At 53.1% G+C, this 57671-nt stretch carries 48 protein-coding genes and 1 pseudogene (2 of these 49 cut by a window edge); 23 read left to right on the top strand and 26 right to left on the bottom strand.

Translation table 11 applies throughout. The features are described from left to right. The 3 genes in view from secM to mutT are tightly spaced (at most 60 nt apart) and all read left to right on the top strand, a layout consistent with a single transcriptional unit that may run on beyond the window. A protein-coding gene (gene secM / locus OGV52_RS11955) for a secA translation cis-regulator SecM (RefSeq protein ID WP_029139762.1) crosses the window boundary here: on the top strand, positions 1–342 show its 3' portion. It extends 165 nt beyond the left edge of the window; 342 of the gene's 507 nt are visible here — the last part of the coding sequence; its start codon lies beyond the left edge, outside the window; its stop codon occupies positions 340–342. A gap of 60 nt (positions 343–402) precedes the next feature. Beyond that, positions 403–3108 (top strand): preprotein translocase subunit SecA, encoded by a 2706-nt coding sequence (secA, locus tag OGV52_RS11950; RefSeq protein WP_016151702.1) that lies wholly within the window; start codon positions 403–405, stop codon positions 3106–3108. A gap of 56 nt (positions 3109–3164) precedes the next feature. After that, the gene (gene mutT, locus OGV52_RS11945) at positions 3165–3554 is read left to right on the top strand and encodes an 8-oxo-dGTP diphosphatase MutT (protein WP_046275370.1); all 390 of its coding nucleotides are present in this window, start codon (positions 3165–3167) and stop codon (positions 3552–3554) included. Between the two features lie 88 nt (positions 3555–3642). Here mutT and yacG read toward each other — a convergent pair whose 3' ends face one another. The 3 genes from yacG to coaE are packed head-to-tail and all read right to left on the bottom strand — an operon-like array spanning position 3643 to position 5210. Next, a complete protein-coding gene (gene yacG, locus OGV52_RS11940) occupies positions 3643–3837 on the bottom strand; it encodes a DNA gyrase inhibitor YacG (RefSeq protein ID WP_016151704.1) in 195 nt (64 codons plus the stop codon). A gap of 9 nt (positions 3838–3846) precedes the next feature. Continuing rightward, positions 3847–4590: a cell division protein ZapD gene (zapD, locus tag OGV52_RS11935; protein WP_016151705.1), complete on the bottom strand. Its 744-nt coding sequence runs from the start codon at positions 4588–4590 to the stop codon at positions 3847–3849. Then, entirely contained in the window at positions 4590–5210 is a 621-nt protein-coding gene (coaE, locus tag OGV52_RS11930) for a dephospho-CoA kinase (protein WP_016155692.1), read from the bottom strand. Before coaE ends, zapD begins: the two co-directional genes overlap by 1 nt. Positions 5211–5435: 225 nt before the next feature. On the opposite strand from coaE, the gene OGV52_RS11925 reads away from it, so the two are divergent. After that, a complete protein-coding gene (locus OGV52_RS11925; RefSeq protein ID WP_003829510.1) occupies positions 5436–6479 on the top strand; it encodes a GMP reductase in 1044 nt (347 codons plus the stop codon). A gap of 55 nt (positions 6480–6534) precedes the next feature. Here the strand turns inward: OGV52_RS11925 and hofC are convergent, their stop codons facing one another. The 4 genes from hofC to nadC all read right to left on the bottom strand — a co-directional run bounded on the left by hofC (position 6535) and on the right by nadC (position 10695). Further along, a complete protein-coding gene (hofC, locus tag OGV52_RS11920; RefSeq protein WP_181221204.1) occupies positions 6535–7737 on the bottom strand; it encodes a protein transport protein HofC in 1203 nt (400 codons plus the stop codon). Beyond that, complete coding sequence (gene gspE, locus OGV52_RS11915; protein ID WP_047499859.1) at positions 7727–9112, bottom strand: type II secretion system protein GspE; 1386 nt, start codon at positions 9110–9112, stop codon at positions 7727–7729. The genes hofC and gspE overlap by 11 nt, the downstream gene beginning before the upstream one ends. A 9-nt stretch (positions 9113–9121) precedes the next feature. Beyond that, positions 9122–9559, bottom strand: a complete 438-nt coding sequence (ppdD, locus tag OGV52_RS11910) for a prepilin peptidase-dependent pilin (protein WP_141875910.1) — start codon at positions 9557–9559, stop codon at positions 9122–9124. Positions 9560–9801: 242 nt separating this feature from the next. Further along, on the bottom strand, positions 9802–10695 hold the full coding sequence (gene nadC, locus OGV52_RS11905) for a carboxylating nicotinate-nucleotide diphosphorylase (RefSeq protein WP_016151711.1): 894 nt from the start codon (positions 10693–10695) through the stop codon (positions 9802–9804). 87 nt (positions 10696–10782) lie between these two features. Here nadC and ampD point away from each other — a divergent pair. Then, positions 10783–11353, top strand: a pseudogene (gene ampD / locus OGV52_RS11900) (1,6-anhydro-N-acetylmuramyl-L-alanine amidase AmpD). After that, entirely contained in the window at positions 11350–12204 is an 855-nt protein-coding gene (gene ampE / locus OGV52_RS11895) for a beta-lactamase regulator AmpE (protein ID WP_016155697.1), read from the top strand. Before ampD ends, ampE begins: the two are co-directional and overlap by 4 nt. Before the next feature lie 81 nt (positions 12205–12285). Here ampE and OGV52_RS11890 read toward each other — a convergent pair whose 3' ends face one another. From OGV52_RS11890 to aroP, 3 genes are all read right to left on the bottom strand, one after another. Continuing rightward, positions 12286–13236 (bottom strand): glycoside hydrolase family 43 protein, encoded by a 951-nt coding sequence (locus tag OGV52_RS11890; RefSeq protein WP_049269187.1) that lies wholly within the window; start codon positions 13234–13236, stop codon positions 12286–12288. Continuing rightward, positions 13236–14642 (bottom strand): glycoside-pentoside-hexuronide (GPH):cation symporter, encoded by a 1407-nt coding sequence (locus OGV52_RS11885; protein WP_016151715.1) that lies wholly within the window; start codon positions 14640–14642, stop codon positions 13236–13238. The genes OGV52_RS11890 and OGV52_RS11885 overlap by 1 nt, the downstream gene beginning before the upstream one ends. Positions 14643–14800: 158 nt before the next feature. Continuing rightward, positions 14801–16174: an aromatic amino acid transporter AroP gene (gene aroP / locus OGV52_RS11880; protein ID WP_085951098.1), complete on the bottom strand. Its 1374-nt coding sequence runs from the start codon at positions 16172–16174 to the stop codon at positions 14801–14803. Between the two features lie 564 nt (positions 16175–16738). Between aroP and pdhR the strand changes: the two genes are divergently transcribed. The 5 genes from pdhR (at position 16739) to traT (ending at position 24763) form a co-directional block, all read left to right on the top strand. After that, a complete protein-coding gene (gene pdhR / locus OGV52_RS11875) occupies positions 16739–17503 on the top strand; it encodes a pyruvate dehydrogenase complex transcriptional repressor PdhR (RefSeq protein WP_003018699.1) in 765 nt (254 codons plus the stop codon). A 162-nt stretch (positions 17504–17665) separates the two neighbouring features. Further along, positions 17666–20329: a pyruvate dehydrogenase (acetyl-transferring), homodimeric type gene (aceE, locus tag OGV52_RS11870; protein ID WP_016151717.1), complete on the top strand. Its 2664-nt coding sequence runs from the start codon at positions 17666–17668 to the stop codon at positions 20327–20329. A 14-nt stretch (positions 20330–20343) separates the two neighbouring features. Next, on the top strand, positions 20344–22236 hold the full coding sequence (aceF, locus tag OGV52_RS11865) for a pyruvate dehydrogenase complex dihydrolipoyllysine-residue acetyltransferase (RefSeq protein ID WP_287108555.1): 1893 nt from the start codon (positions 20344–20346) through the stop codon (positions 22234–22236). Positions 22237–22411: 175 nt separating this feature from the next. After that, a complete protein-coding gene (gene lpdA / locus OGV52_RS11860) occupies positions 22412–23836 on the top strand; it encodes a dihydrolipoyl dehydrogenase (RefSeq protein WP_016155701.1) in 1425 nt (474 codons plus the stop codon). A 195-nt stretch (positions 23837–24031) separates the two neighbouring features. Further along, complete coding sequence (gene traT, locus OGV52_RS11855) at positions 24032–24763, top strand: conjugal transfer complement resistance protein TraT (RefSeq protein ID WP_043018444.1); 732 nt, start codon at positions 24032–24034, stop codon at positions 24761–24763. A gap of 61 nt (positions 24764–24824) precedes the next feature. Here the strand turns inward: traT and OGV52_RS11850 are convergent, their stop codons facing one another. Beyond that, positions 24825–25619: a DUF2950 family protein gene (locus OGV52_RS11850; protein ID WP_047499851.1), complete on the bottom strand. Its 795-nt coding sequence runs from the start codon at positions 25617–25619 to the stop codon at positions 24825–24827. A gap of 10 nt (positions 25620–25629) precedes the next feature. Further along, positions 25630–27231, bottom strand: a complete 1602-nt coding sequence (locus OGV52_RS11845; RefSeq protein WP_049281553.1) for a DUF3300 domain-containing protein — start codon at positions 27229–27231, stop codon at positions 25630–25632. A gap of 447 nt (positions 27232–27678) precedes the next feature. Between OGV52_RS11845 and acnB the strand changes: the two genes are divergently transcribed. Next, on the top strand, positions 27679–30276 hold the full coding sequence (gene acnB, locus OGV52_RS11840; RefSeq protein ID WP_016151723.1) for a bifunctional aconitate hydratase 2/2-methylisocitrate dehydratase: 2598 nt from the start codon (positions 27679–27681) through the stop codon (positions 30274–30276). A gap of 174 nt (positions 30277–30450) precedes the next feature. Next, positions 30451–30813 (top strand): protein YacL, encoded by a 363-nt coding sequence (yacL, locus tag OGV52_RS11835; RefSeq protein WP_075847966.1) that lies wholly within the window; start codon positions 30451–30453, stop codon positions 30811–30813. A gap of 83 nt (positions 30814–30896) precedes the next feature. On the opposite strand, the gene OGV52_RS11830 is transcribed toward yacL, so the two are convergent. Next, positions 30897–32960: a glycoside hydrolase family 36 protein gene (locus tag OGV52_RS11830; protein ID WP_200013958.1), complete on the bottom strand. Its 2064-nt coding sequence runs from the start codon at positions 32958–32960 to the stop codon at positions 30897–30899. A 17-nt stretch (positions 32961–32977) separates the two neighbouring features. Beyond that, positions 32978–34381, bottom strand: a complete 1404-nt coding sequence (locus OGV52_RS11825; protein ID WP_103766823.1) for a sugar porter family MFS transporter — start codon at positions 34379–34381, stop codon at positions 32978–32980. Positions 34382–34619: 238 nt separating this feature from the next. Here OGV52_RS11825 and OGV52_RS11820 point away from each other — a divergent pair, with 238 nt between their 5' ends. After that, positions 34620–35615, top strand: coding sequence for a LacI family DNA-binding transcriptional regulator (locus tag OGV52_RS11820; protein ID WP_131380640.1), 996 nt, complete (start codon positions 34620–34622; stop codon positions 35613–35615). 27 nt (positions 35616–35642) lie between these two features. Here OGV52_RS11820 and OGV52_RS11815 read toward each other — a convergent pair whose 3' ends face one another. Further along, positions 35643–35990: a YacC family pilotin-like protein gene (locus OGV52_RS11815; protein ID WP_003018667.1), complete on the bottom strand. Its 348-nt coding sequence runs from the start codon at positions 35988–35990 to the stop codon at positions 35643–35645. Positions 35991–36143: 153 nt separating this feature from the next. Between OGV52_RS11815 and cueO the strand changes: the two genes are divergently transcribed. After that, complete coding sequence (gene cueO, locus OGV52_RS11810; protein ID WP_287108552.1) at positions 36144–37760, top strand: multicopper oxidase CueO; 1617 nt, start codon at positions 36144–36146, stop codon at positions 37758–37760. Between the two features lie 121 nt (positions 37761–37881). Then, complete coding sequence (locus OGV52_RS11805) at positions 37882–38403, top strand: hypothetical protein (protein ID WP_016155709.1); 522 nt, start codon at positions 37882–37884, stop codon at positions 38401–38403. A gap of 34 nt (positions 38404–38437) precedes the next feature. On the opposite strand, the gene OGV52_RS11800 is transcribed toward OGV52_RS11805, so the two are convergent. After that, complete coding sequence (locus OGV52_RS11800) at positions 38438–40828, bottom strand: glucose/quinate/shikimate family membrane-bound PQQ-dependent dehydrogenase (protein ID WP_047499131.1); 2391 nt, start codon at positions 40826–40828, stop codon at positions 38438–38440. Positions 40829–41031: 203 nt separating this feature from the next. On the opposite strand from OGV52_RS11800, the gene hpt reads away from it, so the two are divergent. Continuing rightward, the gene (hpt, locus tag OGV52_RS11795) at positions 41032–41568 is read left to right on the top strand and encodes a hypoxanthine phosphoribosyltransferase (RefSeq protein WP_016151732.1); all 537 of its coding nucleotides are present in this window, start codon (positions 41032–41034) and stop codon (positions 41566–41568) included. 70 nt (positions 41569–41638) lie between these two features. Here hpt and can read toward each other — a convergent pair whose 3' ends face one another. After that, positions 41639–42328, bottom strand: a complete 690-nt coding sequence (can, locus tag OGV52_RS11790) for a carbonate dehydratase (protein ID WP_016151733.1) — start codon at positions 42326–42328, stop codon at positions 41639–41641. A gap of 101 nt (positions 42329–42429) precedes the next feature. Between can and OGV52_RS11785 the strand changes: the two genes are divergently transcribed. The 4 genes from OGV52_RS11785 to OGV52_RS11770 all read left to right on the top strand — a co-directional run bounded on the left by OGV52_RS11785 (position 42430) and on the right by OGV52_RS11770 (position 45958). Further along, complete coding sequence (locus OGV52_RS11785; RefSeq protein WP_046275357.1) at positions 42430–43356, top strand: ABC transporter ATP-binding protein; 927 nt, start codon at positions 42430–42432, stop codon at positions 43354–43356. Beyond that, the gene (locus OGV52_RS11780; protein ID WP_003829467.1) at positions 43353–44123 is read left to right on the top strand and encodes an ABC transporter permease; all 771 of its coding nucleotides are present in this window, start codon (positions 43353–43355) and stop codon (positions 44121–44123) included. Before OGV52_RS11785 ends, OGV52_RS11780 begins: the two co-directional genes overlap by 4 nt. Positions 44124–44226: 103 nt before the next feature. Beyond that, positions 44227–44667 carry a PTS sugar transporter subunit IIA gene (locus tag OGV52_RS11775; RefSeq protein WP_016151735.1) on the top strand — a complete coding sequence of 147 codons (441 nt, stop codon included), beginning with the start codon at positions 44227–44229 and terminating at the stop codon, positions 44665–44667. A gap of 61 nt (positions 44668–44728) precedes the next feature. Continuing rightward, on the top strand, positions 44729–45958 hold the full coding sequence (locus OGV52_RS11770; RefSeq protein WP_287108550.1) for a polysaccharide deacetylase family protein: 1230 nt from the start codon (positions 44729–44731) through the stop codon (positions 45956–45958). Positions 45959–45964: 6 nt separating this feature from the next. Here OGV52_RS11770 and panD read toward each other — a convergent pair whose 3' ends face one another. From panD to thpR, 9 genes are all read right to left on the bottom strand, one after another. Further along, positions 45965–46345 (bottom strand): aspartate 1-decarboxylase, encoded by a 381-nt coding sequence (gene panD, locus OGV52_RS11765; protein WP_000621526.1) that lies wholly within the window; start codon positions 46343–46345, stop codon positions 45965–45967. Between the two features lie 95 nt (positions 46346–46440). Further along, positions 46441–47295: a pantoate--beta-alanine ligase gene (panC, locus tag OGV52_RS11760; protein WP_016151737.1), complete on the bottom strand. Its 855-nt coding sequence runs from the start codon at positions 47293–47295 to the stop codon at positions 46441–46443. Between the two features lie 125 nt (positions 47296–47420). After that, positions 47421–48212 carry a 3-methyl-2-oxobutanoate hydroxymethyltransferase gene (panB, locus tag OGV52_RS11755; protein ID WP_047498557.1) on the bottom strand — a complete coding sequence of 264 codons (792 nt, stop codon included), beginning with the start codon at positions 48210–48212 and terminating at the stop codon, positions 47421–47423. Positions 48213–48332: 120 nt separating this feature from the next. Continuing rightward, entirely contained in the window at positions 48333–48812 is a 480-nt protein-coding gene (gene folK / locus OGV52_RS11750) for a 2-amino-4-hydroxy-6-hydroxymethyldihydropteridine diphosphokinase (protein ID WP_019078392.1), read from the bottom strand. Then, complete coding sequence (pcnB, locus tag OGV52_RS11745; protein ID WP_203457720.1) at positions 48809–50203, bottom strand: polynucleotide adenylyltransferase PcnB; 1395 nt, start codon at positions 50201–50203, stop codon at positions 48809–48811. Before pcnB ends, folK begins: the two co-directional genes overlap by 4 nt. A 71-nt stretch (positions 50204–50274) precedes the next feature. Then, positions 50275–51171: a tRNA glutamyl-Q(34) synthetase GluQRS gene (gluQRS, locus tag OGV52_RS11740; RefSeq protein WP_287108548.1), complete on the bottom strand. Its 897-nt coding sequence runs from the start codon at positions 51169–51171 to the stop codon at positions 50275–50277. Between the two features lie 70 nt (positions 51172–51241). Continuing rightward, on the bottom strand, positions 51242–51697 hold the full coding sequence (gene dksA / locus OGV52_RS11735; RefSeq protein WP_003018625.1) for an RNA polymerase-binding protein DksA: 456 nt from the start codon (positions 51695–51697) through the stop codon (positions 51242–51244). Between the two features lie 177 nt (positions 51698–51874). Beyond that, a complete protein-coding gene (gene sfsA / locus OGV52_RS11730; RefSeq protein ID WP_016151742.1) occupies positions 51875–52579 on the bottom strand; it encodes a DNA/RNA nuclease SfsA in 705 nt (234 codons plus the stop codon). Between the two features lie 15 nt (positions 52580–52594). Next, positions 52595–53125: an RNA 2',3'-cyclic phosphodiesterase gene (gene thpR / locus OGV52_RS11725; RefSeq protein ID WP_016155716.1), complete on the bottom strand. Its 531-nt coding sequence runs from the start codon at positions 53123–53125 to the stop codon at positions 52595–52597. Positions 53126–53198: 73 nt separating this feature from the next. Between thpR and hrpB the strand changes: the two genes are divergently transcribed. Next, positions 53199–55628, top strand: coding sequence for an ATP-dependent helicase HrpB (gene hrpB / locus OGV52_RS11720; RefSeq protein ID WP_287108546.1), 2430 nt, complete (start codon positions 53199–53201; stop codon positions 55626–55628). 135 nt (positions 55629–55763) lie between these two features. Next, positions 55764–57671: the 5' portion of a bifunctional glycosyl transferase/transpeptidase gene (mrcB, locus tag OGV52_RS11715; RefSeq protein ID WP_016151745.1), read on the top strand. Its footprint extends 633 nt past the window's final position; the window shows 1908 of its 2541 coding nt (coding positions 1–1908); its start codon is at positions 55764–55766; its stop codon lies beyond the right edge, outside the window.

The raw sequence follows: 57671 nt of genomic DNA, 5'->3' as shown, positions 1-57671 counted from the left end.
AAAGTTAACTTTAGCCAGCTTGCTTTGCTGGAGGCGACCAATCGCCGCCCGAATTTTACCGTTGACTACTGGCATCAGCATGCCATTCGTACGGTCATTCGCCATCTTTCTTTTGCTATGGCTCCTCAGGCGCTGCCTGTTGCCGAAGAGCCGTTGCCAATCCAGGCGCACCATCTTGCGTTACTGAATACGCTCAGCGCGATGCTGACGCAAGAAGGCAGACCGCCCGCGACCGTGAGTCGCGTGACATATGCCCATTTTACCTCTCAGGCCGCATTTAGCGTTCCGGTCTGGATCAGCCAGCTGCAGGGTATCCGTGCTGGCCCTCAACGCCTCAGCTAAAAAAGAACCTTCCAACTTATAATTTTTGACTCCGCATCGCGGGGCGTTTGAGATTTTATTATGCTAATCAAATTATTAACAAAAGTATTCGGTAGCCGTAACGAGCGTACGCTGCGTCGTATGCGTAAAGTGGTCAATGTCATCAATGCAATGGAACCGGAGATGGAAAAACTCTCCGATGATGAACTGAAAGCGAAGACCGCTGAATTCCGCGCCCGTCTGGAAAAAGGCGCCAGCGTTGAAAGCCTGATCCCGGAAGCGTTCGCGGTGGTCCGCGAAGCGAGTAAGCGTGTGTTCGGCATGCGTCATTTCGACGTACAGCTGCTGGGTGGTATGGTGCTTAACGATCGCTGCATCGCGGAAATGCGTACCGGTGAAGGTAAAACCCTGACCGCAACGCTGCCAGCCTACCTCAACGCCTTAAGCGGGAAAGGTGTACACGTGGTTACCGTGAACGACTACCTGGCTCAGCGTGACGCCGAAAATAACCGCCCGCTGTTTGAATTCCTCGGCATGACCGTGGGTATCAACATGTCTGGCCTGCCTGCGCCAGCCAAGCGTGAAGCCTACAATGCCGATATTACTTACGGTACCAACAACGAATACGGCTTTGACTACCTGCGCGACAACATGGCGTTTAGTCCGGAAGAGCGCGTTCAGCGTAAACTGCATTATGCGCTGGTCGATGAAGTCGACTCCATCCTGATCGATGAAGCGCGTACGCCGCTGATCATTTCCGGTCCGGCTGAAGACAGCTCGGAAATGTATAAAAAAGTGAATAAAATCATCCCGCACCTGATTCGTCAGGAGAAGGACGATTCCGACACGTTCCAGGGGGAAGGCCACTTCTCTGTTGATGAGAAAGCGCGCCAGGTCAACCTGACCGAACGTGGTCTGGTACTGATTGAAGAGCTGTTGGTTAACGAAGGCATTATGGATGAGGGCGAGTCGCTGTACTCTCCGGGCAACATTATGCTGATGCACCACGTGACTGCTGCACTGCGCGCGCACGTGCTGTTTACCCGCGACGTTGACTATATCGTGAAAGACGGCGAAGTTATCATCGTCGACGAACACACCGGTCGTACCATGCAGGGCCGCCGCTGGTCCGATGGTCTGCACCAGGCTGTTGAAGCCAAAGAAGGCGTAGATATCCAAAACGAGAACCAGACGCTGGCATCTATTACCTTCCAGAACTACTTCCGTTTGTACGAAAAACTGGCCGGTATGACCGGTACAGCAGATACTGAAGCCTTTGAATTCAGCTCCATTTACAAACTGGATACCGTGGTTGTGCCGACCAACCGCCCGATGATCCGTAAGGATTTACCGGATCTGGTGTACATGACTGAAGCGGAAAAAATTCAGGCGATCATTGAAGATATTAAAGAGCGTACCGCAAATGGCCAGCCGGTGCTGGTTGGTACTATCTCTATTGAAAAATCGGAAGTGGTTTCTAATGAGCTGAACAAGGCGGGTATCAAACACAACGTTCTGAACGCCAAGTTCCACGCCAACGAAGCCGCAATCGTCGCCCAGGCGGGTTACCCGTCCGCCGTGACTATCGCGACAAACATGGCGGGTCGTGGTACCGATATCGTGCTGGGTGGTAGCTGGCAGGCGGAAATTGCCGAGCTGGAAGACCCGACTCCAGAACAAATCGCGCAGATAAAAGCTGAGTGGCAGGTACGCCATGATGCGGTGTTAGCTGCAGGCGGTTTACATATTATCGGTACCGAGCGTCACGAATCTCGTCGTATAGATAACCAGCTGCGTGGTCGTTCTGGTCGTCAGGGGGATGCAGGGTCTTCTCGTTTCTATCTGTCGATGGAAGATGCGCTGATGCGTATTTTTGCTTCTGACCGCGTGTCCGGCATGATGCGTAAACTGGGCATGAAGCCTGGTGAAGCGATTGAACACCCGTGGGTGACTAAAGCGATTGCAAACGCACAGCGTAAAGTAGAAAGCCGCAACTTCGATATTCGTAAGCAACTGCTGGAATATGATGACGTTGCCAATGACCAGCGTCGCGCAATCTACACCCAGCGTAACGAACTGCTGGACGTAACTGACGTTAGCGAAACCATTAATAGCATCCGTGAGGATGTCTTCAAAGCGACGATTGATGCCTATATTCCGCCGCAGTCTCTGGAAGAAATGTGGGATATCCCGGGTCTGCAGGAACGTCTGAAAAACGACTTCGATCTGGAAATGCCTATTTCAGAGTGGCTGGATAAAGAGCCTGAGCTGCATGAGGAAACGCTGCGCGAACGTATTCTGGCAAACGCCATCGAAGTTTATCAGCGTAAAGAAGAAGTTGTGGGCGCGGAGATGATGCGTCACTTCGAAAAAGGCGTGATGCTGCAAACTCTCGATTCTCTGTGGAAAGAGCACCTTGCGGCGATGGATTACCTGCGTCAGGGTATCCACCTGCGTGGTTATGCGCAAAAAGATCCGAAGCAGGAATACAAGCGTGAATCCTTCTCTATGTTTGCATCAATGCTGGAATCACTGAAGTACGAAGTGATCAGTACCCTGAGCAAAGTTCAGGTACGTATGCCTGAAGAAGTAGAAGCGATGGAGCAGCAACGTCGTGAAGACGCTGAACGTTTAGCGCAGATGCAGCAGTTGAGCCATAAAGGTGACGATTCTGCCGCGGCAGAAGAGCTGGCAGCACAAACTGGCGATCGTAAAGTGGGTCGTAACGATCCGTGTCCTTGCGGTTCCGGGAAAAAGTACAAACAGTGCCATGGCCGTCTGAGCTAAGAAAATAACTTACTGAAAAGGCGCAGAATTCTGCGCCTTTTTTATGGACTATAAAGATGAAAATACTGCAGATCGCCGTCGGGATTATTCGCAACCAGCACCATGAAATTTTTATAACCCAGCGTGCGGCTGATGCCCACATGGCAAATAAGCTGGAGTTCCCCGGCGGGAAAATTGAAGCAGGCGAAACGCCGGAGCAGGCGCTGATTCGCGAGTTACAGGAAGAAGTAGGCATTACGCCGACTCAAAGCTCACTGTTCGAAAAGCTGGAGTACCAGTTTCCGGACCGGCATATCACTCTGTGGTTCTGGCTGGTTGAAAGCTGGGAAGGCGAACCGTGGGGGAAAGAGGGGCAACCGGCGCAGTGGATTGCGCAAGATGCTCTGAATGCAGAAGATTTTCCGCCTGCGAATGCGCCGGTAATTGAAAAGCTGATTGCTGGATAAAGGTGTTCCTAGGCCGGATTAGGCAACCCCACCATCCGGCAAATTAGGGCGGGGTCGCTACGCTTGCCCGCCCTACGTTTTAGCTGAATTACTTCTGCTCTTCACTCCAGTCGTCGTTTTCCGACAGATCACCAGAGCTTGGGATACGTTTCTCTTCTGCGGCCCACTCACCCAGATCGATTAACTGGCAGCGCTTGCTGCAGAATGGGCGAAACGGGCTGACTTCACCCCACACTACGGGTTTGCCGCAGGTTGGGCAGTTGACGATGGTTTGTTCAGACATGTTGACTCCTTAACAGCACGCCAGATCAAAATCGAGACGCTCAGGCACCTGGCCATTCTCGCTATCCAGCGGCATAAAGCGAATGGCAAAGCGGCTCTTATGACCAGAAATTTGCGGATAAAGCTGCGAATCAAGCGGCAGCTGCAAGCGAAGCAGATCGGCATCTTCGCCGTTGTCCTGATAAAAACCATTCAAGCTGGTTTGCTTACGGAATGGCGCAGAGTTGCGAATTAAATCCAGCACCAGGGACAGTGCCTGATTGAGCGGATTCAGACTTGCAAGCCATGTTTCAACCTGCGCGTCGCGATGCGACTGCGGTAGATGTAACCAAATATGCAGGGTCGGCAGATCGAAACTGCAGCATCCGCCTGGAATGCTTAAACGCTGACGTACAAGGCCAATCAGACGATCTTCGCGCAGCGTCTGTCCAATACGCGGAGCCGAAATCAGAATGCTGCCCGCGCTTTTTAACTGCTGGCGCAATGCGTCGATCCTGTTTTGATCGACGCCGGGAACTTCAACCCAGGCCTGGAGTTTACGCTGTTGTCTTTCCAGCTCTTTGAGGAGTTCGGTACGGACTTCGCCGCGTTCAAAGACATCCAGTAAGTCTCCGATGTTGCGGAAAAAATGCAGTGCGCCTGCATGGTCCGCTATGGGTACATTAACGGAGAGCTGTTGGATTAAAAACTCAATGCGCAGCCATGTACGCATCTTCTCATTGAGAGGGTGTTCAAAAAGGACCTGGGTGTGCATTACGGTTTTTCCTGTGAGACAAACTGCAACGCGCATTGCAAATAGAGCGCGTGCAGGCGGGCGACATCCGAGGCGATGGCCTCCGGTGCGCCATTATTATCAATAACATCGTCTGCCACGGCCAGACGCGCTTCGCGCGTTGCCTGGGCAGCAAGAATTTGTTCAACATGCTCACGCGTGACGTCATCGCGCTGCATAGTGCGTCTGAGCTGTGTCTCGGGGGTAACATCCACCACGAGTACGCGGTTGGCTTTTTTATACAGCGAATTTTCCACCAGCAAAGGTACAACCCACAACAGATAAGGGGAGGTTGCTTGCTGAAACTGGCGCTGCGTTTCCTGCTGAATAAGCGGATGGAGCAGGGCATTCAGCCAGCTTTTCTCCTCAGGACTGGAAAAAATGCGTTCGCGTAAAATGCGTCGCTGCAACGATCCGTCGGCAGCTATAACTTCGGTACCAAAATGTTCTTCGATCGCCTTAAGGGCTGGGGTACCGGGTTCAACCACCTGGCGCGCAATAATATCTGCATCAATGACGTTTATTCCGAGGTCAGCGAACGCATTTGCAACGGTACTTTTACCACTGCCAATGCCGCCGGTTAAGGCTACCGTATACCTCATAGATGCAGATCCTGGAGTTTAAGTTTGATTATCAAACAGTTAAAAGTTAAGCGTGCGACGGCGAGGCTGCTGCAGGATTAACCTACTATTCGCCAGGTAAATTTATGGGATTGTAGCGTAAAAAAAGAGAATTTCGCAGTCTTGCGCGGCATTGATTAGTGCGTATGATAGCGTCACTGGAGTTGTGAGTTTCGATTTTTCGCCATTAACCCCAGGAATCCGCACATGCGTATCGAAGAAGATCTGAAGTTAGGTTTCAAAGACGTTCTTATCCGCCCTAAGCGTTCTACTCTCAAAAGCCGTTCCGATGTTGAGCTGGAACGTCAATTTACCTTTAAGCACTCAGGTCAGACCTGGTCCGGCGTACCGATTATTGCCGCGAACATGGACACTGTCGGGACGTTTGCCATGGCAACGGCGCTGGCATCCTTCGACATCCTGACTGCGGTACACAAACACTATTCTGTTGAAGACTGGGCTGCTTTCATCGCAGAGAGCTCTGCTGATGTGCTCAAACATGTAATGGTTTCAACCGGTACCTCTGATGCCGATTTCGAAAAAACCAAACAGATTCTGGCGCTCAACCCGGCGCTGAACTTTATCTGCATTGATGTGGCAAATGGCTACTCAGAGCATTTTGTTCAGTTTGTGTCGAAAGCGCGTGAAGCATGGCCGACAAAAACAATTTGTGCGGGCAATGTGGTTACTGGAGAAATGTGTGAAGAGCTGGTACTTTCCGGCGCGGACATTGTTAAAGTCGGCATTGGCCCGGGGTCTGTATGTACCACACGTGTAAAAACCGGCGTTGGCTACCCACAGCTTTCTGCGGTTATTGAATGTGCCGATGCAGCTCACGGTCTGGGCGGCATGATTGTCAGTGACGGCGGCTGCACAATGCCGGGTGACGTGGCAAAAGCGTTCGGCGGTGGCGCGGACTTCGTTATGCTCGGCGGTATGTTGGCCGGTCATGAAGAAAGCGGCGGAAAAATTGTTGAAGAGAACGGTGAGAAATTCATGCTGTTCTACGGCATGAGCTCTGAATCAGCCATGACGCGTCACGTCGGTGGTGTTGCACAATACCGCGCTGCGGAAGGTAAAACCGTTAAGTTGCCTCTGCGTGGCCCGGTTGATAACACTGCACGCGATATCCTTGGTGGCCTGCGTTCTGCCTGTACCTATGTCGGTGCATCTCGCCTGAAAGAACTGACCAAACGTACAACGTTTATTCGTGTACAGGAACAAGAAAACCGCGTTTTCAATAGCCTGTAAGAACAGGTAGTACTATGACATGCCGGATAAGCTGTGCGCCATCCGGCATTTGAATTTATCCCCCCCCGCTCATCGCATCTCCTAAATGAAAAATCGGCAAATACATCGCAACGACCAGCGTACCGATTATCAGCCCCGTAATGACCAGTAACGCAGGCTCGAGTAGTGCAGCCAGATTCTCTGCCTGAGACAATGTTTTCTCGCCGTGGTGATAGGCGAGATTACGCAGCATTACATCCAGCGAGCCGGAAGCCTCACCTGTTCTGACCAACTGTATGCACAATGGGCTGAATTCACCGCAATTTTTGAGTGCTAACCAGACCGGTTTTCCGGCGCTGATGTCGTGATGTACCTGCGCTAAGCGTTGCGACCAGAAAGGGTTGGCCAACGTTTCAGTGACGCTCTCAAGGCCTTGCAGAAAAGGAATACCTGCATTTTGCGTTAACGCCAGAACAGTGAAGATCTGCGTGAGCTTTTGCCCTCTCACCATCGGCCCTATGACCGGGAAGCCGAGCAGCAATTTCTGGCGCAGAGTGAGCCAGTATGGCTTCTGCTTCATCAGGTGATATGCCGCACCCGCTACCAGGATGAATGCTCCCGCCAGCCATCCCCATTGGCTGCTAAAATGCGCGATGGCAATAATCCACTGAGTGAGTGCCGGTAGCGGGGTGTTAAACGTCTGGTAAATGGCGGCAAACTCAGGGAGTACAAACTGCAGCATCGCGAATACCACCATCACTGCCATCGTGATGATGAATATCGGATAGCGTAGGGCTTTTTTAACTTTATCCGCCAGTTGCTGTTGATTCTTCTGCTGGCGAGCGAGTTCAAAGCAGCAGTCGTCCAGCTTACCCGTAAGCTCTCCGGTACGGATCATTGCCTGATAAAGAGGCGGAAAAACGTGTTGCCACTGAGATAGCGAGGTGGAGAGAGAAATACCCTGTTCCATATCGTGAGCCAGCGTGCGCAGTAGCGCTTGCCATTGGCTGCTGGGATGCTGTTCAGCCAACAAAGCTAAACTTGCCGAGAGTGTTAGCCCTGCTTTCAGCAACGTCGCCAGTTGATGTATGGTTTCAGCGCTTTTTTCACGGCTCCATTGTGAGGCTTTGACACGCATACGATTAATGCGCAGCGGCGTAATATGCCGTTGCTCGAGAGCAAGCATCAATGAGGGGCGGGTATCGGCCCAAAGTACGCCTTCCAGTGGATTACCTTCGTTGCTAATACCTTGCCAGCGCCAAAGCAGTTTAGCTGACATGGGGCATGCCCAGTACGCGTACCAACTCTTCAAATGTTGTTAACCCTTGTTCGACGGCCTTGCAACCATTTTCGAAAAGCGTGCTCATCCCCAGTTGCTGAGCATTCGATTCCACTCCGTCTACGGACGTACCGTTGGCGATGCTCTGGCGCAATGCAGGTGTAACGGGGAGAACTTCAAACAATGCCGTACGGCCATAAAATCCGTGATAGCAATGTTGGCAGCCCGGAGCCTTCCAACGAGGCAGTGGCGTAGGCCAGATCGCTTCCGGGAGCATGATCGGCGTTTCCAGACGTTGTCGGCAATGGGGACACAATTTTCTCACCAACCGCTGCGCAATAACGAGCGTCAGCGCGGAGGCGATCATCCAGCGTGCAACCCCCATTTGCTGCAAGCGTATTAGTGTTTCTGTGGTGGAATTGGTATGCAGTGTTGATAGAACCAGATGACCGGTTTGTGCGGCTTTAAGGGCTATTTCAGCCGTTTCGCCATCACGGATTTCACCCACCATGATAATGTCGGGATCCTGACGCAGCAGCGCGCGCAATACTCCCTGAAAAGTGAGACCGGCACGTGGATGAATTTGTGTTTGGTTAAGACCTGCGATCGGGATCTCGACTGGATCTTCCACGCTACAGAGGTTAACGTCCGGAGTGTTTCGGGTCTGCAGCGCACTGTACAGCGTGACCGTTTTACCGCTTCCGGTCGGTCCGGTGACCAGAATCAGCCCCTGAGGCTGCTGCAACGCTTGTGAAAATGCTGCCAGCTGCGCGTCCTGCATTCCCAGCGCGGTGATTTCCAGCGCTTGATCGACCTGATGCAGTAGCCGTAGCACCACTTTTTCGCCAAAGCGACAGGGCAGGGTGGCGATGCGAAACGAGACCGGCTCTCCTGAAATCTCAACGGTAAACTGGCCGTCTTGCGCAAGTCGGTGCTCGGCAATATCCAGACTGCCTAAAACTTTTAGTCTGGCAGTGATGGCGATACCCATCTCGGTCGTGACGTCCGGTAAAGCATGCAGTACGCCATCCACACGTAATCTGATGCGATAGTGATTTTCCGCTGGCTCAAAATGAATATCAGAAGCTCGTTGCACCAGAGCGGATTGAAACGTCTGATTCAGCAAATCTGCTGCGCTGGCGCTGCTTTTCGTGACCACTGCCGGAAGCATTTTCTGTGGCGTATGCGTGTGGCCTTCCATTTGCTGACGCGTCCAACAGACGATGTCGATACGTCGTGTGGTGGCAAAATGCAGTGCGTCCAGCAATTCGTGGGACGGAGCGTCCACGACGGCGATGTGCACCACTTCATTGTCTGCATCCAGTAATATTCCCTGATGACGTTGGCACAGCGCCGTAAGTTGGGTGGTATTCATCTCTTTTCCTTAATTGATATCGAAACGGAAAACGTCTTCACAGGCCTGTTGCAATGCGCTGTCATTCGGGATAACGCAGTTACGACTCCAGCCGGTAATACCGTTGGCATTGTCCCAACCCGGCGTCATGGTGATGCTTAACCCGTTCAGGCTTTCTTGTCCGCTGAGGCTGACCACCCCTTTTTCAACGCTCATGGCTGAGACATAACGGGTGGTGGCTGGAGAAGGGATGCCATTCGTTCCGGCATCACAGGTTGTTGTTCCGCCATGCTCCAGCGCACAGAGCTCAACCGCCGTGCGATAGGGAACAAAGGTTTGCAGCATGTCTGTTAACGCAGCTTTGCGCAGATAGTTTTGATAAGCCGGAATACCGATGGCGCTAAGGATGGCAATAATGCCAATGACCACCATGAGTTCGATAAGTGTGAAGCCTCGTTGCTTGTCCATCGTTCGCTCCTTGAGTTAGCTGGCGCTACTTTGGCAAACGCTCGGGGTCACGGCGAGAGGCAAAAAACAGAACGGGAAGGCGGGTTCCGAGGATTTTTATGAAATTACAGAGTCAGACAACGTATTTGCGAAGAGGCTCGAAGAAACAGCCGTATGGCGGCGTAAACGCTTATCCGGCCGATAGAAAAACCGGCGTGATGGGCCCGATAAGTGAAAGTACTATCGGGCTAAACCATCAGTAATTAGCGAAAACGCATAGAGAGATCGAGCGCGCGAACATGCTTGGTCAGCGCGCCAACAGAGATGAAATCCACGCCGGTTTCAGCAAATTCGCGCAGAGTTTCATGAGTGACGTTACCCGACACTTCCAGACGCGCCTGGCCGTTGGTGCGTTTTACCGCTTCCCGCATTTGGTCAGTTTCGAAGTTATCGAGCATGATGATGTCGGCCCCTGCTTTCAGCGCGTCGTCCAGTTCATCCAGGCTTTCTACTTCGACTTCAACCGGCACATCCGGGTGCAGCCAGAAGGCTTTTTCAACGGCCTGACGTACCGAACCTGAAGCAATAATGTGGTTTTCTTTAATCAGGAAAGCGTCAGAAAGGCCCAGACGATGATTCGCGCCGCCGCCGCATAATACGGCGTATTTCAGCGCGGTACGCAGCCCCGGCAGAGTTTTACGTGTATCCAGCAGTTGGGTTTTTGTTCCCGCCAGCAGGTCGACATATTTACGCACCTCGCTCGCCACACCTGAAAGCGTCTGTACAAAATTAAGCGCGGTACGTTCGCCGGTTAGCAGCACGCGGGAAGGGCCGTCCAGTTCAAATAGCGGCTGATTGGCCTTAATGCTGTCGCCATCTTCGACATGCCAGGTGATGTTGACATCATCGCCAGCCAGTTGAATAAAGACCTCTTCAACCCAACGTTTTCCACAAAAAACGCCATCTTCGCGGGTGATCACGGTGGCGTGGGAGCGCATCTCCGCGGGTAAAAGCTGTGCGGTGATATCGTTATTGGCATCAACTTCTCCGCCTAAATCTTCACGCAGCGCCTGAGCTACAGCGGCAGGGATATCCAGATTTATGCGTTCCAACAGCGCGTCACGTCGGTAGTCAGGGTTATAGCGGCGAGGCGGCATGATAAAACTCCAAATTGCTAACGAATCATAAGGTGGAAACATGCTACCCTGAACCTGATATGAGCACCACCAATAAGGAGATTCTGCATGTTGTTAGACGAGGGCTGGCTGGCAGAGGCGCGACGCGTTCCCTCTCCTCATTACGATTGCCGCCCGGATGACGAAAACCCTTCTCTGCTGGTGGTGCATAATATCAGCCTGCCGCCTGCCGCCTGGCGAGTTTGGCGGCCCGTGGATCGATGCGCTGTTTACGGGCACGATTGATCCCAATGCCCATCCTTATTTTGCCGGGATCGCCCATTTGCGCGTTTCGGCACATTGTTTAATTCGCCGTGACGGTGAAATCGTGCAGTATGTCCCCTTTGATAAACGCGCCTGGCATGCTGGCGTGTCGAACTATCAAGGCCGCGAACGCTGTAATGATTTCTCAATTGGTATTGAGCTGGAAGGGACGGATACGCTGGCCTATACCGATGCGCAGTATCAGCAACTGGCAGCCGTGACGAATGCCCTGATTACGCGTTATCCGGCCATTGCCAACAACATGACAGGACATTGCAATATTGCGCCCGAGCGTAAGACCGATCCCGGGCCCTCTTTTGACTGGGCAAGGTTTCGCGCCCTGGTCACCCCCTCGTCGCACAAGGAGATGACATGACGCTGTTTACAACATTACTGGTGTTGATTGTTGAACGCCTGTTTAAGCTGGGTGAGCACTGGCAGCTTGATCACCGGGTTGAAGCTTTTTTCCGCCGGGTGAAGCATTTTTCGATGATGCGTACGGTAGGCATGGCCCTTATTGCGATGGGGGTGACGTTCCTGCTGCTGCGCGCACTTCAAGGCCTGTTGTTTAACGTGCCTTTGCTGGTGGCGTGGATCTTAATTGGTTTGCTGTGCATCGGCGCTGGCAAGACGCGTCTTCATTATCATGCCTATCTGAACGCGGCTGCTCGCGATGACGCTCACGCCCGTGAAGCGATGGCCAGCGAGCTGACCCTGATTCATGGGATTCCGCCTGAGTGCGATGAGCGTGAGTTCTTGCGCGAACTGCAGAACGCGCTGTTATGGAACAACTTTCGCTTTTATCTGGCGCCGTTATTCTGGCTGATTGTCGGTGGCCCGTGGGGACCGGTGACGCTGGTGGGTTATGCCTTTCTACGTGCCTGGCAGTCCTGGCTGGCGCGCTATCAGACGCCACACCAGCGTTTGCAATCAGGTATCGATGCGATCCTGCATGTGCTGGACTGGATCCCGGTGCGCCTGGCGGGTGTCGTCTATGCGCTGCTGGGGCACGGCGAGAAGGCGTTGCCTGCCTGGTTTGCGTCGCTGGCGGATCTGCATACTTCGCAATATCAGGTGCTTACTCGCCTTGCGCAGTTTTCTTTAGCGCGTGAACCACATACCGATAAAGTCGCAACGCCAAAAGCCGCGGTTTCGATGGCGAAGAAGACCTCGTTTGTGGTGGTGGTGGTCATTGCCGTGCTGACCATTTATGGAACATTAATTTAAGCCATTATTAGTGGATGGCGCTGCGCTTATCCGTCGAGGAAAAAAATTGGCCCGGTCGCTTTGTGCTTGCGGGCCAATCTTTCAAAGCGTATCAGCAGGTGGGATGCCAAAATCTGGCATCCCGTTTTCGTTCCAGCGCACCAGCTTCAGACGAGTGTGGCGGTTTGGGTCGTACAGCGGATCGCCCTCGATTTCAGTGTAATTTCTCGCGTGGTACACCAGCACATCTTCACCTTCTGGCGTTTGCGTAAAGCTGTTGTGTCCCGGCCCGTATTGGCGGTTTTCGTAGCTGGTGGTAAAGACCGGGCGCGGCGATTTGTGCCAGTTCTGCGGGTTGAGCGGATCGGCATTGAGATCAATCCACAATAATCCCATACAGTAGTTCTCATCGGTGGCGCTGGCGGAATAGCTGATAAACAGCTTATCGCCGTGAACCATGACGGCCGGGCCTTCGTTGACCCAAAAACCCCGGCATTCCCAGTCATACTCTGGATGACTGAGCATTACCGGCTCGCCTTTAATCGTCCATGGATTTTCCAGTTCGGCGAGATAGATATTGGAGTTTCCGGCGATATCGGGGGATTTCTGCGCCCACAGATACCACTGTTTTCCCTGATGGTTAAAGGTGGTGGCATCGAGCGCGAAGGTATCAAACTGCGTTTTAATCTGCCCTTTCTCTGTCCATTGGCCGGTCAGCGGATCGGCGTCTGCACATTCGAGCGCAAACATACGGTGCTGGAACATCCCCAGCTTGTCGAGCGCCTGTGTGTGGGCGGCGGCAAAATAGATGTACCACTTGCCTGCCAGATGATGGATCTCAGGTGCCCAGATCAACTGGCTCATGGGGCCGTTTTCTGGTTTGCGCCAGACGACAACCGGGACGGCGGTGCGTAACCCTTCCAGCGAGTCCGCCCGGCGGATCTCCAGACGATCGTATTCGGGCACTGAAGCAATGAAATAGTAGTGGCTACCGTCACGTAAAATAAACGGGTCGGCACGCTGTTCAATAAAGGGGTTTGGCCACTGATTCATTAGGCTTTCCTTACGTTTTCAGTCGTTTTTATATCGTGGTACTCATTCAGTTCACGGTAGTTGGCGCGGCGCTTTTCTAAATCTGTCTGGATTTGTTGCATAAACTCGCGGTCAACTTTCAGCAGACGAACTACGCCTGCGGTAATCAGGTAGCCTACACCCGGTATGATGGTAAACAGCAGCATAATACCGTTAATGGCGGAGTCGCTTTGCGCTTTCGCCCCTGCGTCGTAGCCATACCAGGAGAGCAGGAAACCAACCATCGCTCCGGCAATCGCCAGGCCCAGTTTCAGGAAGAACAGGTTGCCGGAGAAGCTGATTCCGGTGATACGTTTACCGGTTTTCCACTCGCCGTAATCATCGACATCTGCCATCAGCGACCAGTGCAGTGGGGATGGGATCTGATGCAGAATGTTGAGCAGGAAGTAAAGCACCATAATCATCATGGTGGCTTTAGGATCGAAGAAGTAAAACGCGCCGGAGAAAATCGCCAGGATGATATTGGTCCAGAAGAAGACTTTCAGTTTGCACCAGCGATCGGTCAGCACCTTCGCCAGCATGCTGCCGATCATCATGCCCACAACGCCAAGGCTGATAAACAGCGTTGCGAACTGCGTGCTTTGCTGCATAACCCAGGTTACGTAGTACATGGTGGCAGCCATGCGAATAAAGCCCGGACAGACGTTGCACAGGGTTAACAGCAGGATTTTTACCCACTGATCGTTCTTCCATACGTCTTTCAGGTCGGCTTTTAAATCGTCGTTAGTCGGGACGGCAGGACGTACGCGCTCACGGACGGTTGCAAAGCAAAACAGGAACATACACATGCCGATGAAGGCCAGCACTGCCATCGCCATCTGATAGCCTTTAGCTTTATCTTCCCCGCCAAACCAGTCCGCCATTGGCAGCAAGGTGAGGGAGAGCAGCAGGGTTGCAATTCCTACCAACACAAAGCGATATGACTGGCAGGCGACACGTTCCTTTGGATCGTTAGTGATGACGCTGCCGAGCGAGCAGTAAGGGATATTGATCGCCGTATAGGTGATAGAGAGCAGGAAGTAGGTGACGAACGCATAGATTACTTTGCTGTTATATGTCCACTCAGGGGTGGTAAACATGAGTACGCTAAATAATGCGTATGGGAAAGCCATCCACAAAAGCCATGGACGAAATCGACCATATTTGCTGCGGGTGCGATCGGCCATCGCGCCCATAATAGGGTCGGTAACGGCATCTATAACGCGTACTGAGAGCAGTAACACGCCGACCAGGGCCGGTGCCAGGCCAAAAATATCTGTGTAAAAATAGTTAACAAACAACATGATGGCGCCAAAGATGATGTTGCATCCGGCGTCGCCCATTCCATAGCCGATCTTTTCTTTCACCGTGAGCTTACTGGTTTCCATCAACTGCACTCCATTAATAAGATATGGAGATAATTATTGTCTGGCAGAGGTGTTTTTGCGTTGCAGGATAACGCCAGTGATATGGACGAAACAGTCGTGAGTGGGAAAGTGTGAGGCAGGTAACAACCCCCACCTGATGCAGGTGGGGGGAGGGAGAATTAATGCGCTTTAGCTACTTTGGCGGTTTTCTGTTTGCACAAATAGCCGATGCCAAGAATGGCAATCCATACCGGGATTAAGTACACCGAAATCGCCATGCCCGGCGTCATCAGCATAATCACCAGCACTGCAGCCATGAAAATCAGACATACCCAGTTACCAAGCGGATAGAGCAGCGCCGGGAAACGGGTGGTAACGCCTTGCTGCTGTTTGGCTTTGCGGAACTTCATGTGCGCCAGACTAATCATTGCCCAGTTGATCACCAGTGCGGAAACCACTAGCGCCATCAGCAGGCCAAAGGCGGATTCCGGTGCCAGATAGTTGATCAGTACACACAGAGCCGTAACCAGCGCGGAGACCAGAATGGTGTTCACCGGTACGCCGCGTTTGTCGACGTTCATTAGCGCTTTTGGCGCGTTACCCTGCTGTGCCAGACCGAACAGCATACGGCTGTTGCAGTATACGCAGCTGTTATAGACAGAAAGGGCAGCGGTCAGCACTACGATGTTCAGAGCATTGGCAACAAAGGTGTCGCCCAGCTCGTGGAAAATAAGGACAAACGGGCTGGTATCTGCCGTGACGCGCGTCCACGGCATCAGGGAAAGCAGAACAGCCAGCGAACCTACATAGAAAATCAGGATACGGTAGATAACCTGGTTGGTTGCTTTGGGAATGCTTTGCTCCGGGTTATCGGCTTCTGCTGCGGTGATCCCGACCAGCTCCAGCCCACCGAAAGAGAACATAATAATAGCCATCATCATCACCAGACCGGTGAAGCCGTGCGGCAGGAAGCCACCCTGACTCCACAGGTTACTGACGCTGGCCTGCGGGCCGCCGTTGCCGCTAAACAACAACCAGCCGCCGAACAGAATCATCGCAACCACGGCAATGACTTTAATAATGGCGAACCAGAACTCCATTTCCCCAAACACTTTCACGTTGGTCAGGTTGATGGCGTTGATCAGCACGAAGAAGGCTGCAGCAGAAACCCAGGTGGGGATATCCGGATACCAGAACTGGATGTATTTACCTACGGCAGTCAGTTCAGCCATGGCAACCAGGACGTACAGTACCCAATAGTTCCAGCCAGAAGAGAAACCCGCGAAACCGCCCCAGTATTTATAAGCAAAGTGGCTAAAGGAGCCTGCAACCGGCTCTTCAACCACCATTTCACCTAACTGACGCATAATCAAAAAGGCGATAAAGCCGGCAATTGCGTAACCCAGAATAATACCCGGTCCTGCAGACTGGATAACAGATGCGCTACCGAGGAATAACCCGGTACCAATCGCGCCACCCAGCGCGATTAGCTGTATATGGCGGTTCTTAAGACCGCGCTTGAGCTGATCGCCATGCTGTTGACTTTCCATCATTAAACCTCGTGTGTGGTTTTACTCTTCATATTTCGAGTACTTATTTTTTGAACTACGCAGCAATGCGTGTGTAAGTTTGCAATTCCGTTTGTTGTATTTATTTGTTTACAGATGCTTTATATAAAATGTTGCCTCAATGCTTTTGTCTTGATCAGAATAATGATATGCGAGCGCGAATGCACCTGCTTTATGCGGGCAAGATGACGAGTTGAATAAAAAGAAACCATTTGTAAATGCGAGTTTATCTACCACAAAATTTCCATTTTGAATTTTTATTCACTAATTGTGGCTAATGTGTCGATAAATAATCAGGTGAATCGGTTCAGATGAGATATTTTTTCGTTTCAATTCCGTTAAAACTACCCCGTGGTGGGTAAATTTAACATTTGTGCATAGTTACATGTTTGAAACGTTATTTCTGTAATGTTGTTAAAATATGCCCCCTTTACTGATTTCAATCAAAACCTGTATGGACAGAAGGTGAATACTTTGTTACTTTAGCGTCAAGAACATGAAATTGGTAAGACCAATTGACTCCGGGCAAATGGCTTAAGACAGGAAATCATGGCCTACAGCAAAATCCGCCAACCAAAACTCTCCGATGTGATTGAGCAGCAGCTGGAGTTTTTAATTCTTGAGGGGACACTTCGCCCCGGAGAAAAACTCCCACCGGAACGCGAGCTGGCAAAACAGTTCGACGTCTCCCGCCCCTCCTTACGCGAGGCGATCCAACGCCTTGAAGCGAAGGGGTTACTGCTTCGTCGTCAGGGCGGTGGCACTTTTGTTCAGAGCAGCCTGTGGCAGAGCTTTAGCGACCCACTGGTAGAGCTGCTCTCCGACCATCCTGAATCCCAGTTTGACCTGCTTGAGACGCGCCATGCGCTGGAAGGTATTGCAGCCTATTACGCTGCACTGCGCAGCACGGATGAAGACAAAACGCGTATCCGTGAACTCCACCATGCGATCGAGCTTGCTCAACAGTCCGGCGATCTTGACGGCGAATCTGACGCAGTACTCCAGTATCAAATTGCTGTCACCGAAGCGGCACATAATGTGGTGCTGCTCCATTTGCTAAGGTGTATGGAGCCGATGCTGGCCCAGAACGTTCGGCAAAACTTCGAATTGCTGTATGCGCGTCGCGAGATGCTGCCGCTGGTGAGCAGTCACCGTACCCGCATCTTTGAAGCAATTATCGCCGGGAAGCCTGAAGAAGCGCGTGAAGCGTCTCACCGTCACCTGGCGTTTATCGAAGAGATTCTGCTGGACAGAAGCCGTGAGGAAAGCCGTCGTGAACGCGCCTTACGCCGTCTGGAGCAACGAAAGAATTAGTGATTTTTCTGGCAGAACGTTAACCAGAAGATGTTGTAAATCAAGCGCTATCGAAAGGCGCGGCAACTAAACGCAGAACCTGTCTTATTACGCTCTCTGGTGAGAACGTAATGGGACAGGTTCCAGATAACTCAACGTATTAGATAGATAAGGAATACCCCCATGTCAGAACGTTTCCCAAATGACGTGGATCCGATCGAAACTCGCGACTGGCTACAGGCGATCGAATCGGTCATCCGTGAAGAAGGTGTTGAGCGTGCTCAGTATCTGATCGACCAACTGCTTTCAGAAGCTCGCAAAGGCGGCGTGAAAGTAGCGGCAGGTGCTGGGGCCAGCAATTATGTAAACACTATTGCCGTTGAAGATGAACCGGAATACCCGGGCAATCTGGAGCTGGAGCGTCGTATTCGTTCTGCTATCCGCTGGAACGCCATCATGACCGTACTGCGCGCGTCTAAAAAGGACCTCGAGCTGGGTGGCCACATGGCATCCTTCCAGTCCTCCGCAACGGTGTATGATGTTTGCTTCAACCACTTCTTCCGTGCACGCAACGAGCAGGATGGCGGCGATCTGGTTTACTTCCAGGGCCACATCTCTCCGGGCATCTACGCTCGCGCATTCCTGGAAGGTCGTCTGACTGAAGAGCAGATGAACAACTTCCGTCAGGAAGTACATGGCAAAGGCCTGTCTTCCTACCCGCACCCGAAACTGATGCCGGAATTCTGGCAGTTCCCGACCGTATCTATGGGTCTGGGCCCAATCGGTGCAATCTACCAGGCTAAATTCCTGAAATATCTGGAACACCGTGGCCTGAAAGATACCTCTAAACAAACCGTTTACGCCTTCCTGGGCGACGGCGAAATGGATGAGCCAGAATCTAAGGGTGCAATCACCATCGCGACCCGTGAGAAACTGGACAACCTGGTCTTTGTTATCAACTGTAACCTGCAGCGTCTTGACGGTCCGGTCACCGGTAACGGCAAGATTGTTAACGAACTGGAAGGCATCTTCGCGGGCGCTGGCTGGAACGTTATCAAAGTCATGTGGGGCGGTCGTTGGGATGAGCTGCTGCGTAAAGATACCAGCGGTAAACTGATCCAACTGATGAACGAAACCGTTGACGGCGACTACCAGACCTTTAAATCCAAAGATGGCGCATACGTACGTGAGCACTTCTTCGGTAAATATCCGGAAACCGCAGCCCTGGTTGCTGACTGGACTGACGAGCAGATTTGGGCTCTGAACCGTGGTGGCCACGATCCGAAGAAAGTCTACGCTGCACTGAAGAAAGCGCAGGAAACCAAAGGCAAAGCAACTGTAATCCTGGCCCATACCATCAAAGGTTACGGCATGGGTGACACCGCCGAAGGTAAAAACATCGCTCACCAGGTTAAGAAAATGAACATGGACGGCGTGCGTTATATCCGCGACCGTTTCAACGTTCCTGTGACCGATGAGCAGGTTGAAAACCTGTCTTACATTACCTTCCCGGAAGGTTCTGAAGAGCACACTTATCTGCACGCTCAGCGTCAGAAACTGCACGGCTATCTGCCTGCTCGTCAGCCGAACTTCACCGAGAAGCTGGAACTGCCTGCTCTGGAAGACTTCGGTGCGCTGCTGGAAGAGCAGAACAAAGAAATCTCAACCACTATCGCTTTCGTTCGTGCCCTGAACGTAATGCTGAAGAACAAGTCGATCAAAGATCGTCTGGTTCCGATCATCGCTGACGAAGCGCGTACTTTCGGTATGGAAGGTCTGTTCCGTCAGATCGGTATCTACAGCCCGAACGGTCAGCAGTATACCCCGCAGGACCGTGAGCAGGTTGCTTACTATAAAGAAGACGAGAAAGGTCAGATCCTGCAGGAAGGCATCAACGAACTGGGTGCTGGCGCATCCTGGCTGGCTGCTGCGACCTCCTACAGCACCAACGATCTGCCGATGATTCCGTTCTACATCTACTACTCCATGTTCGGGTTCCAGCGTATCGGTGACCTGTGCTGGCAGGCAGGCGACCAACAGGCTCGCGGCTTCCTGGTAGGGGGAACTTCTGGTCGTACGACGCTGAACGGCGAAGGTCTGCAGCACGAAGATGGTCACAGCCATATTCAGTCTCTGACTATCCCGAACTGTATCTCTTACGATCCGTCTTACGCGTACGAAGTTGCGGTCATCATGCACGATGGTCTGGAGCGTATGTACGGTGAGAAACAAGAGAACGTTTACTACTACATCACCACGCTGAACGAAAACTACCACATGCCGGCAATGCCAGCAGGTGCCGAGGAAGGTATCCGTAAAGGTATCTACAAACTCGAAACCCTCGAAGGTAAGAAAGGTAAAGTTCAGCTGCTGGGCTCCGGTTCTATCCTGCGTCACGTGCGTGAAGCAGCACAGATCCTGGCGAACGACTACGGTGTAGGTTCTGACGTTTACAGCGTAACCTCCTTCACTGAACTGGCGCGTGATGGCCAGGATTGTGAACGCTGGAACATGCTGCACCCGATGGAAACTCCGCGCGTTCCGTACATCGCTCAGGTGATGAACGACGCTCCGGCAGTGGCATCTACTGACTATATGAAACTGTTTGCCGAACAGGTTCGTACTTATGTACCGGCTGATGATTATCGCGTACTGGGTACTGACGGCTTCGGTCGCTCTGACAGCCGTGAAAACCTGCGTCACCACTTCGAAGTTGATGCTTCTTATGTGGTTGTAGCGGCCCTGGGCGAACTGGCTAAACGTGGCGAAATCGATAAGAAAGTGGTTGCTGACGCAATCATCAAATTCAACATCGATGCAGATAAAGTTAACCCGCGTCTGGCGTAAGAGGTAAAAGAATAATGGCTATCGAAATCAATGTACCGGACATCGGGGCTGATGAAGTTGAAATCACCGAGATCCTGGTCAAAGTAGGCGACAAAGTTGAAGCTGAACAGTCGCTGATCACCGTAGAAGGCGACAAAGCCTCTATGGAAGTTCCGTCTCCTCAGGCAGGTATCGTTAAAGAGATCAAAGTCTCTGTTGGCGACAAAACTGAGACCGGCAAACTGATCATGATTTTCGATTCCGCCGATGGTGCAGCAGCCGCTGCACCTGCTCCGGCAGAAGAGAAGAAAGAAGCAGCTCCGGCAGCAGCACCTGCTGCGGCAGCGGCGAAAGAAGTACACGTACCGGACATCGGCGGTGACGAAGTCGAAGTTACCGAGGTTATGGTTAAAGTGGGCGACACCGTTGCGGCTGAACAGTCTCTGATCACCGTTGAAGGCGATAAAGCGTCGATGGAAGTTCCGGCGCCGTTCGCGGGCACCGTTAAAGAGATCAAAATCAACACGGGCGACAAAGTGTCTACCGGTTCTCTGATTATGGTCTTCGAAGTTGCAGGCGCAGCGCCTGCTGCAGCACCGGCTCAGGCGGCAACTCCAGCAGCAGCGGCGGCTCCGGCAGCTTCTGGCTCGAAAGAGGTTAACGTTCCGGATATCGGCGGTGACGAAGTTGAAGTCACTGAAGTGATGGTTAAAGTGGGCGATAAAATTGCCGCTGAGCAGTCACTGATTACCGTTGAAGGCGATAAAGCGTCGATGGAAGTTCCGGCACCGTTCGCGGGCACCGTGAAGGAAATCAAAATCAGCACCGGTGACAAAGTCAAAACCGGTTCTCTGATTATGATCTTCGAAGTTGAAGGCGCAGCACCTGCTGCCGCTCCAGCTGCCGCGGCTGCTCCAGCCTCTGCAGCTGCACCGGCTCAGGCTGCTAAACCAGCCGTAGCTCCGGCCGCGAAAGCGGAAGGTAAATCTGAGTTCGCTGAGAACGACGCTTACGTTCATGCAACGCCGCTGATTCGTCGCCTGGCGCGCGAGTTCGGTGTAAACCTGGCGAAAGTGAAAGGTTCTGGCCGTAAAGGTCGTATCCTGCGTGAAGACGTTCAGGCTTACGTGAAAGACGCTATCAAGCGTGCTGAAGCTGCTCCGGCAGCAGCAGGCGGCGGTATTCCGGGCATGCTGCCTTGGCCGAAAGTGGACTTCAGCAAGTTTGGTGAAATCGAAGAAGTGGAACTGGGTCGTATCCAGAAAATCTCTGGTGCTAACCTGAGCCGTAACTGGGTGATGATCCCGCACGTTACGCACTTCGACAAGACCGATATCACCGATCTGGAAGCGTTCCGTAAACAGCAGAACGCCGAAGCTGAAAAACGTAAACTGGACGTGAAATTCACGCCAGTGGTCTTCATCATGAAAGCCGTTGCCGCCGCTCTGGAACAGATGCCACGCTTCAACAGCTCTCTGTCTGAAGACGGTCAGCGTCTGACCCTGAAAAAATACATCAACATCGGTGTTGCGGTAGATACGCCGAATGGTCTGGTTGTTCCGGTCTTCAAAGACGTGAACAAGAAGAGCATTACCGAGCTGTCTCGTGAACTGACCACCATTTCCAAGAAAGCGCGTGATGGCAAGCTGACCGCTGGCGAAATGCAGGGCGGTTGCTTCACCATCTCCAGCATCGGTGGCCTGGGTACGACCCACTTCGCGCCGATTGTGAACGCGCCGGAAGTGGCTATCCTCGGTGTCTCCAAGTCCTCTATGGAGCCAGTGTGGAACGGTAAAGAGTTTATGCCGCGTCTGATGATGCCGATTTCGCTCTCCTTCGACCACCGCGTAATCGACGGTGCTGATGGTGCGCGCTTTATCACCATCATCAACAACATGCTGTCTGACATTCGCCGCCTGGTGATGTAAGCGAAAAAGCCGGCCCGACGGCCGGCTTTTTTCTGGTAATCTCATGAAGTCAGTGAGGTTATTGTGCGAAAGACAAATCGGTTGCCGTTTGTTGTTTCAAAATTGTTAACAATTTTGTAAAATACGGGCGGATAGAACGACCCGGTGGACGACGGGTATAAATTAAGAGGTCATGATGAGCACTGAAATCAAAACTCAGGTCGTGGTACTTGGGGCAGGCCCTGCAGGTTACTCTGCTGCCTTCCGTTGCGCAGATTTAGGTCTGGAGACCGTCATCGTAGAACGTTACAGCACCCTCGGTGGTGTTTGTCTGAACGTCGGCTGTATCCCTTCTAAAGCGCTGCTGCACGTAGCAAAAGTTATCGAAGAAGCCAAAGCGCTGGCTGAACACGGTATCGTTTTTGGCGAGCCGAAAACCGATATCGACAAGATTCGTACCTGGAAAGAAAAAGTTATCACTCAACTGACCGGCGGTCTGGCGGGTATGGCCAAAGGCCGTAAAGTGAAAGTGGTGAACGGTCTGGGTAAATTTACCGGGGCAAACACCCTGGAAGTTGAAGGTGAAAACGGCAAAACCGTGATCAACTTTGACAACGCGATCATCGCGGCGGGTTCCCGTCCGATCGAACTGCCATTCATTCCGCATGAAGATCCGCGCGTGTGGGATTCCACCGATGCACTGGAACTGAAAACTGTTCCTAAGCGCCTGCTGGTAATGGGCGGCGGTATCATCGGTCTGGAAATGGGTACCGTGTACCATGCGCTGGGTTCAGAGATCGACGTGGTTGAAATGTTCGACCAGGTTATCCCGGCTGCCGATAAAGACGTGGTTAAAGTCTTTACCAAACGCATCAGCAAGAAATTCAACCTGATGCTGGAAACCAAAGTAACCGCCGTTGAAGCGAAAGAAGACGGTATCTACGTTTCCATGGAAGGCAAAAAAGCGCCTGCTGAAGCTCAGCGTTACGATGCAGTGCTGGTGGCTATCGGTCGTGTACCGAACGGCAAAAACCTCGACGCGGGCAAAGCTGGCGTGGAAGTTGATGACCGTGGCTTCATCCGCGTTGACAAACAGCTGCGTACCAACGTGCCGCACATCTTTGCTATCGGCGATATCGTCGGTCAGCCGATGCTGGCGCACAAAGGTGTTCACGAAGGTCACGTTGCCGCTGAAGTTATCGCCGGTAAGAAACACTACTTCGATCCGAAAGTTATCCCATCCATCGCCTACACTGAACCAGAAGTAGCATGGGTTGGCCTGACGGAGAAAGAAGCTAAAGAGAAAGGCATCAGCTTTGAGACCGCCACCTTCCCGTGGGCTGCTTCTGGTCGTGCTATCGCTTCCGACTGCGCAGACGGTATGACTAAACTGATTTTCGACAAAGAATCTCACCGTGTTATCGGTGGTGCGATTGTCGGTACCAACGGCGGTGAGCTGCTGGGTGAAATCGGTCTGGCGATCGAAATGGGTTGTGATGCTGAAGACATTGCGCTGACCATCCACGCGCACCCGACTCTGCACGAGTCTGTGGGCCTGGCGGCAGAAGTGTTCGAAGGTAGCATCACCGACCTGCCAAACCCGAAAGCGAAGAAAAAGTAATCTTCCCGCTTTTGTGAAAACGCCTCTTCGGAGGCGTTTTTTTTGCCTGAAAGCTACCAGTTCTGGTAGTCATCTTATTGATATTTCCACTAAAAAAAATTGCGCAACTGCCGATACTTTTTTCGCCATTGTGTGGCTACTGGCCGCGCGGTTAAGAGGCTCTGGATTCTCTATTACACGAAAAAAGGAAATAACATGTCTTTAAAAAAAATCGCGGTTGTTGGCATGGTTGTCGCGACAATGACGCTGACTGGTTGTGGCGCGATGACCACCGCCGTTAAAAAACGTAATCTCGAAGTGAAAACGCAGATGAGTGAAACCATCTGGCTGGAGCCTTCCAGCGAGAAGACCGTCTACATTCAGGTAAAAAACACTTCTGATAAAGACATGAGCAACCTGCAAACCCTGCTGGCAAACGACCTGTCTGCGAAGGGCTATAAAGTGACCAGTTCACCAGACAGCGCTTACTACTGGGTACAGGCGAACGTACTGAAAGCGGACAAAATGGATCTGCGTGAAGCTCAGGGCTTCCTGAAGACCGGCTATGAAGGGGCAGCGGTGGGTGCTGCGTTGGGAGCGGGCATCACCGCCTATAACAGCAACTCCTCCGGCGCGGCGCTGGGCGTTGGCCTGGCGGCGGGGCTGATCGGTATGGCCGCGGATGCCATGGTAGAAGACGTGAACTACACCATGGTCACTGACCTGCAAATCTCTGAGCGCAGCAAAGCGAAAGTGACAACGGATAACGTTGCCGCACTGCGCCAGGGCACGTCCGGTATCAAGCTGCAAACCAGCAGCGCGCAGGGCGATCGCGCAAAATACCAGACCCGCGTCGTGTCTAATGCCAACAAAGTGAACCTGAAGTTCGAAGAAGCGAAACCGGTTCTGGAAGCGCAGCTGGCGAAATCCGTCGCTAACATCCTGTAATCTCTCGTGAGTTGGCCGGAGGGGGGGCGCTTCCCCGGCCAAATCACTATTTGACTGGCATTCAGGGCGCTACGGGCTGCCAGTTTTTATCCAGATGATATGCGGTTAACGCCTCGGCTTTCTGCTGTGCATCAGCGCCGAGATCTGCCTGATAGACTTTATCATCACCGTTAATCATAAAACTCATAACGCCAGTGTGATCGTAGCTGACGGGCCAGGCAACCATCGCAAAGCCGCTGGTTTTATCGGGAAGGATACGGAAACGATAGCCGTGATAGCCCGTGCCAGGCTCTTGCGGACTAAAGGCCGGGCCAAGCGGGCTTGGCGCTTCGCCGGGCGAAACAGGCCAGTACAGACCATCTTTTTTCCCTTCAGAACTGACAATCTTTTGCGCGTATTTTTGGTTCATCGCAAAGTAGCTTTGCTGAGCATCTACATAGGCGTGTAATGCTTCAATAGCGGCAAGTTCGTTGCGCCCAATCTCACGGGTCAGGATCTCTTCAGCCGCTTCCTTGATATCAAATTGCCAGCCGGAAGCGGTTTTAACAACCGGGATCGGCAGTTGCCAGTCGCTGTCCCCGACCACCAGGTGCGCGCTATTGCCGTCGATGACGGTATTATGGCGGACCTTCCAGTCGCGCAGGAAGCGATCAACCGCATCAGGATCGACGCCTTCCGGTGGCAGAAACTCGCGCCAGTTTTCCCCGAGCAGGTTGTTCATCGCGCTTTCATTCTGCTCGCTTATCGCGGTTGCCAGGGCATCGGTCGCCTGGTCTGGTGTGCTGAAGGATTGCTGTGCCATCGCGGTGGTCGAAACCATGAATAACACCATTCCACTGAGTAGTTTATTTTTCATGTCGCTTCCCTTAACGATGACGGAATTCACGGTGTTCAGCACGGTCGCCGGATAGCTGGCGAGATGGCTGATTGCGGGCGACCTGCCTGCTTTGAGCCCCTCGCTGCTGCTGCGCCTGCCAACTGGCGGAGCGACTGTCGTTGCCGCTCAGCGCATTGGCCCGCGGTTGGCTGGTCCGTTGTTGAAGATTGCGCTGCTGCACGTTGCGTTGCTGCGCTGGTTGCGTGACCCGTTTCTCTTGTCGCTGAGTGGCGGCCTGGCGATGTTCATGTTGCTGAGTGTTTGCCCGTTTTGCCGTTTGCGGTTTGGTATCGTAACCACGGTAGTTATTACGCTGGGAAATTTGCTTTAGCTGTTGGCTGGATGCCTGACGCTGGGCGTCTTTCGTTCCCGTACGCGCCGTCTGGGGGAAGGTTTTCCCCGTTGATTTTTCCATCTGGCTCAACGCTGCCTGACGCTGGCTATCACGGTTGACCGGTCTTTGCTGGGTTGAGCTTAGGCCCGTAGCCGTGTTAGTGGAGTGGAAGCGGTTATTGAGCTGGCTATTAGGGTACGGCACCCCTTCGCGATAGGCCGGGTTGTGCTGCCAGGTACGGTTGGCATCCGTCAGACGCTGTCCACTGATTTTATTGAAGTTATCTACGTTGATATTGATGTTGTTATCACCGTTGCGGTTATAGCCGCCATGGTTATCCCAGTCATCGTTATGATGGTGATCCCAGTCATCGTCGTCATCCCAGTCGATATTGCTGAAAATGGCATAAGTTGTGGCGACGCCGAGGCTGAAGCCTAAACCGTTAACGAAGCTGTTGCCAAACTGCTCGCCGGGCGTTGGCGGTAGATAGGTTGGCGGATAGGCGGTGTTCGGCCAGGTACCGTAAACCGTATTTGGGTTATAGGTGGGAACGTAAACTACCTGCGGGTCGGCGGATTCAATTTTGATTACCGTTGGGCTTGCTGAAGCAGCGGTCGTGGCTGTTGTGGTCGTTGACTCGCTGGTAACGGTTTTAGCCGGAGCTGCTTTGGCCACGGTGGTAACAGTCTGCTGCGGTGTTGATTGCAATGCTCCGGTCTGTTGCGCCAGCGCACGCAGGCGTTGAACTGAATCCATAACCTCTTTCGGCTGCGCAAGGAATGCATCGCCCAGGCTCTGTACCCACGGCGGATTTTCACCCATCAGCGACATCAGCTGCGGAAACGCCACCAGCGATTTCACGCTGGGATCCCAGGGTTGGCTGGCAACGGCCTGAATGGCGGCATCACCCTGCATTTTGGGATTGTCTTTTGACCACTGCGCGGCCTGGATGACGTTGGCCGGGTAGGTTGAGGCCATCAAAATTTGCGACAGCAGTGAATCCGGATAGAGCGCGATAGGCGCAACCCACTGATCGATTTGTGCCGATGTGTACGTAGGGGCTGCGGTGGGCGCTGGTTGATCGGCCGGGGCAGGGGCCGCTACGGGAGCTGGAGCCGGTGCGGACGGTTGCTGTGCGACGGGGGCTGGAGCTGCTGGCTCCGTTGCGCGACTTTTAACGAACATCACGCCAGAGGCGGCAAACAGCCCGGCACTGCACAGAAGGACAAGCAGATGTGGCTTAAAGGGCAACTTCATAAAATGACTCCAACGAGACAAGCGCTGTGCCGTGAGGCGTTCTGTTGCCGCGAGTATTATTCACCCGTGTTAGATAGTTTTGACTTTTATTGGGGATTCACCCGGCAGGTCCGGAAAAAGAGTGTGAAGATTTATTACACAATTATATCTGATGGCTGAAAAATCGCTGGAATATTCAGCATGTCGCGCTTGAAAATCAACCGTTTCACATCGTTTTTAGGGAGCCTAAATTACGCCCTGCCCTGTCGCTACACCATTCTTAACGATTCAGCCAATTTTTTATGTTGCTTTTTTGTAAACGGATTAACACTTAATGAAAATCCTGTTATTGTGCCTTACGCGGTACCGGGCATTTACCCTACTAACTACTGTCTCACAGGAGCGTGAAGAGAATCGCCCATCTACAAAAGCGCCGCATTATGACAATGAGAGCGAGGAGATATCGTCGTGCTAGAAGAATACCGTAAGCACGTAGCTGAGCGTGCTGCCCAGGGGATTGTGCCAAAACCGTTAGACGCAACCCAAATGGCCGCACTAGTCGAGCTGCTGAAGACCCCGCCTGTGGGCGAAGAAGAATTCCTGTTAGACCTGTTGATCAACCGCGTTCCTCCTGGCGTAGATGAAGCCGCTTATGTTAAAGCGGGTTTTCTCGCTGCCGTCGCGAAAGGCGACACCACCTCCCCGCTGGTGACTCCAGAAAAAGCCATTGAACTGCTGGGCACCATGCAGGGTGGTTACAACATTCATCCGCTGATCGACGCGCTTGACGACGCAAAACTGGCGCCGATTGCCGCCAAAGCGCTCTCTTCAACGCTGCTGATGTTCGATAACTTCTACGATGTAGAAGAAAAAGCCAAAGCGGGCAACGAATATGCGAAGCAGGTAATGCAGTCCTGGGCCGATGCCGAATGGTTCCTGAACCGTCCTGCTCTGGCTGAAAAAATCACCGTTACCGTGTTTAAAGTGACGGGTGAAACCAACACCGATGACCTCTCTCCGGCACCGGACGCATGGTCTCGCCCGGATATCCCTCTGCACGCGCTGGCGATGCTGAAAAACGCCCGTGAAGGTATTGAACCGGACCAGCCGGGCGCGGTAGGCCCGATCAAACAGATTGAAGAACTGCAGAAAAAAGGCTACCCGCTGGCTTATGTGGGTGACGTTGTTGGTACCGGCTCTTCGCGTAAATCTGCAACCAACTCCGTACTGTGGTTCATGGGCGATGATATCCCTCATGTACCGAACAAGCGCGGCGGCGGTCTGTGTCTCGGCGGCAAAATTGCACCTATCTTCTTCAATACCATGGAAGATGCGGGCGCACTGCCAATCGAAGTGGACGTTTCGAACATGAACATGGGCGACGTGATTGACGTTTACCCGTTCAAAGGAGAAGTGCGTAACCACGAAACCGGCGAATTGCTGGCAAGCTTTGAGCTGAAAACTGATGTGCTGATCGACGAAGTGCGCGCTGGTGGCCGTATTCCGCTGATCATCGGTCGTGGCCTGACCACCAAAGCGCGCGAAGCGCTGGGACTGCCGCACAGCGACGTATTCCGTCAGGCGAAAGACGTGGCGGAAAGCAGCCGCGGCTTCTCTCTGGCGCAGAAAATGGTGGGCCGCGCCTGCGGCGTGAAAGGTATCCGTCCGGGCGCGTACTGCGAACCGAAGATGACCTCCGTGGGTTCTCAGGATACCACCGGCCCGATGACCCGTGATGAACTGAAAGACCTGGCGTGCCTGGGCTTCTCTGCTGACCTGGTGATGCAGTCCTTCTGTCACACTGCCGCGTATCCAAAGCCGGTTGACGTGACCACGCACCACACTCTGCCGGACTTCATCATGAACCGTGGCGGCGTGTCGCTGCGTCCGGGCGATGGCGTAATCCACTCCTGGCTGAACCGCATGCTGTTGCCGGATACCGTCGGCACCGGCGGTGACTCCCATACTCGTTTCCCGATTGGCATCTCCTTCCCGGCGGGTTCTGGCCTGGTGGCGTTTGCTGCTGCGACCGGCGTGATGCCGCTGGATATGCCGGAATCCGTTCTGGTGCGTTTCAAAGGCAAAATGCAGCCGGGGATTACCCTGCGCGATCTGGTACACGCCATTCCGCTGTACGCGATCAAACAGGGTCTGCTGACCGTTGAGAAGAAAGGTAAGAAAAACATCTTCTCTGGCCGCATCCTCGAAATCGAAGGTCTGCCGGATCTGAAAGTGGAGCAGGCGTTCGAACTGACCGATGCCTCCGCTGAACGTTCCGCTGCCGGTTGTACCATCAAACTGAACAAAGAGCCGATCGTTGAGTATCTGAACTCTAACATCGTTCTGCTGAAGTGGATGATCGCTGAAGGTTACGGCGATCGCCGTACGCTGGAGCGCCGTGTGCAGGGGATGGAAAAATGGCTGGCGGATCCGCAATTGCTGGAAGCCGACGCTGACGCAGAATACGCGGCGGTGATCGACATCGATCTGGCGGATATCAAAGAGCCAATCCTGTGTGCACCGAACGATCCGGACGACGCGCGTCTGCTGTCTGACGTGCAGGGCGAGAAGATCGATGAAGTCTTCATTGGCTCCTGCATGACTAACATCGGCCACTTCCGTGCGGCGGGTAAACTGCTGGATGCACACAAAGGCCAGTTGCCGACGCGTCTGTGGGTGGCTCCGCCAACCCGTATGGATGCGGCGCAGCTGACCGAAGAAGGCTACTACAGCGTGTTTGGTAAGAGCGGTGCGCGTATTGAGATCCCAGGCTGTTCGCTGTGCATGGGTAACCAGGCGCGTGTGGCTGACGGCGCAACGGTGGTTTCGACCTCTACCCGTAACTTCCCGAACCGTTTAGGTACCGGGGCGAACGTCTACCTGGCTTCTGCGGAGCTGGCGGCGGTTGCGGCGCTGATTGGCAAACTGCCGACGGCGGAAGAATATCAGACCTATGTGGCGCAGGTTGATAAGACGGCGGTGGATACTTACCGTTATCTGAACTTCGACCAGCTGTCTCAGTATACTGAGAAAGCCGATGGTGTGATTTTCCAGACCGCGGTGTAATACGCTAACGCGATTTGTGTAAAAACGCATCAATGCCCGGAGAAGTCTGCTTCTCCGGGCATTTTTATTTCTATTCCTTATACCCGCTACGCTTTTTTTCTGCCGCGCTGCTGCGATAATTACAGCAAGGTGCAATGCGGTATTGGCGCATTGCCGGGAGCAGAGGAAGACATTATGGATTACGAATTTCTGCGCGATATTACCGGAGTGGTAAAAGTGCGTATGTCCATGGGCCACGAGGTGGTGGGGCACTGGTTTAACGAAGAAGTGAAAGAGAACCTGGCCTTACTTGATGAAGTGGAACAGGCGGCGCATGCGGTGAAGGGCAGTGAGCGCTCCTGGCAGCGAGCAGGGCATGAATACACGCTCTGGCTGGATGGTGAAGAGGTGATGGTGCGCGCCAATCAGCTGGAATTCTCCGGAGATGAAATGGAAGAGGGGATGAGCTACTACGACGAAGAGAGCTTTTCACTTTGCGGCGTAGAGGACTTTCTTCAGGTCGTGGCGGCGTACCGCGAGTTTGTACAACAACGCTAATCAACGCGGAGCCACTCGGCTCCGCATTACTATCGGGTGAGCGCTGTGCGCACCCGATAGCCGAGCACTTTTTCGCAGGCCCGTTATCGGGTGTATTCACTGGTAAAAGTAAGGTGAAATAACCTTGCGGTCATCTTTTGGTTCAGAAAAACGCAGGCACCAGACGACTGGAGTATAGGCTGGCAGCGCGACTGTTCGGCCTGGGGATACACGCAGGTGATAGTGGCGAGTTGCGCGAGAGGGACGGTCATCGCTCCTTGTTCGCTGTCCATACGCCATACCGCGAGCCACGCCTCATGCTCGTTACGCAGGCCAAAGGCCAACCACGGTGAGGATAATGTGGGCATACCCAACGGCCAGAAAGGCTGTAGATGCGGAATTTTCTCGCGAAACGTTTTATACAGCGCAATCCCTTCCTGAACCAGCGCAAAACGTTCTTCACTCAACTCCGCCAGATGACCACTCTGATGCACCCGCAGCAGCATGCTGTTAACCATATTCATCACCACTTCTTCCCGATCCCCCTCGCGCAGGGGATAAGACCAGATAGCAGCTTGCTCAGGAGTGACCGCTGACGCTGCGGCGGCAGCGATAGCCGCCATGAGCCGATAGTCGGTTTGATCGGTAACGGATTGAATACTGTGCTGTTGCAGCATCGCGTAATCCATCCGTAAACCACCGCTGCCGCAGTTCTCGATCACCAGTTGTGGGTAGCGTTGCATTGTTTTCTGCAGCCAGGCTAGATAGGCACGGTTATGCTGCAACAGGCCGTCGCCGCTGCTGTCGGCCTGGTAGTCAGTACCGCTGCCTGCATTGATGTTGTAATCCATTTTGATATAGCTAACACCGTAATCCTCGACCAGACGCGTGATGATCCGTTCGGCATGTTCTTGTACCAATGGGTGGCGGAAATCGAGCTGATAGCGCTGGTGGTCGATAACCCGTTTGCCATGACGCTGGAAAAAACACTCATCGGGCAGCTTTTGCGCCAGCGGACAAGCTATGCCCATGACCTCAAGTTCTAACCACAGACCTGATTTCATCCCTTTGGCGGCAATATACTCAAGCGGTTCGTGGATCCCGCCAGGGAAACGCGCGGATGAAGGCAGCCATTCACCGACGCCATCCCACCATTCACCGTCCGAGTACCAACCGCAATCAATACAGAAATATTCGCAGCCAGCCTTTGCGGCTGCATCAATCAACGGCAGCAACTTTTCAGTTGTAGGGTCACCTGAGAGGCAGTTCATATAATCATTGAAGATCACTGGTAGCTGCACATTATCCTGTGAAGGGCGCATTATTCGTCGACGATAGCGCGTTATCTCTTGTAGCGCCTCTTGCAGCCCGCCGTGTACCTGGCTTACGGCAACAGGCACGGAGGTAAAGGTTTCACCGGGTAGTAGTTGTTTCCACCAGTGATTTTCGTTTTCCGTTGGCCCGCTAGCCTGCAAATAGAGACGATTACGGAAATCGCCGATCTCCCATTGCCACGAACCGTTATGCTCAATTTGCCAGAGCAGTGTTGTTCCTGCCGCCGTGTCTTCAAATGCCGCCATAGGAAGATAGCCAATACTGGACCAGGTTCCTGTGTTTTCGATAGCGATACGATTAAGGGAGAAGACATTCACCTTATCCAGCCCAAGCTCTGGTGGTGTGGCGCTTTTCCACTGTGCTTCGCCGTACCAGTTATTATGCGGTAGATGCAGGACGCTATTTTTTTGCCAGGGCAGGCTGTCGATGGCGAACAACGTCAGCGAACTGACATACTCCAGGCCGATAGTATCGGCGCTGGCGTTACGGATATCACACCAGACGCGGGCCGCCTGTAGCCCACGAAAATGCTGTAGATGCCAGCGGGCGTGAACCGCTGGACTATGTAGATCTATCTCCAGTTTTTTCCCCTGTGCATTTTCGCTTTCCCGATGGGCGTGATAGCGCAGAGAGGAGCCTGGTTCGCTACCGGTATGCTTACGGGCGTGGTGATCGTTTTGATTATGGCCACTGACATGCACCTGAATAAGAGGGAATGCACCCTGTACATCACTCTTTCCGACAAGTAAAAACTGGCTGATATAAATTTGTTGTTCTTCATTTAACTCGAAGGAAATATGAAAGTTATCTTCTTTAAAGTCTATAAAGCTCATCTTGTCGCACCCTTGTATTATTGTCCGATATTTCGCAGTTTTTTTCCTGCCATCAGGTTTTGCTCAATGCGCTCCAGTGAAATATTTTTTGTTTCAGGCACAAAAAGATAGATGATCACGAGGGCGACAATATTCAGTAGCGCATATAAATAAAATGTATGGGCGCTACCTAAACTATTTAGCAATGACAGGAAGGTTGCACTGACAATCATCCCGGCGATGTGACAGGTAAAAGTGGAGCAGGTGATACCAAATTCTCGGCCTTTCAGCGGTTGAATCTCAGAGCACAATAACCAGATAAGCGGCCCGGCAGACATGGAGAAGCCGACGATAAACAGCAACAGCATGGTAACCGTGATACCTTTCTCCAGCGCTGATAACGCATCACCACCCAGCAACGTCCCTACGATGCTCATAGCGAAACCCATCGTGATAAAACCAGCGTACAGCATTGGTTTTCGTCCCCAGCGATCGACGAAGCCGACGGCAATAAAGGTGGCGAGCGTCATCACGAAGCCCACAATAACCGTGCCCCACATCTGCTCGGCTGTTGAAGTGAAGCCAATTTCATGGAATATACGCGGCGCGTAATACATCATCACATTTACGCCAGAGAACTGCTGCATGATTTGCAAAATAATTCCCAGGCTAACACTGCGACGAAAATTCCTGTTTTCTTTGAATAAATTCCAGCCTTGTTGCTTAACGTTGAGCTGTTCTTTAATTTCGCTAAGCTCATTCTCCACCTCTTCACGGCTATTACGCAGGCGGATTAACACTATCCGAGCCTCCTCTTCACGGCCATGCATCATGAGCCAGCGCGGGCTGCGCGGCAGGAATAGCGCCCCGAACAGAAAGACCAGTGAAGGGATGGCGACAACCAGCAGCATACCGCGCCAGTTGCCGCTGTAGCTAAAGGCGGTATTGGTCAGAAAAACCAGCAAGATGCCTAGCGCAATCATCAATTGATAGGCTGATATCATTGCACCGCGAATGTTTTTTGGCGTTATTTCAGAAAGATAGAGTGGTGTCGCATAAGATGCGACACCCAGACCGACGCCGAGGATCAGCCGTCCGACGATGAGCATCCCTGGGCCAACTGCGCAGGTGCAAATAATCGCTCCTATGCAAAAGGAGGCCGCGGCGATTAATAAAGCGTATTTACGGCCCAGGCGATAGGCCAGAAAACCGCTACACAGAGTTGCGACGGCGGCGCCGACCATCATTGAACTGACCACCCACTCCTGCTGGCTATCCAGCAGTTGATACTCTTTAGCGATCAGCGGTAGAGCGCCGGAAATGACGCCGATATCCAGGCCAAATAACAGCCCTGCGAGCGCAGCCAACAGGCAAATCCAGATGACTTGGGGGCGCGTTTTATGTTTTTTGGCCGCAGTTGGAAGTGTACTATCTAATGTCATGATATAAGTACCTTTGTTTGTATGATTATTTTCAGGGCTTTTTGTTTTAATACTTAATCGATTTCGTATTGTTTTATGCTAGATCTGAAAAATAATGATTTCAATGGTTGTAACTGCATAATTGTGATCGTTGCTACACAATAAAGTCGTGTCGAAATGTTTTTTATTGTCACGTAAAAACTAATCAGTTAAATTGGCAGGAATATCCTTGTTCAGAGCTATTTAGTCCATAATAAATATGAATATAAAAGAGCTAGCGGCGTATCTTAATCTTTCGACAGCGACGGTTTCGAAAGCGCTAAATAATAAAAGTGATATCAGTAACCACACCCGTAAAAAGGTACTGGAAGCGGCGGATAAACTGGGTTACCGGCCAAATGCATCAGCCCGCTATTTGCGTAGTGGTAAAACAGGGGTCGTGGCTCTGCTGCTGCCTGCAGCGGATGATGGCAATATCCATACCGCCTCGTTCTTTATGGCTATCGCCAGGGGGCTGCAGGCTAGTTTAAAAGAGAGTGCCATCGATCCGGTCATCCATATTTCTACCGATCGCGAAAGTGAGCTACAACTGCTGCATAAAATTGTTGAGCAGAACCGTGCTGACGCGATTATCCTGACAGACACTCGTATTGATGATGAACGGATCCTTCTGCTTGATGAACTAAAGTTTCCCTTTGTGACGATGGGGCAAAGCCGCTCGCTGGGCGGGAACTTCAATTGGGTCGATTTTCATCATGAGGAGATGGGGAAACAATGCGTGCGTGCGGCACTGCGTCGCGGAGCGCAACGTATTGCCATTGCGACGCTTGGCCCGGACAGTATGCATGGCCGTCAGTTCTTGACCGGCTGTTTGCAGGCGTTGGCGGTGCAAGGGATTCATTACCATGACGGGTTGGTTTTCTTTGGCAGCGTAGCTGAATCTTCCGGTGAAGAGGCCGCGCGGCAATTTCTACAGCAGCCAGAGCGGCCTGATTTCATTATTTTCATCAACGACTTTTTACTGATGGGGGCGAGTCACTATCTGGCCTCGTTACCCGAGTGCGGACTCAATGAAAAAAACATGCTGTGTGCCACGGCAAGCAGCGATTTTTCTGTGCGAGTGGTGTCGTCGAGTTGTCTCTTTACCGTCGATCACGAAGAGGTTGGGCGGCAACTGGGGCTGGCGATATTGAGAGTCACTAAAGGGGAAAACCAGGCAAAATCAGTGTTGCTGACGTTGCCGGTAAAAGAGTAAGCGAAGCTTGCTGGTTCCGCAGCGCGACTATTTAACGTAAGCCAACAGGCTCAGGGAGTCACGTGCCAGCGCTTTGCATTTCTTGGCCGTTGGGATGCCTATACCGCTGAGGTCGCGGTAGCTGTCTTCACCCAACGCTTTCATATTGAAGGTGTCGTAATTGCTCAGGTCCCACTGGTTTTGCTGGGCAAAAAAGACCAGTGCGCGACGAATCTGCCCATTTGGCAAATTCTGGTATCCACAGTCATTTTTCAGAAAAACAAAAACTGCCGTTAAATCGGCCATATCTTCGGCTTCGGACTCACTAAGCGCGTAACTGTTTGCGCATACGGCCATCAGGCTGCCGAACAAAACGGTTCTGAAAAACGTCTTCATTGCTTCTACCACTGCATCACGGAATTTAAACGTTAGCACACTGCGAGCGAAGCGACGACCTTTATTATTAGCCGTTTACTTGACCTTCCCGTAAGGGGAAGGGTTATGCTTAAAAGATAGCCTGCTTAAGCTGCTGAATATAAGGAAGTGATTATGCAACGTCGTGACTTTTTAAAGTACTCCGTGGCGCTGGGCGTCGCGTCAGCGTTACCTCTGTGGAGCCGGAGCGTATTTGCTGCAGACCGTCCCGCATTACCCATTCCAGACCTGTTAACCGCAGATGCCTCTAACCGTATGCAGCTGATCGTGCAAGCCGGACAGTCGAGTTTTGCCGGTAAAACAGCCACGACCTGGGGATATAACGGCAGTTTGCTCGGGCCGGCAGTCAAGCTGAGCAAAGGGCAATCGGTGACGGTGGATATCCATAACCAGCTTGCCGAAGAGACGACGTTGCACTGGCACGGGCTGGAAATCCCCGGTGAAGTCGACGGTGGCCCGCAGGGTATTATTCCGGCGGGTGGGAAACGTTCTGTGACCTTCACACCGGATCAGCGCGCGGCAACCTGCTGGTTCCACCCGCATCAGCATGGGAAGACCGGTCATCAGGTGGCGATGGGCCTGGCCGGACTGGTGCTGATTGAAGATGAAGAGATTCGCAAGCTGCTGCTGCCTAAGCAGTGGGGCATTGATGATGTGCCGGTGATTATTCAGGATAAACAGTTCTCTGCTGATGGTCAGGTTAACTATCAACTGGACATCATGACCGCTGCCGTCGGCTGGTTTGGCGATACGCTGCTAACCAATGGGGCGATTTATCCTCAGCATGCTGCACCGCGCGGTTGGCTACGCCTGCGTCTGCTAAATGGTTGTAACGCACGCTCACTGAATATCGCGGCCAGCGACAATCGTCCTTTGTACGTTATTGCCAGCGACGGCGGACTGTTGGCGGAGCCAGTAAAAGTAACCGAACTTCCTATGCTGATGGGCGAACGCTTTGAAGTGCTGGTGGATGTGAGCGACGGTAAAGCGTTTGATCTGGTCACTCTGCCTGTGGGTCAGATGGGCATGGCGATTGCGCCATTTGATAAGCCGCATCCGGTGATGCGCGTTCAGCCGCTGCTGATTACCGCTTCCGGCACGTTGCCGGATACGCTGACATCCATGCCGGCGCTGCCATCGCTTGAGGGACTGACGGTGCGCAAACTGCAATTATCGATGGACCCAATGCTCGACATGATGGGCATGCAAATGTTGATGAAGAAGTACGGCGCTCAGGCTATGGCGGGTATGGATCATGGCAAGATGATGGGCCATATGAATAATGACAATATGGGCCACGGGAGCATGAAGCATGGCAATATGAACCACGGTGAGATGGGGATTATGCAGCATGGCGACATGGGCAACATGAAGCATGGAACATTCGATTTCCATAATGCCAACCGGATTAATGGTCAGGCGTTTGATATGAATAAACCGATGTTTGCCGCGGCGAAAGGTCAACACGAACGCTGGGTGATTTCCGGTCAGGGCGACATGATGCTGCATCCGTTCCACATTCACGGCACGCAGTTCCGTATTCTGTCTGAAAATGGCAAAGCACCTGCTGCGCACCGCGCGGGATGGAAAGATACGGTGCGGGTAGAGGGCGGCGTGAGCGAGGTGCTGGTGAAATTTGACCACGACGCGCCAAAGGAACATGCCTATATGGCGCACTGCCATTTGTTAGAGCATGAAGACACCGGGATGATGCTCGGTTTTACCGTATAAACAGCGGCGGATAGCGGTGGCGCTATCCGCTAAATGTTTATTCCAAAAACGGATTATTACTCTATCGTCGAGTAAAAGCATTCATATACTGATGAGGTTAATCACTCATCACGAGGTATTCATGACCCTTTTGCGTAAAGTACTGACGGCATCTTTTATTATGCTTCTGGCGGTTTCGGCACAGGCTGCGATGAAGATGGAACGCCAACAGATTTCAAAACTGAATTTAAGTCTCGAAATTCCGCAGACGCTCACGCCAATGCCGGACGAAATGGCAAAAATCAAATATCCTTCTGAAAACCGTCCTCAGGTGATTTACGGTGACGAACGCGGTAAAGCGTCTCTAGGTATTACCGCCGGGCGCAACGCGTTGCCTGCCGCTCAGTTGGATATGGCAAAGGATGCGACGCTGAAGATGCTTACCAATTTCAAGCCGCAGGCGGAACCTGTCACGGTTGATGGACATAAAGCGTGGCTGATTACTTTCCGTTCTCAAGCGCCGGATACTGAAATTCTCAATATGCTGCTGATTACCTCGCAAAACGAGAAAGCGGTGCAGGTCTCCTTCAATATGACCAAAGATCTGGTGGCTCAGTATCAGGAAGCCGCAAAAGCGTCGTTACTGTCACTGAAGTTTGAATAAAAAAACGCCCGCTGATTAGCGGGCGTTGTCCATTTTACTTCGCGTCGTCCGGCAACGCGTATGCCACGATATAATCGCCCATCTTAGTGCCAAATGAGCCGTGGCCCCCGGCGGATATCACCACATACTGCTTACCGTTAACTTCATACGTCATCGGCGTTGCCTGGCCGCCTGCCGGAAGCCGACCCTGCCACAGTTTTTCACCGTTGCTCATGTTGTATGCGCGCAGATAGTTATCGGCAGTCGCAGCTATAAACAGCACGTTACCCGCGGTGGAGATAGGTCCACCCAGCATCGGCATCCCCATATTGAACGGCACCGGAACCGGCATTGGGAATGGCATGCTGTCCTGTGGCGTACCAATGCGTTTTTTCCACACCACTTGATTGGTTTTCAGATCTACGGCGGAAATGTAGCCCCATGCTGGCTGTTTACACGGCAGGCCAAATGGTGAAAGGAATGGATTAAGCGTTACGCCGAACGGTACGCCGTACTGCGGCTGAATACCGGACTCCGTGCCAGTACCTTTGGCATCTTTCGGCGGCTCCATCGGGTTGCCGGGACCGCGTGGGATCAGCTTAGAAACGAACGGCAGCGCCATCGGGTTGGCAATGGCTACCTGACGGTTGGGATCAACGGAAATACCGCCCCATTCGAACATGCCGAGGTTACCCGGGAATACCAGAGTGCCTTGCTCTGAAGGCGGGGTAAAAATGCCTTCATAGCGTAGCTGGTGGAACATTACGCGGCACACCAACTGGTCAAACATGGTTGCGCCCCACATATCCGCACCACTGAGATCTTTTTGCGGACGGAAACTGAGATCGGAGAACGGCTGGGTTTTGCTGACATAATCACCTTTGGCTGCACCTTGCGGCACCGGTTTTTCCGGGGCAGGCACCACCAGTTCACCATTACGGCGGTCGAGCACAAAGATATTACCGGTTTTTGCCGGGGCATAAATGACCGGAATTTTCTCTCCATTGACGTTGATATCCGCCAGGGTTGGCTGCGCCGGTAAGTCCATATCCCACAGATCGTGGTGAACGGTCTGATAGCTCCAGGCCAATTTCCCGGTCGTGGCATTTAACGCCAGAATGGCGCTGGCGTAACGTTCCTGTTCCGGTGTGCGGTTACCGCCCCAGATATCCGGCGTGGTAACGCCCATGGGCAGATACACCAGATCCAGCTTCGCGTCGTAGGCCGCAGGCGCCCAGGAGTTGGGTGAGTTAAAGGTGAAGGTATGTTCATCTGACGGGATGAAATTAGGATCCTTGGCACCGGGATCAAACGCCCATAGAAGCTTGCCGTTATTGACGTCAAAACCACGTATCACCCCGGATGTTTCGCGGGTTGAGTAGTTATCGGTTACCGACCCGGCAATAACGATAGTTTTATCGGTGATTATCGGGGGAGACGTCGGTTCGTACAGGCCCGGTGAGGTATCCGGCATATTGGTCTGCAGATTCAAAATACCTTTATTGGCGAAGGTTTCGCACAGCTTGCCGGTCTCGGCATTCAAGGCAAACAGTCGACCATCATTGACCGGCAAAAGGATGCGGCGCGGACAGTCGGCCATCACCTCTGCAGAAGCCGTATCCGGTTTGGCTTCATGATAAGAAACGCCGCGACAGGTTACGTGCTGGAAGCTGGTATTGGTATTGAGTTGGGGATCGAAATGCCACTTCTCTTTACCGCTGGCCGCATCCAGGGCGAACAGCCGCTGGTGGGCGGTACACAGATAAAGAGTATCCCCCACTTTTATTGGCGTGACTTCATTGGTGATTTCACCGGGATCGTTGGGTTGTTTTAAATCCCCGGTACGAAATACCCAGGCTTCTTTCAACTGATGAACGTTGTCAGCGTTAATTTGTTTTAACGGTGAGTAGCGTTGACCTTCCTGATTGCGACCGTAAGCCGGCCAATCCTCGTCGGCAACCGCTGAAATTGCATCGGCCTGAGAGGTATCTGCACTCAGCGTGCCGTGAACCTCTTGTGGATCGTTGAAGCCAGCCCAGGTCAGGATACCGCCGCTAATCAGCAGGGCCACCACCAGCGCCGCTACTGCGCCACTGGAAGGGATAATCAGGCGATGCCAGACGAAAGGCAGGATAAGCCAGATACCAAAGAAGACCAGGATGTCGCTACGCGGCGTCAGCGCCCAGAAATCAAAGCCGACTTCCCAGACGCCCCAAATCATGGTGGCGAGAAGCAGGGCGGCATACAGCCAAAGGGCGGATCGGTTACTGCGCCACAGCAGGAGAGCCACACCGAGCATGGCAAGGCCCGCGATCGGGTAATACCAGGAGCCACCGATGGCGACCAGCCAGCCTCCACCAATCAGGAGATATAGTCCACAAAGTGCCGCAAACAGGGCGCTCAGGGTCACGATAAGCCGTTGAGAACGTACGTTGTTATTTGCCATAAAAAATACCATCACAGGTGTTATTTCTTTAATAGCAGTTAATTATAGGAGCTAAAACGCGTGATAAACGTCACATTATGAACTTTATCAACAGATGCCGCGTATGAATGCTTTTGCTGGTATACTGCGTGCCTTGCGCTTAGATGCTGGCTTATTAAAAGTTAGCATTGAGTGATTTGTTTTTAAATCATATGGTTAGAGATATGAAACATACTGTTGAAGTCATGATCCCGGAAGCGGAGATCAAAGCGCGTATTGCTGAACTGGGACGTCAGATTAACGAACGTTACAAGGACAGCGGCAGCGATATGGTGCTGGTTGGTCTGTTACGCGGCTCATTTATGTTTATGGCCGACCTGTGCCGTGAAGTGCATGTCTCCCACGAAGTCGATTTCATGACTGCTTCCAGCTATGGCAGCGGAATGTCCACCACGCGCGATGTTAAAATCCTGAAAGACCTGGATGAAGACATTCGTGGCAAGGACGTGCTGATTGTCGAAGACATCATCGACTCCGGTAACACGTTGTCCAAAGTGCGTGAGATTCTGAGCCTGCGCGAGCCGAAATCCCTGGCTATTTGTACGCTGCTGGACAAACCTACCCGTCGTGAAGTGGATGTTCCGGTTGAGTTTATCGGATTCTCTATCCCAGATGAGTTTGTTGTCGGCTATGGCATTGACTATGCCCAGCGTTATCGCCATTTGCCGTACGTTGGCAAAGTGGTGCTGCTGGACGAGTAATGTCGGGAGCGCCTGATGGCGCTTTGCTTATTCGGCCTGCACGATACTTCCCCGCAGGCCGAAAAGCGACTTAAGCGTCGCTGCCGCTTGTTGGTATCTGCTTGTGATTGGTATGTTTCTGGCTGAGGTTAGACAGCCCCTGGCGATAGCGCTGCTCCAGTGTCTCGCGACTGGTGGCGGTGACGTCCAGATCGCGCAGCAGGCCATCATGAATACCGTAAGCCCAGCCGTGAATGGTAACTTTTTGACCGCGCTTCCAGGCTGAACGCATGATGGTTGAATGGCCCAAGTTGTAGACCTGCTCCATTACATTCAGTTCGCACAGGGTGTCAATGCGACGTTCCTGCGGCATTTCGCCCAGCAGTGAACTGTGTTTAAACCAGATATCGCGAATATGCAGTAACCAGTTATCAATCAGCCCCTGTTCTTTATTTTCAATAGCCGCCTGTACGCCACCACATCCATAGTGGCCGCAAATAATAATATGTTCCACTTCCAGCACATCCACCGCATACTGAACCACTGAGAGACAGTTCAGGTCGGTGTGAATAACCAGATTGGCCACATTACGGTGAACAAATAATTCACCCGGCTCAAGACCGGTTAAACGTTCTGCGGGAACGCGACTGTCGGAACATCCAATCCATAAAAAGCGCGGATTTTGTGCGTGAGTCAGCGTTTCAAAAAATCCGGGATCCTCTTCTACCAGCATCTTTGACCATAGCGCGTTGTTGCTGATGAGTGTATCTATGTCTTTCATGGAGGCTGTAACCAATTGAATTGCGTTGCGCTAATATAGGTTAACTCCTGATTTATTAAAACCAAATATCAAGCATTAGAATGTAAGGTAAGTAAAAAACCATGACCATTGCTCTGGAACTTCAACAACTTAAAAAAACCTATCCCGGTGGCGTTCAGGCGTTACGCGGAATAGATTTGCAAGTCGAAGCGGGGGATTTTTATGCGCTTTTGGGACCGAATGGCGCAGGCAAGTCCACCACCATCGGGATAATCAGCTCGCTGGTGAATAAAACCTCTGGGCGGGTGAGCGTCTTCGGATACGATCTTGAAAAAGATACCGTTAATGCGAAACGCCAGCTTGGTCTGGTACCGCAGGAGTTTAATTTTAACCCGTTTGAAACCGTGCAGCAGATCGTAGTCAACCAGGCGGGTTATTACGGCGTTGAGTATAAAGAGGCGGTCAAACGCAGCGAATTATATTTAAAGCAGCTCGATTTATGGGAAAAACGTAACGAGCGCGCGCGCATGCTCTCCGGCGGGATGAAACGCCGTCTGATGATTGCCCGCGCACTAATGCACGAGCCTAAATTACTCATCCTTGATGAACCGACGGCGGGGGTCGATATTGAGCTGCGTCGTTCAATGTGGGGTTTTTTAAAGGATTTAAACGACAAAGGCACCACGATTATTCTGACCACTCACTATCTCGAAGAAGCGGAAATGCTGTGTCGCAACATCGGCATTATTCAGCACGGCGAGCTGGTGGAAAACACCTCGATGAAGAGCCTGCTCTCTAAGCTGAAATCCGAGACCTTTATTCTCGATCTGGCACCGAAAAGCCCGCTGCCAAAACTGGAGGGCTATCAATACCGGCTGGTGGATACCTCCACGCTGGAAGTGGAAGTACTGCGTGAACAGGGGGTCAACAGCGTGTTCTCACAGCTGAGCGCCCAGGGCATTCAGGTATTGAGTATGCGAAACAAAGCGAACCGACTGGAAGAACTGTTTGTTTCTCTGGTGCATGAAAAACAAGGAGATCGCGCATGATGCAGCTTTATTGGGTTGCGCTGAAAAGCATCTGGGCGAAAGAGATCCACCGCTTTATGCGTATCTGGGTCCAGACTCTGGTTCCTCCCGTCATTACTATGACGCTCTATTTTATAATCTTTGGTAACCTGATCGGCTCGCGAATCGGCGAAATGCATGGTTTTAGCTACATGCAGTTTATCGTGCCAGGGCTGATTATGATGGCGGTAATTACCAACTCGTACGCCAACGTGGCATCGTCATTCTTCAGCGCCAAGTTTCAGCGCAACATTGAAGAGCTACTGGTCGCTCCGGTACCGACGCACGTGATCATCGCCGGTTTTGTTGGCGGCGGCGTGGCGCGTGGCCTGTGCGTAGGGATCCTGGTAACAGCGATTTCGCTGTTCTTTGTGCCGTTCCAGGTGCATTCCTGGGTCTTTGTGGCGCTTACGCTGGTGTTAACGGCGGTGCTGTTTTCGCTGGCCGGTCTGTTGAACGCGGTTTTCGCTAAAACCTTTGACGATATCAGCCTGATCCCAACCTTCGTGCTGACTCCGCTGACCTATCTGGGCGGCGTTTTCTATTCGTTAACGCTGCTGCCGCCGTTCTGGCAGGGACTGTCCCATCTGAACCCGATTGTCTACATGATTAGCGGTTTCCGTTACGGCTTCCTGGGGATCCACGATGTTCCGCTGGTCACCACCTTTGGCGTGTTGGTGGTGTTTATCGCAGCATTTTATTTGCTGTGCTGGTACCTGATTCAGCGCGGACGCGGCCTGCGCAGCTAAGTCTTTCTTCCTCTCCTTGCCCGGGAGAGGAAGACTTTTGATGCTTATCACCATTACGGATTTATCACCCTGATAAACTACTTGCCTGCTAAGGAGGTAGGCAATGCTAGGTTGGGTAATTACCTGTCATGATGATAAGGCACAGGATATGCTGCATCGTCTGGAGAAAAAGTACGGCCCGTTGGTTCAATGCCAGGCGGTGAGTTTTTGGCGTGGGCTTAGCTCGAATATGCTAAGCCGCATGATGTGCCATGCCCTGCATGCTACAGACTCTGGCGAGGGTGTGATATTCCTGACGGATATGGCCGGGGCCGCGCCTTACCGCGTGGCTTCGTTAATGAGCCATAAACATCCCCAGTGTGAAGTGATTTCAGGTATCAGTTATCCATTGCTTGAGCGAATGCTTTCGTCGCGGGAATCGATGAGCAGTTCTGCGTTTCGTGATAGCATCGTTGCGCTTGGCGGGCCCGAAGTCTCTAGCCTCTGGCATCAACAACAGAAAAATCCCCCCTTCGTGTTGAAGCATGATTTGTATGAGTATTAATCATTGGTATTGATGGCGCTTTTGCTACAATAGCCGGGGTTTCTCGCCTCGGTTATCTCATATGGTGATGCGCGTTCTGCTTGTTTTATTGCTCCTGTTTTCTGGCAGCATAGCTGCGGCTTTGCCTGCTCGCTACATGCAAACCACCGAAGCAGCCGCCGTGTGGGCGCAGATTGGCAACAAGATGGTGACGGTAGGAAATATTCGCGCCGGGCAGATCCTCGCCATTGAGCCAATTGCGGCAGACTATTACGAATTTACCTTTGGTTTTGGTACCGGGTTTATTGATAAGGGGCATCTGGAGCCTGTGCAGGGGCGGCAGAAAGTCGATGATGGTCTGGGCGATCTCAATAAACCCCTCAGCAACCAAAGCCTGATCACCTGGAAAGATACGCCGGTTTATAACGCTCCGGATGTTGGTAGCGCCCCGTTTGGCGTGCTGGCGGATAATCTGCGTTATCCGGTTATCAGCAAGCTTAAAGACCGTCTCAACCAAACCTGGTACCAGATCCGTCTTGGCGGCAGACTGGCCTATATCAGCGCTCTGGATGCGCAGGAAGACAACGGTATCCCGGTGTTAACCTATCACCATATTCTGCGCGATGAAGAGAATACCCGTTTTCGCCACACCTCTACGACAACCTCCGTACGCGCCTTCAGCAACCAGATGGCCTGGCTACAGGACCGCGGCTACACCACGTTGACGATGTACCAACTGGAAGGCTATGTTCGCAACAATATGAATCTCCCGGCGCGGGCGGTGGTGCTGACTTTTGATGATGGTCTGAAGTCGGTGAGTCGTTATGCTTACCCGATTCTGAAGCTGCACGGCATGAAGGCAACGGCGTTTATTATCTCCTCACGTATCAAGCGCCACCCGCAGAAGTGGGATCCGAAATCACTGCAGTTTATGAGCATCGCGGAACTGAATGAGATCAGGGACGTGTTTGACTTCCAGTCGCATACCCATTTTTTACATCGGGTTGATGCGAATCACCGGCCAATCCTGCTGAGTCGCAGCTATCACAATATTCTGTTTGATTTCGCCCGTTCGCGTCGGGCGTTGTCTCAGTTTAACCCTCACGTTCTTTATCTTTCGTACCCGTTTGGCGGCTATAACGCCACGGCAGTAAAAGCGGCAGGCGACGCGGGATTCCACATGGCGGTCACCACGGTGAGAGGGAAGGTTAAACCGGGGGATAATCCGTTCTTATTGAAAAGACTTTATATTTTAAGAACGGATTCGCTGGAGACGATGTCGCGGCTGATAAGTAATCAGCCGCAGGGGTAAGGGCTGTCAGGCAACCTGTACCGGAATGGCTTTCGCGGTGCGCTTCATTTCGTTGTCGCCTTCAAAATAGGCCACTTTCGGACGCCAGGTGCGGGCTTCTTCATCAGACATGGTGACGAAGCTGGCGATAATCACAATGTCGCCGACTTCAGCACAGTGTGCCGCTGCGCCGTTCACCGAGATGATTCTGGAGCCGCGTTCAGCCGCAATCGCGTAGGTTGAGAAACGTTTACCGTTGGTCACGTTCCAGATATCAATAGCTTCGTTTTCCAGAATACCAGAGGCATCGAGGAAATCCTGGTCGATGGCGCAGGAGCCTTCGTAGTGCAGGTCCGCCTGCGTGACTTTTACGCGGTGGAGCTTGCCTTGCAGCATGGTGCGAATCATAACTTCTATACCCTGTCGTTTACCTTGGCTAAGCAGGCACTACTGGCCTGCTTTGAGAAATTCTCAGGCAGTATTGCCTGATTTTTAACCCCTGTCTACTGGGCTAATGTAACGCTTTGATTATCGATCAGACGTGCCTGACCCAGCCAGGCGGCGGCCAGAATCACCGCGCGTTTACTGGTTTCCGTCAGCTCCAGCAGCGTGTCGGCATCACGAATCTGAATATCGTCGGCACGGAAGCCTTTTTCATTCAGTTCCTGCTCGGCAATGGCAATAATCTCTTCCTGGTCACGATGGCCGGCAAGCAGCTTTTCAGCGATGCCGTTCATCACTTTGTGCAGACCCGGCGCAATTTTTCGCTGCTCTGCGGTCAGATAGCCGTTACGTGAGCTAAGCGCCAGACCGTCTTTGGCGCGAATAATCGGCACGCCAACGATCTCAATGTCATAACCCAGATCCGCCACCATTTTGCGGATCAGTGCGAGCTGCTGGAAATCTTTCTCGCCAAAGCAGGCGATATCTGGCTGGATCAGGTTGAACAGCTTGCTGACGATAGTGGAAACGCCACGGAAGTGGCCTGGACGGCTGGCGCCTTCCAGCATGGTGGAGAGACCGGGAACTTCAACGAACGTCTGGCCTTCCAGCCCCTGCGGGTAGATTTCCTCAACGGCTGGCGCAAAAACATAATCGACTTTACGCTTGTTCAGCTTTTCACAATCTTCCTGCAGCGTGCGTGGATAACGCACCAGATCGTCCGGTCGGTCAAACTGCATCGGGTTGACGAAAATGCTGACGATCACCACATCAGCCCGCGCTTTTGCCTCATCGACCAGCTTCATATGGCCGTCGTGCAGGTTGCCCATGGTGGGAACCAGAGCGACGCGTTTGCCTTCCTGACGCAGACGACGAATATGCTGGCGCAGCAGCGGCAGGGTTTCAATGATTAACACGACAAGACTCCTTGAGTTGCCTGAGGAACCGTAGGCCGGATAAGGCGTTTACGCCGCCATCCGGCAACATGCAGCGAACCGCCTGATGGCGCTACGCTTTTCAGGCCGATATATGGCCTGAAAAATTAGTGGAAACTGTGTTCTTCGCCCGGATAAACGCCGGACTCCACTTCAGCCATATACTGCCGCACTGCGGCGCGCATGTCGCCTGCTTCATTGAGGAAATTCTTCGCAAATTTCGGGATGTGTCCACCGGTAATACCAAAGGCATCGTGCATGACGAGGATTTGTCCATCGGTGACGTTACCTGCGCCGATGCCGATAACCGGAATCGACAGCGCTTCGGTGACGCGCTTCGCCAGCTCAACCGGCACGCACTCCAGCACCAGCAACTGAGCGCCAGCGGCTTCTAAGGCCAGCGCGTCATCCAGCAATACCTGCCCGGCGTCGCCGCGGCCCTGAATTTTATAGCCGCCGAAAATATTCACCGACTGCGGTGTTAATCCCAGATGACCGCAAACCGGTACGGCGCGTTCGGTGAGCATTTTTACCGTATCCACCAGCCAGGCGCCGCCTTCAATTTTGACCATATTAGCGCCCGCCCGCATCACCACCGCGGCGTTTTCAAATGCTTGTTCCGGCGTGGCGTAAGCCATAAATGGCAGGTCGGAGAGCAGCAGACAGTTGGGAGCGCCACGACGTACGGCACGAGTGTGGTAAGCAATATCTTCAACGGTGACCGGTAGGGTGGAGTCATGCCCCTGAATCGTCATGCCCAGCGAGTCGCCAACCAGCATCACTTTGATGCCTTCGTCGGCAAATAACTTAGCGAAGCTGTAGTCGTAGGCTGTAATGGTCGCGAAGCGTTTTTTCTCTTGCTTGCATTTCTGCAGCAGTGAAATGGTGGTGGGTTTCATAACATTTCCTGATGATGAAAGTCATATTTATCGGCATTCTAACAGTCACATTCAGGGGGGCAATTGTTTTAAGCAACCGTTTGGCACTAAAGTAGTAAACGCTGAAGGGGAGAGGATACTTTACCAGTGTGCAGGTTTTGCGGCACCAAGATGGGTGAGGTGCTGATGCAGGCTGATACCCTCCGGGAAGATAAGATCAGGTGCGATTTCAGCGAGCGGCCACAGCATAAAACCACGGTTTTTCATGTCGTAGTGCGGCACGGTCAGACGTTCGGTGTTAATCACTTCATCGCCAAACAGCATAATATCGAGGTCCAGAGTGCGCGGCCCCCAGCGTTCGGCTTTACGTACGCGTCCCTGTTGCAGCTCAATGCGTTGGGTATGATTAAGCAATTCTTCGGGAGCGAGAGTGGTTTCCAGCGCCACGGCAGCGTTCAGGTAATCTGGCTGATCCTGTGGGCCTAATGGCGGTGTGCGGTAAAAGGAGGAAACAGCGACGATACGGCTGTCGGGAATGTCGCCAATCGCTTTTACGGCAGCATTAACCTGCTCCAGAGGAGAGGCCAGATTACTGCCGAGAGCGATATAGGCGATGGTCACGCGGAACCTTCACGGCGCGGGGCGCGTTTACGCGGGCGACGATGACGACGGCGCTCCGGTTCTTCGTCGAGTTCGTTGAGCATGCCTTTTTGTTCCGGCGGTGCTGAAACCTGGAATTCTCCCCACCACTGCGCCAGACGCTGCAGCTCAGCGTTGTTTTCCACTTCGGCACGCAGGGCCAGCAGATCGTAAGCGGCGCGGAACTTCGGATGCTCCATCAGCTTCCAGGCGCGTTTGCCCTGGCGACGAGACATGCGTAGCTGCAACTGCCAGATATCACGGGTCAGCGAGGTCAGACGTTTCGGGATCGCCAGCGAGCGGCAGGCTTCATCCAGTACGTCGTTCATCGCCAGTGCGAAGGCATCGTAGTAAGCCAGACCGCTTTCCTGGGCAATTTTCTGCGCAGCTTCCAGTAACGGATACCAGAACATGGCGGCGAACAAGAACGCCGGGTTAACGCGCATATCATTGTGGATGCGGTTATCGGTATTCTTCAGCACCTGAGCGATGATGCGTTCCATTGGGCTGTCACCGTCTTCGGTGAAATAGCGCGTAATGGTGGGGAACAGCGGCTGGAACAGGCTGTACTCACGCAGTTTTTTATAGGTTTCATACCCATAGCCCGCCTGTAACAGTTTGAGTGCTTCTTCAAACAGGCGTGCGGGGGGAATATCGTTAAGCAGTGTTGCCAGACGCGGGATTGGCTCAGCGGTTTCCGGGCTGATACGCATGTCGAGCTTGGCGGCAAAGCGCACGGCCCGCAGCATACGTACAGGGTCTTCGCGGTAGCGCGTTTCCGGATTACCGATCAGGCGAACGATGCCCTCTTCGAGATCCTGCATGCCACCAACGTAATCACGCACGGTGAAATCGGCCACGCTGTAATACAGGCTGTTAATTGTGAAGTCGCGACGCTGGGCATCTTCTTCGATGGAGCCGAAGATGTTGTCGCGCAGCAGCATACCGTTTTGTCCGCGCTGTGAGGTTGTGCGATCGGACTCGCTGCCTTCATGATGACCACGGAAAGTTGCCACTTCGATAATTTCCGGGCCAAACATGACATGGGCCAGACGGAAACGGCGACCAACCAGACGACAGTTACGAAACAGTTTTCGCACCTGATCTGGCGTGGCGTTAGTCGTGACATCAAAATCTTTCGGCTTTTTGCCCAGCAAAAGATCGCGTACGCCTCCGCCAACCAGCCATGCCTCGTATCCGGCCTTATTGAGCCTGTACATTACCTTCAGGGCATTTTCACTGATATCTTTGCGGGAGATAGAGTGCTGCTCACGCGGGATTACCGTCATGTGTGGACGGGCAACGGCGAGCTCGGCCTCGCGCTCCTCGCGGCTTAGCACCTTGCGGCAAAAATTAGCGACTCGGGTAAAAATAGTGCACCTCGGTAGTGTCAAACTTCAATCAGAACAAGTGTTGCTGTGTAAAAATAGCGGCTAATCATAGCTCAGCATGATGCATTTGAGAATGGCGGATTTACGATCGCCGATTCTGACACCGCTGTCAGACTCCAGTTTTCAATGGCAAACGTGAGAATCTGATCCACGCGCATCTCCTGCCACGGGATATCGGAGTGCTGGCCGAGAAAGCGCAGCGCAGCAACAATCACCGGGCGTGGATCGCCTTGCGGCAGTGCAGGTGCATGATTTTGTTTTGAAAGTTTAGCGCCTTGTTCGTTGAGCGCCAGCGGCAGATGAATATAGTCCGGCGCTTGCCAGCCGAACTGTTGATACAACGAAATTTGCCGTACCGTCGGTTCGATAAGATCGGCACCGCGCACAATTTCCGTCACGCCCTGGAAGTGGTCGTCCACCACCACCGCGAGGTTATAGGCAAACAGCCCGTCGCGACGGTGAATAATAAAATCTTCCCTTGCAAGCCGCGGATCAGCCTGAATCACACCGCGCAGTTGGTCCGTAAACTGCATCACCGGATGGCGTTGCTTAATGCGGACCGCCGCCTGTTCAGGCCCGTGGCGTAGCTCACGGCAATGACCGTCGTAAATACCGCCGACGCTTTGAATACGCGCGCGCGTACAGGTGCAGTAATAGCTCAGATCCTGCTGATGCAGCCAGGCCAGCGCCTCGCGGTAGGCGTCATGACGCTGGGATTGCCATAAAATATCGCCATCCCAGTGCAGCCCGTAATGTTCCAGCTGACGCAGAATCGTGTCTGCAGCACCGGGAACTTCACGAGGGGGGTCAATATCTTCAATGCGTACCCGCCAGATTCCGCGACGAGCACGGGCCTGCAGGTAACTCCCGAGGGCGGCAATCAGTGAACCAAAATGGAGTTCGCCAGAGGGGGAAGGGGCGAAGCGGCCAATATAATGTGAATCGCTCATTTTGCGGGCTAACAAATAATAAGGCGGGAGAAGCTCCCGCCTGAAGTAAACGTGGTAAAAATGACCGGAATTAACCTGCCATTTGTTTTTCGCGGATTTCTGCCAGCGTTTTACAGTCGATGCACAGATCGGCTGTCGGACGCGCTTCCAGACGGCGAATACCAATTTCTACGCCGCATGATTCGCAGTAGCCGAAATCTTCGTCTTCTACTTTCTTCAGCGTCTTCTCGATCTTTTTGATCAGTTTGCGCTCACGATCACGGTTACGCAGCTCAAGGCTGAATTCTTCTTCCTGTGCGGCGCGGTCCACCGGATCAGGGAAGTTAGCCGCTTCGTCTTGCATATGAGATACGGTGCGATCAACTTCATCCCTAAGTTGATTACGCCATGCCTCAAGAATACGCCTGAAGTGCGACAGCTGGGCTTCGTTCATATACTCTTCGCCCGGTTTCTCCTGGTACGGCTCCACCCCAGCGATGGCGAGAATACTCAGGGACGATGTTTTACGGTTTTGCCCTTCTTGCATGTTGCTTCTCCTTAACACGCACTATCGATCCCCATGTTCGGGGGAAAAATCAGGTCGCTATAAATAGCAGATGCTTTTCCGGATAGCAATTATCTAAACGTAACACTTGACAACCCTGTGAGGAAAAGCGTATTTGCCCACGCGCCCAGAATACTAATTAACCGAATGTTTACACCATTACAAGGTAATGGGCAACGGCTCTTTAAGAGTCATACCATGGGCAGAAAGTTCCGCTTTATAAACCAGAATTTCTACCCCCTTAAGCTGTGCTTCAACTAATAATTGCGCATATTTTGCATCGATATGGCGCGCGGGTGAAAACCGTGTAATGGCTGAATGCAACACCGCGAAAAATATCACCGCGCGCTTGCCTTCGGCCGCTACGCTCATCAATTCCCGAAGATGTTTCTGACCTCGTTCAGTGATGGCATCGGGAAAATAACCCTGATCTTTTTCCGCCAACGTGACTGATTTCACTTCAATATAGCAGTCAGGTCGGGAATCCGCCTGTAACAAAAAGTCGATGCGGCTCCCTTCGGCGCCGTATTTTACTTCACTTTTCAAGGTGCTGTAGTCTGAAACTTCCGAAATTAACGAACGCTGAATAGCCTCTTTCGTTAATCTATTGGCCCACAGCGTGTTAACACAAATAAGTGCACCGGATTGGGTTTGCGTTAATTCCCAGGTATGTGGATATTTTCGTTTAGTATTTTCTGATGTCGAATACCAGACTGTATCTCCCGGCGTTGCGCAGCCGGTCATGGCTCCCGTATTGGGGCAGTGTAGCGTTAACGTTGTGCCATCCGGTGTGATCACATCCGCTAAAAAACGCTTATAGCGCTGAATGAGCGTTGCAGGTTGTAAAGGTGGAGAAAATTGCATGAACAGTTCCTTTGATTATTCAGTCAGCGTCCAGCGTTGCAACTGCGTGTAACGCGTGCGTCCTCGCATGAATGAGGAGGAATAAAGCCCAAACTCCGTTACCGGAAACGACCAGCCAAACCCTGGCGGAGGGATAGATACCGCGTGACCGGCGTCACGCAGCAGCGTGATATGCGGGTGAAAAGGCTGCGGGCTCTGGTGGCACCCACTGCGTGCGGCTTGTGCCCGCAACATGTTCGCCAACTGCAGCAGCCCGCGCGGCGGCTGACGCATTCCCAACCACACGACTCGCGAGCGCAGCCATTGCCCGGCATCGTCGAGTTTGAGCGTAAAACCCGGCTGGCGAATACGCCCTGCAAGCTGCGTTAACGCATGCTGCTTCTCAGCGCTGACGTCGCCCAAAAAGGCGAGCGTCAGATGCAGATTATCGGCGGCGACGGGACGACCCGCTTCAGGGGGGAACTGCGCGGCCCGCCAGTGGATTAACTGCTCCCGAACCTCGCCAGGCAATTCAATCGCAAAGAACAGCCTTTTTGGCTCAGACATGATGGATACTCGGTTATGAATTAACGCGATGCTACAATGCAGCGCGAAGAATGTTAACCCTCTGGAGTCATTTGTGACGTCGTTGCCCGTTGCCGCCGTAGTGCCTGAACTACTTACCGCCCTTGATGCCTCGTCGCAGGTTCTGCTGACGGCGCCGACCGGTGCCGGGAAATCAACCTGGCTGCCGTTGCGACTCCTTGAACATCGCGGTATCAAGGGACGGATTATTTTGCTGGAGCCGCGGCGTCTGGCAGCACGCAATGTGGCGCAGCGGTTGGCGGAATTGCTGAATGAAAAGCCTGGCGAGACCGTGGGGTATCGCATGCGTGCGCAAAGCTGCGTAGGGCCGCAGACCCGCCTTGAGGTGGTGACGGAGGGGGTTCTGACGCGCATGATCCAGCGCGACCCCGAATTGACGGGCGTTGGGCTGGTCATCCTCGACGAATTTCACGAGCGGAGTTTGCAGGCCGACCTGGCGCTGGCGCTGTTGCTGGATGTGCAGCAAGGGCTGCGTGACGATCTGAAACTGTTGATCATGTCTGCCACTTTGGACAACGGGCGTTTGCAGCAGATGTTGCCCGATGCGCCGATGATCGTTTCTGAAGGCCGCGCATTTCCCGTTGAGCGACGATATCAGCCGTTGGCGGCGCATCTGCGTTTTGCTGAAGCGGTAGCGATAGCGACGGCAGAACTCCTGCGCCATGAAAGCGGGTCGCTGCTGCTGTTTTTACCGGGTGTAGGGGAAATCCAGCGCGTGCAGGAGCAACTGGCAACGCGTGTGGGCAGCGATGTGTTGTTGTGCCCACTGTACGGCGCGCTGACGCTTGCCGAACAGCGTCAGGCGATTTTGCCCGCGCCGCAAGGCAAGCGCAAAGTGGTGCTGGCGACCAATATTGCCGAAACCAGCTTAACTATCGAAGGCATCCGATTAGTGGTGGACAGCGCCCAGGAGCGCGTGGCGCGATATGATGCGCGTACCGGTTTAACGCGACTGATTACCCAACGCATAAGCCAGGCCTCGATGACCCAGCGAGCGGGACGCGCGGGCCGTCTGGAACCCGGTATCTGCCTCCATTTGCTTGCCAAAGAGCAGGCGGAAAGAGCGGCGGCACAGGGAGAACCGGAGATTTTACAGAGCGACCTGTCCGGACTGCTGATGGAGTTACTGCAATGGGGATGCACCGACCCTGAGCAACTGAACTGGCTGGATACCCCGCCCGCCATCAACCTGCAAGCGGCAAAATGGCTGCTGCAGATGCTGGGGGCGCTTGAGGGTGACAGGCTCAGCGCCAGGGGGCAGAAAATGGCGACGTTGGGTAACGACCCCCGTTTAGCGGCTATGCTGGTTAGCGCCAACAATGACAATGAAGCGGCAACGGCGGCAAAACTGGCTGCGATTCTGGAAGAGCCGCCGCGCGGTAGCAGTACCGATCTGGCTGTAGCGTTTTCACGAAATCAGCCCGCCTGGCAGCAGCGCAGCCAACAATTACTGAAACGGCTTAACGTTCGCAGCGGACAGCCGGACAGCGCGCTGCTCCCCTCATTACTGGCGCAGGCGTTTGCCGATCGGATCGTGCGTCGGCGCGGGCAGGAAGGGCGCTATCAACTGGCGAATGGCATGGGGGCAATGCTGGATGCCGATGACGCCTCCGGACGCCATGAATGGCTGATTGCGCCGCTGTTACTGCAGGGCAGCGCTTCGCCGGATGCGCGTATTCTGCTGGCTCTGCCGCTGGATATCGAAGCGCTGATACAGGCATGCCCTGAACTGTTACAACAGTCTGACACCATCGAATGGGATGAAACTCAGGGAACGTTAAAAGCATTGCGTCGGTCGCGCATTGGCCAGCTAACGGTAAAAGTACAGGCGCTGGCCAAACCCTCGGAAGAGGAGTTGCACCTGGCGATGTTGAACGGCATTCGCGATAAAGGGCTAAGTGTGCTCAACTGGACGCCGGAAGCCGAGCAGTTTCGCCTGCGTCTGCAATGTGCGGCAAACTGGTTGCCAGAGTATAACTGGCCCGCGGTAGATGAGGATTCTCTGCTGGCGACGCTGGAGAGCTGGCTGCTGCCGCACATGAGCGGTGTGCACTCGTTACGCGCGTTAAAAGCGCTAAATGTGGGTCAGGCGTTGCGCGGTTTGCTGGATTGGTCAATGCTGCAACGTCTGGATAGTGAACTGCCAGCGCATTACACTGTGCCGACGGGAAGCCGGATTGCCATTCGCTATCATGAGGATAACCCTCCGGTATTGGCGGTTCGGATGCAGGAAATGTTTGGTGAAGCGAAGACCCCAACCATCGCCGAGGGGCGCGTGCCGCTGGTGCTGGAACTGCTGTCTCCGGCCCAACGACCGCTGCAGGTAACGAGTGATTTGAGCGCGTTCTGGCAGGGATCGTACCGTGAGGTGCAAAAAGAGATGAAAGGGCGCTATCCCAAACATGTCTGGCCGGATGATCCAGCTAATACCGCGCCAACGCGGCGAACAAAGAAGTATTCGTAATGAAACTGTAGCCCGGATAAAGCGAAGCCGTCATCCGGTATAAACACGGCAGTAAATTGAGAGATTTCTTCTTCTGTTAACTGACGGAAGAACAGAGAATCGGGCCCTTGCGCCTGAATGTTGCGGAGAAAAAGCATGGCCGGGAATGACCGCGAGCCAATTGGACGTAAAGGGAAACCCTCGCGTCCGGTGAAACAAAAGGTGAGCCGTCGTCAACTCAGAGATGAAGAGTATGACGACGATTATGATGATGATGACTATGAGGATGAAGAACCGATGCCGCGTAAGGGTAAAGGCAAAGGGCGTAAGCCTCGTGGTAAACGCGGCTGGTTCTGGCTGCTGGTAAAACTGTCGATTGTTTTTTTGGTGCTGATCGCCATTTACGGCGTTTATCTGGACCAAAAAATCCGCAGCCGTATAGATGGTAAAGTCTGGCAGCTTCCTGCGGCAGTATATGGCCGTATGGTTAACCTTGAGCCAGAAATGCCGATCGGCAAGAACGAGATGGTGAAACTGCTGGAGGCTACGCAGTATCGTCAGGTGACGAAGATGACGCGCCCTGGCGAATTCACCGTGCAGGCGAAAAGCATCGAGATGATCCGTCGTCCGTTTGATTTTCCGGACAGTAAAGAAGGGCAGGTGCGCGCGCGTCTGACCTTTGATGGCGACCATCTGGATACCATCGAGAATATGGATAACAACCGCCAGTTCGGTTTCTTCCGTCTCGATCCGCGGCTGATTACCATGCTCTCTTCGCCTAACGGTGAGCAGCGCCTGTTTGTCCCGCGCAGTGGATTCCCGGATCTGCTGGTGGACACGCTGCTGGCGACCGAAGATCGTCACTTCTATGAGCATGACGGTATCAGCCTCTATTCCATTGGCCGCGCGGTGCTGGCGAACCTGACGGCGGGGCGCACGGTACAAGGGGCCAGTACGCTGACCCAGCAACTGGTGAAAAACCTGTTCCTGTCCAGCGAACGTTCCTACTGGCGTAAGGCCAACGAAGCCTATATGGCGCTGATCATGGATGCGCGTTACAGCAAAGACCGCATTCTTGAGCTGTACATGAACGAAGTCTATCTCGGTCAAAGCGGTGACAATGAGATCCGCGGCTTCCCGCTGGCGAGCCTCTACTACTTTGGCCGTCCGGTGGAAGAGCTGAGCCTCGACCAGCAGGCGCTGCTGGTAGGGATGGTTAAAGGGGCGTCAATCTATAACCCGTGGCGTAACCCGAAGCTGGCACTGGAGCGTCGTAACCTGGTGCTGCGTTTACTACAACAGCAGCAGATTATCGACCAAGATCTGTATGACATGCTGAGCGCGCGTCCGTTAGGCGTACAGCCGCGTGGTGGGGTGATCTCACCGCAGCCCGCCTTTATGCAGATGGTGCGCCAGGAGCTACAGGCGAAGCTGGGCGATAAAGTTAAAGACCTCTCCGGCGTGAAGATTTTCACCACCTTTGATTCCGTGGCGCAGGACGCTGCAGAAAAAGCGGCGGTGGAAGGTATTCCGGTGCTGAAGAAACAACGTAAGCTGAGCGATCTGGAAACCGCGATTGTGGTGGTTGACCGCTTTAGCGGCGAAGTGCGTGCCATGGTCGGTGGGGCAGAACCGCAGTTCGCTGGTTATAACCGTGCGATGCAGGCGCGTCGTTCGATTGGTTCTTTGGCTAAACCAGCGACCTATCTGACCGCGCTCAGCCAGCCGAAGCTGTATCGTCTGAATACCTGGATTGCCGATGCCCCGATTGCGCTGCGCCAGCCTAACGGCCAGGTGTGGTCGCCGCAGAACGATGACCGTCGCTATAGCGAAAGCGGAAAAGTGATGCTGGTGGATGCGTTAACGCGCTCAATGAACGTGCCAACGGTAAATCTGGGGATGGCGCTGGGCCTGCCTGCCGTCACCGATACCTGGCTGAAGCTGGGCGCGCCGAAAGATCAGCTTAACCCGGTTCCGGCCATGCTGCTGGGGGCGTTGAATCTGACGCCGATCGAAGTGGCGCAGGCGTTCCAGACTATCGCCAGCGGCGGGAACCGCGCGCCG

Origin of the sequence: Citrobacter sp. Cb041 (genome assembly GCF_030336655.1) — a bacterium.
GTDB classification, from domain to species: Bacteria; Pseudomonadota; Gammaproteobacteria; order Enterobacterales; family Enterobacteriaceae; genus Citrobacter; species Citrobacter braakii.
Note: the sequence above shows the minus strand (reverse complement) of the source record. Positions and strands in the feature narration are given on the sequence as shown.

Excerpts from the sequence above, each read along its gene's own strand:
- secA (WP_016151702.1), top strand. The coding sequence starts at position 403 with ATGCTAATCAAATTATTAACAAAAGTATTCGGTAGCCGTAACGAGCGT.
- mutT (WP_046275370.1), top strand. The coding sequence starts at position 3,165 with ATGAAAATACTGCAGATCGCCGTCGGGATTATTCGCAACCAGCACCAT.
- yacG (WP_016151704.1), bottom strand. The coding sequence starts at position 3,837 with ATGTCTGAACAAACCATCGTCAACTGCCCAACCTGCGGCAAACCCGTA.
- zapD (WP_016151705.1), bottom strand. The coding sequence starts at position 4,590 with ATGCACACCCAGGTCCTTTTTGAACACCCTCTCAATGAGAAGATGCGT.
- coaE (WP_016155692.1), bottom strand. The coding sequence starts at position 5,210 with ATGAGGTATACGGTAGCCTTAACCGGCGGCATTGGCAGTGGTAAAAGT.
- OGV52_RS11925 (WP_003829510.1), top strand. The coding sequence starts at position 5,436 with ATGCGTATCGAAGAAGATCTGAAGTTAGGTTTCAAAGACGTTCTTATC.
- hofC (WP_181221204.1), bottom strand. The coding sequence starts at position 7,737 with ATGTCAGCTAAACTGCTTTGGCGCTGGCAAGGTATTAGCAACGAAGGT.
- gspE (WP_047499859.1), bottom strand. The coding sequence starts at position 9,112 with ATGAATACCACCCAACTTACGGCGCTGTGCCAACGTCATCAGGGAATA.
- ppdD (WP_141875910.1), bottom strand. The coding sequence starts at position 9,559 with ATGGACAAGCAACGAGGCTTCACACTTATCGAACTCATGGTGGTCATT.
- nadC (WP_016151711.1), bottom strand. The coding sequence starts at position 10,695 with ATGCCGCCTCGCCGCTATAACCCTGACTACCGACGTGACGCGCTGTTG.
- ampE (WP_016155697.1), top strand. The coding sequence starts at position 11,350 with ATGACGCTGTTTACAACATTACTGGTGTTGATTGTTGAACGCCTGTTT.
- OGV52_RS11890 (WP_049269187.1), bottom strand. The coding sequence starts at position 13,236 with ATGAATCAGTGGCCAAACCCCTTTATTGAACAGCGTGCCGACCCGTTT.
- OGV52_RS11885 (WP_016151715.1), bottom strand. The coding sequence starts at position 14,642 with ATGGAAACCAGTAAGCTCACGGTGAAAGAAAAGATCGGCTATGGAATG.
- aroP (WP_085951098.1), bottom strand. The coding sequence starts at position 16,174 with ATGATGGAAAGTCAACAGCATGGCGATCAGCTCAAGCGCGGTCTTAAG.
- pdhR (WP_003018699.1), top strand. The coding sequence starts at position 16,739 with ATGGCCTACAGCAAAATCCGCCAACCAAAACTCTCCGATGTGATTGAG.
- aceE (WP_016151717.1), top strand. The coding sequence starts at position 17,666 with ATGTCAGAACGTTTCCCAAATGACGTGGATCCGATCGAAACTCGCGAC.
- aceF (WP_287108555.1), top strand. The coding sequence starts at position 20,344 with ATGGCTATCGAAATCAATGTACCGGACATCGGGGCTGATGAAGTTGAA.
- lpdA (WP_016155701.1), top strand. The coding sequence starts at position 22,412 with ATGAGCACTGAAATCAAAACTCAGGTCGTGGTACTTGGGGCAGGCCCT.
- traT (WP_043018444.1), top strand. The coding sequence starts at position 24,032 with ATGTCTTTAAAAAAAATCGCGGTTGTTGGCATGGTTGTCGCGACAATG.
- OGV52_RS11850 (WP_047499851.1), bottom strand. The coding sequence starts at position 25,619 with ATGAAAAATAAACTACTCAGTGGAATGGTGTTATTCATGGTTTCGACC.
- OGV52_RS11845 (WP_049281553.1), bottom strand. The coding sequence starts at position 27,231 with ATGAAGTTGCCCTTTAAGCCACATCTGCTTGTCCTTCTGTGCAGTGCC.
- yacL (WP_075847966.1), top strand. The coding sequence starts at position 30,451 with ATGGATTACGAATTTCTGCGCGATATTACCGGAGTGGTAAAAGTGCGT.
- OGV52_RS11830 (WP_200013958.1), bottom strand. The coding sequence starts at position 32,960 with ATGAGCTTTATAGACTTTAAAGAAGATAACTTTCATATTTCCTTCGAG.
- OGV52_RS11825 (WP_103766823.1), bottom strand. The coding sequence starts at position 34,381 with ATGACATTAGATAGTACACTTCCAACTGCGGCCAAAAAACATAAAACG.
- OGV52_RS11820 (WP_131380640.1), top strand. The coding sequence starts at position 34,620 with ATGAATATAAAAGAGCTAGCGGCGTATCTTAATCTTTCGACAGCGACG.
- OGV52_RS11815 (WP_003018667.1), bottom strand. The coding sequence starts at position 35,990 with ATGAAGACGTTTTTCAGAACCGTTTTGTTCGGCAGCCTGATGGCCGTA.
- cueO (WP_287108552.1), top strand. The coding sequence starts at position 36,144 with ATGCAACGTCGTGACTTTTTAAAGTACTCCGTGGCGCTGGGCGTCGCG.
- OGV52_RS11805 (WP_016155709.1), top strand. The coding sequence starts at position 37,882 with ATGACCCTTTTGCGTAAAGTACTGACGGCATCTTTTATTATGCTTCTG.
- OGV52_RS11800 (WP_047499131.1), bottom strand. The coding sequence starts at position 40,828 with ATGGCAAATAACAACGTACGTTCTCAACGGCTTATCGTGACCCTGAGC.
- hpt (WP_016151732.1), top strand. The coding sequence starts at position 41,032 with ATGAAACATACTGTTGAAGTCATGATCCCGGAAGCGGAGATCAAAGCG.
- can (WP_016151733.1), bottom strand. The coding sequence starts at position 42,328 with ATGAAAGACATAGATACACTCATCAGCAACAACGCGCTATGGTCAAAG.
- OGV52_RS11785 (WP_046275357.1), top strand. The coding sequence starts at position 42,430 with ATGACCATTGCTCTGGAACTTCAACAACTTAAAAAAACCTATCCCGGT.
- OGV52_RS11780 (WP_003829467.1), top strand. The coding sequence starts at position 43,353 with ATGATGCAGCTTTATTGGGTTGCGCTGAAAAGCATCTGGGCGAAAGAG.
- OGV52_RS11775 (WP_016151735.1), top strand. The coding sequence starts at position 44,227 with ATGCTAGGTTGGGTAATTACCTGTCATGATGATAAGGCACAGGATATG.
- OGV52_RS11770 (WP_287108550.1), top strand. The coding sequence starts at position 44,729 with ATGGTGATGCGCGTTCTGCTTGTTTTATTGCTCCTGTTTTCTGGCAGC.
- panD (WP_000621526.1), bottom strand. The coding sequence starts at position 46,345 with ATGATTCGCACCATGCTGCAAGGCAAGCTCCACCGCGTAAAAGTCACG.
- panB (WP_047498557.1), bottom strand. The coding sequence starts at position 48,212 with ATGAAACCCACCACCATTTCACTGCTGCAGAAATGCAAGCAAGAGAAA.
- gluQRS (WP_287108548.1), bottom strand. The coding sequence starts at position 51,171 with ATGAGCGATTCACATTATATTGGCCGCTTCGCCCCTTCCCCCTCTGGC.
- dksA (WP_003018625.1), bottom strand. The coding sequence starts at position 51,697 with ATGCAAGAAGGGCAAAACCGTAAAACATCGTCCCTGAGTATTCTCGCC.
- sfsA (WP_016151742.1), bottom strand. The coding sequence starts at position 52,579 with ATGCAATTTTCTCCACCTTTACAACCTGCAACGCTCATTCAGCGCTAT.
- thpR (WP_016155716.1), bottom strand. The coding sequence starts at position 53,125 with ATGTCTGAGCCAAAAAGGCTGTTCTTTGCGATTGAATTGCCTGGCGAG.